Origin of the sequence: Clostridium sp., assembly GCF_029258205.1 — a bacterium.
Lineage (GTDB): Bacteria > Bacillota > Clostridia > Clostridiales > Clostridiaceae > Sarcina.
Map to the genome: position 1 here is coordinate 1 of NZ_JARHZJ010000035.1, position 43,312 is coordinate 43,312.

36 protein-coding genes, 4 tRNA genes, 1 pseudogene and 1 other annotated feature are annotated in these 43,312 nt (G+C 28.5%); of the genes and pseudogenes, 6 read left to right on the top strand and 35 right to left on the bottom strand.

The window, feature by feature from the left end:
• The 32 genes and pseudogenes from Q1J60_RS04735 to purR all read right to left on the bottom strand — a co-directional run.
• A pseudogene (locus tag Q1J60_RS04735) lies at positions 1-233 on the bottom strand (lysine--tRNA ligase); the annotation flags it as partial.
• A gap of 25 nt (positions 234-258) precedes the next feature.
• Positions 259-735, bottom strand: a complete 477-nt coding sequence (gene greA, locus Q1J60_RS04740; RefSeq protein ID WP_300259116.1) for a transcription elongation factor GreA — start codon at positions 733-735, stop codon at positions 259-261.
• A gap of 278 nt (positions 736-1,013) precedes the next feature.
• Positions 1,014-1,994, bottom strand: coding sequence for a tRNA dihydrouridine synthase DusB (gene dusB / locus Q1J60_RS04745; RefSeq protein WP_300259118.1), 981 nt, complete (start codon positions 1,992-1,994; stop codon positions 1,014-1,016).
• A 6-nt stretch (positions 1,995-2,000) separates the two neighbouring features.
• Entirely contained in the window at positions 2,001-2,780 is a 780-nt protein-coding gene (locus Q1J60_RS04750; protein WP_300259120.1) for a type III pantothenate kinase, read from the bottom strand.
• A gap of 202 nt (positions 2,781-2,982) precedes the next feature.
• Positions 2,983-4,653: a formate--tetrahydrofolate ligase gene (locus tag Q1J60_RS04755; RefSeq protein WP_300259122.1), complete on the bottom strand. Its 1,671-nt coding sequence runs from the start codon at positions 4,651-4,653 to the stop codon at positions 2,983-2,985.
• A gap of 201 nt (positions 4,654-4,854) precedes the next feature.
• On the bottom strand, positions 4,855-6,660 hold the full coding sequence (gene ftsH, locus Q1J60_RS04760; RefSeq protein WP_300259123.1) for an ATP-dependent zinc metalloprotease FtsH: 1,806 nt from the start codon (positions 6,658-6,660) through the stop codon (positions 4,855-4,857).
• 73 nt (positions 6,661-6,733) lie between these two features.
• Positions 6,734-7,285 (bottom strand): hypoxanthine phosphoribosyltransferase, encoded by a 552-nt coding sequence (gene hpt / locus Q1J60_RS04765; RefSeq protein ID WP_300259125.1) that lies wholly within the window; start codon positions 7,283-7,285, stop codon positions 6,734-6,736.
• Positions 7,286-7,287: 2 nt separating this feature from the next.
• Positions 7,288-8,697: a tRNA lysidine(34) synthetase TilS gene (gene tilS, locus Q1J60_RS04770; RefSeq protein ID WP_300259127.1), complete on the bottom strand. Its 1,410-nt coding sequence runs from the start codon at positions 8,695-8,697 to the stop codon at positions 7,288-7,290.
• A 217-nt stretch (positions 8,698-8,914) separates the two neighbouring features.
• Complete coding sequence (spoIIE, locus tag Q1J60_RS04775; RefSeq protein WP_300259129.1) at positions 8,915-11,305, bottom strand: stage II sporulation protein E; 2,391 nt, start codon at positions 11,303-11,305, stop codon at positions 8,915-8,917.
• A gap of 323 nt (positions 11,306-11,628) precedes the next feature.
• Positions 11,629-11,717, bottom strand: a tRNA-Leu gene (locus tag Q1J60_RS04780).
• Positions 11,718-11,733: 16 nt separating this feature from the next.
• A tRNA-Met gene (locus tag Q1J60_RS04785) sits at positions 11,734-11,810 on the bottom strand.
• A 3-nt stretch (positions 11,811-11,813) separates the two neighbouring features.
• Positions 11,814-11,889 (bottom strand) — tRNA-Met (locus Q1J60_RS04790).
• A 6-nt stretch (positions 11,890-11,895) separates the two neighbouring features.
• Positions 11,896-11,984: transfer RNA gene (locus Q1J60_RS04795), tRNA-Leu, on the bottom strand.
• A gap of 300 nt (positions 11,985-12,284) precedes the next feature.
• Positions 12,285-12,689, bottom strand: coding sequence for a S1 domain-containing RNA-binding protein (locus tag Q1J60_RS04800; protein ID WP_003450336.1), 405 nt, complete (start codon positions 12,687-12,689; stop codon positions 12,285-12,287).
• A 59-nt stretch (positions 12,690-12,748) separates the two neighbouring features.
• On the bottom strand, positions 12,749-13,069 hold the full coding sequence (locus tag Q1J60_RS04805) for an FtsB family cell division protein (RefSeq protein WP_300259131.1): 321 nt from the start codon (positions 13,067-13,069) through the stop codon (positions 12,749-12,751).
• Positions 13,070-13,164: 95 nt separating this feature from the next.
• Positions 13,165-13,539, bottom strand: coding sequence for a spore cortex biosynthesis protein YabQ (gene yabQ, locus Q1J60_RS04810; protein ID WP_300259133.1), 375 nt, complete (start codon positions 13,537-13,539; stop codon positions 13,165-13,167).
• Positions 13,540-13,548: 9 nt separating this feature from the next.
• A complete protein-coding gene (gene yabP, locus Q1J60_RS04815; RefSeq protein WP_300259135.1) occupies positions 13,549-13,848 on the bottom strand; it encodes a sporulation protein YabP in 300 nt (99 codons plus the stop codon).
• Positions 13,849-13,979: 131 nt separating this feature from the next.
• The gene (locus Q1J60_RS04820; RefSeq protein ID WP_300259137.1) at positions 13,980-14,240 is read right to left on the bottom strand and encodes an RNA-binding S4 domain-containing protein; all 261 of its coding nucleotides are present in this window, start codon (positions 14,238-14,240) and stop codon (positions 13,980-13,982) included.
• A 108-nt stretch (positions 14,241-14,348) separates the two neighbouring features.
• Positions 14,349-14,624, bottom strand: coding sequence for a non-specific DNA-binding protein Hbs (gene hbs / locus Q1J60_RS04825; RefSeq protein ID WP_003450698.1), 276 nt, complete (start codon positions 14,622-14,624; stop codon positions 14,349-14,351).
• Positions 14,625-14,840: 216 nt separating this feature from the next.
• On the bottom strand, positions 14,841-16,292 hold the full coding sequence (gene yabN, locus Q1J60_RS04830) for a bifunctional methyltransferase/pyrophosphohydrolase YabN (RefSeq protein ID WP_300259139.1): 1,452 nt from the start codon (positions 16,290-16,292) through the stop codon (positions 14,841-14,843).
• Between the two features lie 29 nt (positions 16,293-16,321).
• On the bottom strand, positions 16,322-17,854 hold the full coding sequence (locus tag Q1J60_RS04835) for a putative polysaccharide biosynthesis protein (RefSeq protein ID WP_300259141.1): 1,533 nt from the start codon (positions 17,852-17,854) through the stop codon (positions 16,322-16,324).
• Between the two features lie 195 nt (positions 17,855-18,049).
• On the bottom strand, positions 18,050-18,598 hold the full coding sequence (spoVT, locus tag Q1J60_RS04840; protein WP_300259142.1) for a stage V sporulation protein T: 549 nt from the start codon (positions 18,596-18,598) through the stop codon (positions 18,050-18,052).
• Positions 18,599-18,793: 195 nt separating this feature from the next.
• Complete coding sequence (locus tag Q1J60_RS04845; RefSeq protein WP_300259144.1) at positions 18,794-19,822, bottom strand: peptidylprolyl isomerase; 1,029 nt, start codon at positions 19,820-19,822, stop codon at positions 18,794-18,796.
• A 90-nt stretch (positions 19,823-19,912) separates the two neighbouring features.
• Positions 19,913-23,422, bottom strand: coding sequence for a transcription-repair coupling factor (gene mfd / locus Q1J60_RS04850; RefSeq protein ID WP_300259146.1), 3,510 nt, complete (start codon positions 23,420-23,422; stop codon positions 19,913-19,915).
• Positions 23,423-23,452: 30 nt separating this feature from the next.
• A complete protein-coding gene (gene pth, locus Q1J60_RS04855) occupies positions 23,453-24,019 on the bottom strand; it encodes an aminoacyl-tRNA hydrolase (protein WP_300259148.1) in 567 nt (188 codons plus the stop codon).
• A gap of 126 nt (positions 24,020-24,145) precedes the next feature.
• The gene (locus tag Q1J60_RS04860) at positions 24,146-25,303 is read right to left on the bottom strand and encodes a S1C family serine protease (protein WP_300259150.1); all 1,158 of its coding nucleotides are present in this window, start codon (positions 25,301-25,303) and stop codon (positions 24,146-24,148) included.
• A 20-nt stretch (positions 25,304-25,323) separates the two neighbouring features.
• Entirely contained in the window at positions 25,324-26,733 is a 1,410-nt protein-coding gene (locus Q1J60_RS04865) for a sensor histidine kinase (RefSeq protein WP_300259152.1), read from the bottom strand.
• Positions 26,733-27,419, bottom strand: a complete 687-nt coding sequence (locus Q1J60_RS04870; RefSeq protein WP_003450635.1) for a response regulator transcription factor — start codon at positions 27,417-27,419, stop codon at positions 26,733-26,735. The genes Q1J60_RS04865 and Q1J60_RS04870 overlap by 1 nt, the downstream gene beginning before the upstream one ends.
• Before the next feature lie 270 nt (positions 27,420-27,689).
• Positions 27,690-28,649, bottom strand: a complete 960-nt coding sequence (locus tag Q1J60_RS04875; RefSeq protein WP_300259154.1) for a ribose-phosphate diphosphokinase — start codon at positions 28,647-28,649, stop codon at positions 27,690-27,692.
• Positions 28,650-28,705: 56 nt separating this feature from the next.
• On the bottom strand, positions 28,706-30,070 hold the full coding sequence (gene glmU / locus Q1J60_RS04880; protein ID WP_300259156.1) for a bifunctional UDP-N-acetylglucosamine diphosphorylase/glucosamine-1-phosphate N-acetyltransferase GlmU: 1,365 nt from the start codon (positions 30,068-30,070) through the stop codon (positions 28,706-28,708).
• Between the two features lie 209 nt (positions 30,071-30,279).
• Entirely contained in the window at positions 30,280-30,552 is a 273-nt protein-coding gene (gene spoVG, locus Q1J60_RS04885; RefSeq protein ID WP_057258181.1) for a septation regulator SpoVG, read from the bottom strand.
• A 112-nt stretch (positions 30,553-30,664) separates the two neighbouring features.
• The gene (gene purR, locus Q1J60_RS04890; protein ID WP_300259157.1) at positions 30,665-31,468 is read right to left on the bottom strand and encodes a pur operon repressor; all 804 of its coding nucleotides are present in this window, start codon (positions 31,466-31,468) and stop codon (positions 30,665-30,667) included.
• Between the two features lie 358 nt (positions 31,469-31,826).
• On the opposite strand from purR, the gene murC reads away from it, so the two are divergent.
• The 4 genes from murC to Q1J60_RS04910 all read left to right on the top strand — a co-directional run bounded on the left by murC (position 31,827) and on the right by Q1J60_RS04910 (position 36,692).
• A complete protein-coding gene (gene murC / locus Q1J60_RS04895) occupies positions 31,827-33,200 on the top strand; it encodes a UDP-N-acetylmuramate--L-alanine ligase (RefSeq protein ID WP_300259159.1) in 1,374 nt (457 codons plus the stop codon).
• 213 nt (positions 33,201-33,413) lie between these two features.
• Positions 33,414-34,433 (top strand): LacI family DNA-binding transcriptional regulator, encoded by a 1,020-nt coding sequence (locus Q1J60_RS04900; RefSeq protein ID WP_300259161.1) that lies wholly within the window; start codon positions 33,414-33,416, stop codon positions 34,431-34,433.
• A 115-nt stretch (positions 34,434-34,548) separates the two neighbouring features.
• Positions 34,549-35,370, top strand: a complete 822-nt coding sequence (locus Q1J60_RS04905) for a purine-nucleoside phosphorylase (protein ID WP_300259163.1) — start codon at positions 34,549-34,551, stop codon at positions 35,368-35,370.
• Between the two features lie 95 nt (positions 35,371-35,465).
• The gene (locus Q1J60_RS04910; RefSeq protein ID WP_300259165.1) at positions 35,466-36,692 is read left to right on the top strand and encodes a NupC/NupG family nucleoside CNT transporter; all 1,227 of its coding nucleotides are present in this window, start codon (positions 35,466-35,468) and stop codon (positions 36,690-36,692) included.
• 84 nt (positions 36,693-36,776) lie between these two features.
• Here Q1J60_RS04910 and Q1J60_RS04915 read toward each other — a convergent pair whose 3' ends face one another.
• Complete coding sequence (locus Q1J60_RS04915; protein WP_300259167.1) at positions 36,777-37,853, bottom strand: M24 family metallopeptidase; 1,077 nt, start codon at positions 37,851-37,853, stop codon at positions 36,777-36,779.
• Positions 37,854-38,027: 174 nt separating this feature from the next.
• Here Q1J60_RS04915 and Q1J60_RS04920 point away from each other — a divergent pair, with 174 nt between their 5' ends.
• A complete protein-coding gene (locus tag Q1J60_RS04920; protein WP_300259168.1) occupies positions 38,028-38,726 on the top strand; it encodes a metallophosphoesterase family protein in 699 nt (232 codons plus the stop codon).
• Between the two features lie 138 nt (positions 38,727-38,864).
• Here Q1J60_RS04920 and Q1J60_RS04925 read toward each other — a convergent pair whose 3' ends face one another.
• Complete coding sequence (locus Q1J60_RS04925) at positions 38,865-40,079, bottom strand: cytochrome b5 domain-containing protein (RefSeq protein ID WP_300259170.1); 1,215 nt, start codon at positions 40,077-40,079, stop codon at positions 38,865-38,867.
• 105 nt (positions 40,080-40,184) lie between these two features.
• Positions 40,185-40,425 (top strand) — a binding site (T-box leader).
• A 64-nt stretch (positions 40,426-40,489) separates the two neighbouring features.
• Between Q1J60_RS04925 and asnS the strand changes: the two genes are divergently transcribed.
• Entirely contained in the window at positions 40,490-41,887 is a 1,398-nt protein-coding gene (gene asnS, locus Q1J60_RS04930) for an asparagine--tRNA ligase (RefSeq protein WP_300259172.1), read from the top strand.
• A gap of 105 nt (positions 41,888-41,992) precedes the next feature.
• Here asnS and Q1J60_RS04935 read toward each other — a convergent pair.
• On the bottom strand, positions 41,993-43,312 hold a 1,320-nt coding region (locus Q1J60_RS04935), incomplete at its 5' end, for a leucyl aminopeptidase (protein WP_300259174.1).

Below are 43,312 nucleotides of genomic sequence, written 5' to 3' on the forward strand. Positions count from 1 at the left end.
ACTTTACCTTGACCTCTTTTTGACATAAGTCTTCCAGCAACTTTTACTTCTTTACCTTCTAACTCTTCAAAATTATCTTTTACATCAGCAGAAGAGTGTGTTCTCTCTACCTTGTATACATCAAATGGGTCCTTACCAGCTTCTTGTAATTCAACAAGCTTTTGTCTTCTTAACATCTCTTGTTCACTTAATTGTTCTTCTGTTTCGTGAATATTTATTTCCTCATTTGACATTTAAAAATCCCTCCATCTATATTATCTATCTTCTTATTCCAAGAACCTCAAACTTAGTAGTTCCTCCTGGTACTTCTATCTCTACAACATCTCCAACTTTTTTACCCAGTAAACCTTCACCAACTGGTGATTCATTTGATATCTTAAAGTTAATTGGATCAGCTTCTGCTGAACCAACTATTGAATACTCAACTTCTTCATCAAAATCAAAGTCCATAACCTTAACGATTGATCCAACTGTAACTATATCTGTTGATATTTCTGACTCATCAACAACAACAGCATTTTTAAGCATATTTTCTAATTGAATTATTCTTCCTTCAGTGAAAGCTTGCTCATTTTTAGCTTCATCATATTCTGAGTTCTCACTTAAATCTCCGTATCCTAAAGCAACTTTTATCTTTTCAGTTATTTCTTTTCTTTTTACAGTTTTAAGATATTCTAATTCATCTTCTAATTTTTTAACGCCTTCATATGTCATTATATGTTTCTTTTCGCTCATTTTCTTTCTCCCCTTTGAACATATTATTATAATATCATATTTAAACTTAACCTGTTAATATGCAATTAATAAAAACTTTAAGATTATTAAGCCTAATTATTCAAATTATTATAATTCCTAAATATTATTATGTCAAACTATATATTATATAAGATAGAATACACTAAATAAAAAATCATTATTTAGCTTTAATTCTCACATTTATTTGTATAAATTAAACATCTAATATTTTGCCGATGCTTTATTATATCCAGTTGTACACCCATTTATGATAAATATTATAAATCATTTTTCATTAAATATTCTTTATACTCATTAAGGATACCAATAATCTTATCTGGATCTGCTTCTAAATTCAGCCTATTCTTAACTTCGGTACAATTATTTAATCCTTTTATATACCAAGCTGCATGTTTTCTCATTTCTCTTACAGCCTTATACTCTCCATCATATTTAAGTGATAAATTATAGTGTCTTATACACATATCTATTTTTTCTTCTGGAGTAGGCATATAAACCTCTTCTCCATTTAATTTCTGAACTATTTGCTTGAAAATCCAAGGGTTTCCCATACTTCCCCTTGCAACCATAATTCCATCACAGTTAGTTTGATTTTTAAGACTTAAAGCATCCTCTGCAGTAAATACATCTCCATTTCCTATAACAGGAATATTAACTGCTTCCTTCACTTGTCTTATTATATCCCAATTAGCCTTTCCTTCATACATTTGAGCCCTAGTTCTTCCATGTACAGCAATAGCATCTACTCCTGCTTCTTCCATAATTTTAGCAAACTCAACAGCGTTTATATTTTCTTCATCAAACCCAATTCTAAACTTAACTGTTACAGGCTTTGTTGCAACTTTTTTTATGCTACTCATAATATCATAAGCTAATTTAGGATTTTTCATTAGGGCTGAACCTTCACCATTTTTTACTATCTTAGGTGCAGGACATCCCATATTCACATCTATTATACATATATCATCATTTGTATTAAAATGTTTCTCAGTGACATAAGCCATTATCTCTGGATCATTTCCAAACATCTGACAAGATACAGGTTTTTCTTCATCTGCAATTCTCATTAATTCTTTTGTATTTTCACTCCCATAGTACAATGCCTTTGCACTAACCATTTCAGTGCAAACAATTCCTGCCCCCATCTCTTTACATAATCCCCTAAAAGATATATCTGTAACCCCTGCCATAGGTGCTAAGAAAACATTATTTTCTAAAACTATGTTTGATATTTTCATTACTTTCTACTCCTTGTTTTTTTCGTAAAGAATCTTAAGCCCTTCTAAAGTTAATTTACGATCTACTTCATCAATTACATTCGTTTCGCTATAAACAAGTTTAGCTAGCCCTCCTGTAGCTAATACAAATGGTTCTTTTTCTCCTAAGTCCATCATTTCCTTTTTCATACGTTTAACTATATATTCAACTTTTCCAATATATCCATAAATTATTCCAGCTTGCATACTTGTAACTGTATTTTTACAAATTACACTCTTTGGTTTTTCAAGCTCTATTCTTGGAAGTTTTGCAGCTCTCTCAAATAAAGCATCTGCTGAAATTTTAATTCCCGGACATATATTTCCCCCTAAATAATCTCCCTTTTCAGTAATAGCACAGAATGTTGTTGCTGTTCCAAAATCTATTATTATCATAGGTTTTTTATATTTTTCAAAGGCAGCTACAGCATTTACTATTCTATCTGATCCAACCTCTTTAGGGTTATCATATTTTATATTAATTCCAGTTTTTATTCCAGGCCCTACTAAAATAGGTTCCTTGCAGAAACATTTTCTAACCATGTTCTCTAAAGAATGCATTATATTGGGCACTACTGAGGAAATTATTATACCTTCAACCTCTTCTGGATTTAACTTCGCTTGATTAAATAGTTGCATAACTTGTATTGAATATTCATCTGATGTTTTCTTAGAATCTGTAGATATTCTCCATGATGCTATATATTCTTCATTATCATGAATTCCTAAAACTATATTTGTATTACCTACATCTATTAATAAAATCATGTGTTTTACACCACCTTAATATAATTAAAGACAGCTAATAAAGCTGTCCGGAAAATACCATGTACCCTTTATATAACAATATTAATTTTAACAACTACTATACATTTGTCAAGCAATTACAATTACTAGTTTTTTAATAAAAAAAGGCTTATATGACTATTTTTTTAACAGCGCCATATAAGCCTTAAAATTATCTAAACATTTAGAATAATCCTACTATTTCTCCATCTTCTTTTATATCCATTTTATTAGCGGCAGGAACTTTAGGTAAACCTGGCATTGTCATAACATCCCCTGTTAAAACAACTATGAATCCAGCTCCATTTGAAACTCTAACCTCTTTAACAGTTATATCAAAGTTTTCAGGTCTTCCTAAAAGACTTGGATTATCTGATAGTGAATACTGTGTCTTAGCCATACATATTGGAAGCTTATCTAAATTAAACTTCTCAATTTCAGCTATTTGTTTAATAGCTTGAGGAGTATAGTTTACACCTTTTCCACCATATATAGTTTGAACTATTTTTAATATCTTATCCTTTATTGGTTCTTCTGAATCATAAATCATTTTAAAGTTTGAAGGTTCATTTTCCATTGTTTTTATAACTTTATTAGCTAAATCAATTCCACCTTCTCCACCTTTTTCCCATACTTCTGTTAAGCTAACCTCTACTCCTATATTTTTGCAGAAGTCTTCTATAGCTTTAATCTCTTCATCTGAATCATTTATAAACTTATTTATAGCAACCACTACTGGTACTCCATAAGATTTTATATTTTCTATTTGCTTTTCTAGATTTTTAATTCCTTTATTTAAAGCATCTACATTTGATATACTTAATTCATCTTTTTTTACTCCACCGTGATGCTTTAAAGCTCTTATAGTAGCTACTAAAACTACACAATCAGGATTTAAATTTCCATATCTACATTTTATATCTAAGAATTTTTCTGCACCTAAATCTGCTCCAAAACCAGCTTCTGTTATAGTTATATCACTCATTTTTAAAGCTGTCTTAGTTGCTATTATTGAATTACATCCATGAGCTATATTTGCAAATGGTCCTCCATGAATTATTGCTGGAGTATTTTCTAAAGTTTGAACAAGGTTAGGTTTTATAGCATCTTTCATAAGTAAAGCCATAGCCCCTTGCACTTCTAATTCCTTAGCATAAACAGGCTCTCCATCTAAGTTATATGCAATTAAAATATTTCCCATTCTCTCTTTTAAGTCTTCTAAATCACTAGCCATGCATAATATAGCCATTATTTCTGATGCAACAGTAATCATAAAACCATCTTCTCTTAAGAATCCATTTATTTTACCACCCATTCCAACAACTATATCTCTTAATGCTCTATCATTAATATCCATAACTCTTTTAAATACAATTCTTCTTGAATCTATTCTTAATAAATTACCTTGATGAATATGATTATCTATAGCTGCACATAAAAGATTGTTAGCTGAAGTTATTGCATGCATATCACCTGTAAAGTGAAGATTTATATCTTCCATAGGAACTACTTGAGCATATCCTCCACCAGCTGCTCCACCTTTTATTCCAAATACAGGTCCTAATGATGGCTCTCTTAATGCTATAACAGTATTTTTTCCTATTTTATTTAACGCTTGTCCTAATCCTACTGTAACAGTAGATTTTCCTTCTCCTGCTGGTGTTGGGTTTATAGCCGTAACTAAAACAAGCTTACCATCTTTATTATTTTCTAGCCTTTTTATTGCATCTAAAGATATCTTACACTTATATTTTCCATAAAGCTCAATATCATCTTCTCCAAGCCCTATTTTTTGAGCAATATTTATTATTGGATCCATTTTAGCACTTTGTGCTATTTCAATATCATTTTTCATAACTAAGCACCTCATTCCAAAGTAATCTAATTAATATTATACCCATAATTTCTTAAAAAACAAAGAATTTAATCGAACATTTTTTTATTTTAAATATAAATCATTCGTATAATTGAATAATCTTTAGTCAAATTATAATATAAAATAATTCCTAATTAAATATTAATTATAAAAAAAGAGGTACTTAAGTACCTCTTTTAACTATGAGTTTTTAAATATTTCTCTAAACTCTTCACCATCAATTTTTTCTTTTTGAAGTAAAACATCAGTTACTGCATTTAATTTATTGATGTTTTGTTTTAATATAGATTCTGCTCTACTATAAGCTTCATCAATTAATTTCTTAATTTCTTCATCTATTTTAGCGCTAGTTTCTTCACTTATGTTGCTACTCTTTCCAATATCTCTACCTAAGAATACTTCGCCACCGTCACTATTACCAAATGATATAGGTCCAATAACATCACTCATTCCATATTCCATAACCATACTTCTAGCAATGTGACTAGCTCTATCTATATCATTTTTAGCTCCGGCACTTATATCTCCAATAACTAATTTTTCAGCTACTCTTCCACCTAAAAGTTCAACCATCTTATCCTTAAGTTGTTTCTTAGATGTGTGAGTTCTATCTTCTTCTGGTAAATTCATTGTATATCCTGCAGCCATTCCTCTTTGAATTATACTTATTTCATGAACTGGATCTGCATACTCTAGAAGATTGCTTACAACAGCATGACCTGATTCATGAACTGCAGTAATTCTTCTATCATACTCACTAACAACCCTACTTTTCTTCTCTGGTCCAGCTATCACTCTTGTTATAGCTTCTTCAATATCTTCCATATCTATACTATTTTTACCACCTCTAACTGCTAATAATGCAGCTTCGTTAGTTAAGTTTTCAAGATCTGCACCACTAAATCCTGGTGTCATTTTAGCTAAAACTTTTAAATCAACATCTTCTGATAGATGCTTATTTCTTGTATGAACCTTTAGTACTTCTTCTCTTCCCTTAACATCAGGTGCACCTACTAAAATTCTTCTATCAAATCTTCCTGGTCTTAATAATGCTGGATCTAAGATATCTGGTCTATTTGTAGCAGCTATCATAATTATTCCTTCATTAACTCCAAAACCGTCCATCTCAACTAGTAATTGGTTTAATGTTTGTTCTCTCTCATCATGACCGCCACCAAGTCCAGCACCTCTTTGTCTACCAACAGCATCAATTTCGTCTATAAATATAATACATGGAGCATTTTTCTTAGCTTGCTCAAATAAATCTCTTACTCTTGAAGCTCCAACTCCAACAAACATTTCAACAAAATCTGAACCTGATATACTAAAGAAAGGAACTCCAGCTTCTCCTGCTATAGCTTTTGCAAGAAGTGTCTTACCTGTTCCTGGAGGTCCTACTAAAAGAACTCCTTTAGGTATTCTTGCTCCCATTTCTATATATCTCTTAGGTTGTTTTAAGAAATCAACAATTTCTTCTAATTCACCTTTTTCTTCATCAGCACCAGCAACATCTTTGAAAGTAACTTTATTTCCTTCTAAATTTGCTATCTTAGCTTTACTTTTACCGAAATTCATTACTCCTCTATTTCCACCATTATTTTGAGCTTGCTGTGTGAACATAAATAAACCAAATATTATCACACCTATTATAAGTATTGTTGGAATAAAACTAATCCAAACTCCCATATTATTAGGTGGAAGATACTTTATTACAGTTTCTACTCCTTGAGTATCTTGTAAAAGATTGTCTAACATCTGATTTGAAACATATGAAGTAAACCTCTTACCATCTTTTAAAACTCCATCAACTGACATTTTATCTTCTTTTATGGTCATTGTTTCAACTTTATTTTCTACATATGCTTCTTTAAATTCACTATATGATATCACTTTTCCTTGAGTTCCATTTCTATAAAAAGCAAATGCAAACATAAGTACTATAGCAAAAATAGCTATATAAGTAATCATATTTTGTAATTTTTTCATCTCTACGCCCCCTCTCTAACTATCATTATTAATGAATTTTAACATAAGAAATATTGTTTTACAATATTTTGAATTACTTCTTATAAATTTCTTCTTTTAAAGCACCAATGAATGGTAAGTTTCTATATTTTTCAGCATAGTCTATTCCATACCCAACTATAAATTCATCTGGAACATCAAATCCTTTGTATTTTGCTGAAACATTTGAAGTTCTTCTAGCCTCTTTATCTAATAGAGCAACTATTTCTATGCTTGCCGCTTTTCTAGCCTTTAAATATTCTAAAAGATAGCTTAAAGTAGTTCCTGTATCAACTATATCTTCAACTATAAGAACATGCTTGTTTTCTATATCACTATCTAAGTCTTTTAATATTCTAACAACACCTGAAGTTTGAGATGAGTTGCCATAACTTGAAACAGCCATAAAATCAATTTCACATGGTATGCTTATATTTTTAATAAGATCTGAAGTAAATAATACTGAACCTTTTAATATACCAACAACTAATAAATCTTTTCCAGTGTAATCTTTACTAATTTCTTCAGCCATCTCCTTTATACGTTTAGCTAATTGTTCCTCTGAATATAATATTTTTTTAACATCATCTTTTATGTTTCTTGTCATAATTAATTTTCCTTTCCTCCAAAAGTAATTTTAATTACCTTTTTAGTTTTATTTGTAACTTTAAATGTTTCACTAACATTAGCTCCTACAATCCATGCTATTTCATTATTAAATAGCACTAATGGTATAAAATCTCTTTCTTCTTTAGGTACTTTGCTATTTATAAATATATCTTTTAGTTTTTTACTACTCTTCATTCCTAAAGGAATTATTTTATCTCCATTTTGTCTAAATCTAATATCTATATTGGAAATTTTATCATAATCAAAAGACTTTATAAATCTATCTTTTGAAAATTTTTCACCTTTTTTAAAATCTTCTACTATTAATTCATAATTTCCTAAAATCTCATCTTCTATTACAACTTTTTGATTTTTATCTAATTCATCTTTGATATTTTCTAAATTTAAAACTCTATTATCTTTAATCTTTTTACTATCTATTAATTTTATTCTTATTTCTCCATATTCATTTACAGCAATTACCCCATTAGTTATATTAATCTGTTTCCCTGTTCCTTTATTTTTTAGAGCAATTATGTCCTGTATGTGTTTTAATTCAAAGTTATTATGTTTAGAACTTACTTCAAATAATGCCTTTTTTATTATTCTTGTTAATAAAGCTTCCTTTTCATTAAATGCTTCTTCTTTAACAATTATGCTGCCATTTTCTTTTATACAAAGTTTAAGAAATCTCTTTTCCACTTCTTCTTGTATAAACTCTACATCCTTACTACAGCTATAAGCTAATCTATTTAATGTGGTAACTATATCAGGATTAAAATTCTTTTCTATAAATGGTATTGCCTTTAATCTTATTTTATTTCTAGAATATATTTCTTCTAAATTAGTTTCATCTATTCTAGGTTTTAAATTATTTCTTTCACAATATTCTTCTATTTCTTTTCTTGTTAAAATTAATATAGGTCTTATAAAAACAACATCTCTAACTGGTTTAATTCCAACTAATCCTTCTATTCCAGTTCCTCTTAAAGCTCTCATAATAAGAGTTTCTGCTTGATCATTAGCATTATGAGCTATAGCTATTTTATCTAATGAATATTTATTTTTTAGTTCTTCAAAGAATTTATATCTCTCTTCTCTTCCAGCCATTTCTGTTGAAATGTTTTGTTCCTCACTTATCTTATTTATATCTACCCTTCTTACAAAATATTTTATATTTAAATTTTTACAAAGTTCTTCTGCATAAGCTTCATCTTTTAGAGCACTTTCACCTCTTAAACAATGGTTCACATGGGCTGCATATACTTCTATGTGTAATAATTCCCTAAGTTCACTTAAAATATGTAGTAAACATACTGAATCTGGTCCACCTGATAAAGCCACTAAAACCCTATCTCCACTTTTAATCATGGAGTTTTCCTTTATAAAATCTATAACCTTTTTCTTCATCGTAACTCACTCCATAAATATTATATTTTGCCCTAATATTATAACACATAAAAAATCCATTATGTTCTTAAAAAAATTCGTATAACTAATTTAAAATAATAAATTTAATTATTTACTTAAATATAAAAGAAAGTGCATAAGAACTCTTCTTTTTAAGTAAAATCTATATATAAAATAATCTATAGATTTTATTTAGTTCTCATCCACTCTCCTTTTCTTAATTTATTCCAAAAACCTTAGATACAACCACTGTCATATCATCCTTAGCCTTTCCTCCACTTAACTCCTTAGCTTTTTCTAAAATAGCTATTGATAAATCTTTAGGCTGTCTATACTTAGTATTCTTTAAAAATTCAATTAACCATGTAGTATCAAAACTTCCATCATTTTTAACATCTAAAATACCATCACTTATACTAACTATTACATCACCATTTCCTACTTGCTTTTCAACAGTATCTACATCTGGCTCTTCTAAAACACCAAATGGAAGTGTATTTGAATTTATAACTTCTACCTTATTTCCTCTCTTTATAAAGCTTTCTATAGCTCCAACTTTCATAAACTTAGCATTTCCAGTATATAAGTCTATTTTATTCATATCTAATGTAGAAAATTTTTCATCTTCACTAAACTTTATACTCATAATTGCATTAACTGCATCAATAGCTATTTTTTCATCAAAACCAACTTCCATAAATTTCTCTATTATTTCTACAGAAACTTTACTTTCAATTCCTGCTTCTGGTCCTGAACCCATACCATCTGATATTACAGTTATATAATTCCCATCCTTTGTTCTACCATATGAATATGAATCTCCAGTGAACTTTTCTCCCTCTTTTGTTGCAACTGCCACATGTGAATTAATATGATATTTAGGAGCTTCTTCAATAACTACCTCACACATATTACTTTTGCTATTTATATTACATACTTCACTTCCAATACTCATGTTTTTACCTATAGTTTCACTTATTATAGGAAGAACTACTTTTATACAAGCTTGAGATCCCATACAATTTTCCATTTGCATCTTGATTTTAATTCTTCCATTTTTATCGTTATAACATATTAAACTTCCAAAATTAATACCATATTTTAAAAGAGTTTTTTTGATACTTTTTTCTACATCAGTACATAGATGAAGCTCACTTCCAAATTCATCAACTATTTCACTAATTGTAACTGACATATTATTTATATGATTAGATAATATTTTTCTTCCTTCTCCTAATCTACTTTTTAATGCTTCATTTACCATATAGATATTCATTATATCTTCTAAATTTTTCATTAGAGCATATTTCTTTATGCATTTTTTTTCAAGCTCATGAGGAAAAGTTCCTGAATTATTTTCGTAATTTCTTATTAAATCAGAAAAAGCATTATATGTCTGATGAAGTTCTCTCTTCCAACACATATATCTCATATCACAGTCACTACAAGTTCTATCTGATAAATTTTCTACTAATGCATTTCCCTTATTTTTTATAGATAATTTATCATTACCAACTAAATTGTTTAATGACTTACCCATTATAGATAATACTTCAGTAAAATCTTTCAATCTTTCAGTTAATTCATCTTTAATTTCAGCGAATCTAACTTCACTAAAATATCCAACTTTTTTATCTTTATTTATTTCTAAAGAAATTTTATTGTATATTTTTTTAGGAATTAAAAGAAATAATACTGTTCCAACTATTGCTTCTATAAATGAAATATTATTAAAAACTCCAGAATATAAAGTTACTATTACAAAAATTATGTTAAATGATAAAGCTGTAAAAAGCTTTCCTGACTCTCTAAATATCCCAGCAACTAAACCACAGGCTCCATAAATAGCTATGCTCTCCATAAGGTTTCCTGTAGCAAATCCTAATATTATCCCCATAGTTATACCTGCTCCAGCACCCATATTAGTATCTGAAATAAAAGCTAAAGCTATAATAAAAAGTATAGATGCTATATTTCTAAAGCTAATATCATATAGTGATATAGTTCCAATTCCAACTATTAATAAACATATAAATAGCTCTATACTCACAATTTCATCTATTGAAAAAAAATGTTGAGTATTTATTTCTGCTATACATTTTAATGTATAGCTCACAACATAATATATAGGAAAAACTAATGCTGTTACTGAAATTGTACCTATTAAATGCAAAATTATATCTGAGCTTCCTGATAAAATCCCATAAACAAATAATCCTAAAAATACAATAATAAAACTTGCTATATTTCTAGCCTTTTTATCTAGTTTACTCATAGAAATTATGGTAACTATAGTTGATATTATTATATAAGCTGAAAAGTTACTAACCTTATTAAACAAGGTAATATAACCTACTATAACTCCTAAACTTGATGATAATATATATTTTTTTTCATAATTTGTTATTGCAATTAAATATGCTAATCCAAATGGAGCTAATACTTCAGCTACTCCAAATGTCATATCTAAATACACTCTACTTATTAACACACCTGCAATCATAGTCATAACAAGCCCAATCTTAGAAGCTTCTATTTTCATATTATTTTTTACATTTTCTGAATCCTTTACTCTTTTGTAATTATCAATTTTAACTCCATATTGCATATTTATCCTCCTAACCTTCTATCTTTATCAACATTATAGCAAGCTTTACAGGAAAAATTTGTAAATATGTAGATTAATATTTTATTTTTTTAAGACATAATAAAACAAAAATTTGTTAAATTTATATTTTTTTATATAAATTCTATAATTTAATTCCCATTAAATTGTAAATCAATAGACTAACATCAATTTACAGAAATATATTATCTTTTTTAGACTTTATTAAAGATAATTTTTGTTGAATAAAGTATCTTTTTATCTGTAAAAAGATACTTATATATTAAAGAAAAACAAAAAAACTCATCTTATGATAAGATGAGTTTTGGTGCCGAAGACCGGAATCGAACCGGTACGATGTGTTAGCATCGCAGGATTTTAAGTCCTGTGCGTCTGCCAGTTCCGCCACTTCGGCATATATTAAGTTTAAATGGTAGCGGGAACAAGATTCGAACTTGCGACCCTTCGGGTATGAACCGAATGCTCTAGCCAACTGAGCTATCCCGCCATGTGGTTGCGGGGGCAGGACTTGAACCTACGACCTTCGGGTTATGAGCCCGACGAGCTACCAGCTGCTCCACCCCGCGATGTTGTGGTGCCGAAGACCGGAATCGAACCGGTACGGTGTGTTAGCACCGCAGGATTTTAAGTCCTGTGCGTCTGCCAGTTCCGCCACTTCGGCATGTCATCGTGTTTCCCAACGACAAGATTTATTATACATAAGCACAAGCACACTGTCAACATATTTTTTAAAGTTTTTTATAAAATTTATTATAAATATTAATGAACCCTCATGTAATCTAGAATACAGCTAAAAACCATACACCTTTCTAAATTAAACCTAAAAATAATTAAAATAAAAGTTTTTTATCATAACCTATATATTATTGAAATTCTATTTTAAACCAGTGTTAACTTCTCTACACATACAAAATATAAATTTAAAATCCCTTAGAGTATATCTAAGGGATTTTAACAAATATTATATTGATTTTCTTTTTCTTTGTTTAACATCCTGATGTTTTTTTACATCTTGAAGTCTTTCTTCACTATCCTTTAAAAACTTTGACATTATATCTTCAAAATTTTGTTTTGGCTTAGCTTTCTTTTCATTATTCCAATCAAAATCTGCAGGTTTAACAGATTTCTTCTTTGGTGGCATAGCTTGCTTTATTGATAAGCTTATTTTGCCTTTATCATCAACTGATATTACTTTCACTTTAACTTTGTCATCTTCTTTAAGATGCTCTCTTATATCTTTAACATAAGTATCTGCTACTTCAGATATATGAACTAAACCTGTCTTTCCTTCCACCTCAACAAACGCACCAAAGTTTGTGATGTTAATTATTCTACCCTCTAATATGTTTCCTGCCATTAAGGTCATGTTTAAAAGTTTCCTCCTTAAATTTATAAATAAAATATATGTTATTTTTAATAATAACCTTATTTATTCTGATTGTTTTTTACTTCAGAATTATTTTGCTTATCTTGAGGTGAATCTGAGTTAGTAATAACCTTCTCGCCTTCCTTAATCATACCTAATCTTTCTCTAGCCATTCTCTCTATGTATTCGTCTGTTGAAGATTGGTTTACCTCATCTTGTAACTTCTTATTTTTATCTTGAAGCTCATTAAGCTGAGTTTGCTTAGCTTCTATGTCTTTTTTTATTTTGTTCATTGTAAGTTCTTGTCTAACATAAGAAATAACTAATATAGCAATTAATATAATTATTACCATATTTTTTAGATTCATTCTTTTTTTCACTCTTATACCCCCATACTTGAAACGGTACGATATAAGTCTATTGTAAACACTATTATAGCTTAATTCAAGCAATTTTTACCTCATGAATTAACTTTTTAATTCGTAAATGTATTTTTAAATGCATATCTTATATTTTTCAATATTATTCTTAGATTCTTTAATAGTATAGCTAGAATTTTATGTTGCATTTTTCTAAAATATTTAGATAATGTTTTTAAATAAATAACTAAAGTTATTCCCATAAACACATATACATATACACCTAAAAGTGCATAATTATATTTTAGTAAAAATACAAATACAATTAAACTACACCATACCCAAAATAATATATCTTCAATTGTTATTAATATTTTATTTTTACAAACTCCCCTAAATTCTCTATAAATATCAAATAAAAATCCAATTATTATTCCAGATAATATTGCAAAAATAACAATTTTAAATTGAATAGTTATATCTAAAAGCATATCTCCCACCTATTTAAATATTTTAGAAAGTAATTTTATATTTCTTTTACGCTTATTTTTTTTATTTAAGTAATCAATATTACTAATAAATCCTCCTATTATAACCTCCCCATTTTGAACATCTAATTTATTCATCTTTAATTCAGATCCCTTTATTAGTAATGGGCCTAAATCTGTTTTCAAACTTATTTTTTCTTCGTCAAAGTTTATAACTTCATTTACCCCTGTAACGGATAAAATTTTTCTATTTTCTAAAGATAAATTGCTTGTACCTTTTATTGTTTTATTTTCATCTTTTTTATCAGTCATAAGAAAGCCTCCTATGTAAAAAAATATTTTCCCTAACTTATGATTATTCATCTTTACTCAAAAAAATGACTAATATAATTTTTAAAAATTATATTAGTCATTTTTAATAATAAAGTTTTAAGTTAACCATATTATTCTTTATCTTCTTCGCCTTCTAGTATCTCATACATCTCTTTAGCGTTTTCTTTTCTAACATGTTCAGCAATGTTTATAACTCTTGCTTTTAAATTTCTGTTTCCAAATAATATTTCTATTACATCACCTTCTTTTATATCATTTGAAGGTTTTGCAACTTTTCCATTTATTATTACTCTACCACTTTCACAAGCTTCCTTAGCAACTGTTCTTCTTTTAATTATTCTAGAAACTTTTAAATACTTATCTAATCTCATAGGACATCCTCCTTTATTTTAAAGAAACTTCATTAATTGATAAAAAAAGCCCGAGTAATAACTCGGGCTTTTTTAAAGTTAAATTAACAAAACTTAAAATATCTAAAATTAAGCGTTAACTCTTTCTTTTAACTCTTTACCTGGTTTGAATACAGGAGCTATTGAAGCAGGTATTTTTATAACTTCTTTAGTTCTTGGATTTCTTCCTTCTCTTTCAGCTCTTACTCTAGTTTCAAAAGTTCCGAATCCAACTAATTGAACTTTATCACCATTTTCTAGAGTTTCGCTAACGCTTTCTATGAATGCTTTTAAAGCTAATTCAGCATCTTTTTTAGTTAAGTTGCTTTTTTCAGCCATGCTTGTTATTAATTCTGCTTTATTCACTTTTACATCCTCCTTAAAATTCCAGTTAGTTTACTGCAATAATTGTTTACCAGTTATCAAAATGAACTAGTATCAACTTATATTATCATAATATATATTTCTTTCTTTGTATAGTCAATACTTTCAATTTTTACCCTAAAAATACTGATATTTTTGCATTTTTTTTAAAATTTATGCTTTTTTTAATTTTAATAAGCCATAAATTAATAAAAACACTTATTTTTCACTTGTTTTAGCCTCTTCCCATAGTTTATCCATCTCTTCTAAAGTCATATCCTTTAAATTCTTATTGTTTTTTATTGCTTGATTTTCAATATAAGAGAATCTATTTATAAATTTTTTAATTGTCTTATCTAAAGCTAGTTCTCCATCAACTTCTAAGAATCTTGCTACATTTATACAAGCAAAAAGTAAGTCACCTACTTCACCTTCTATTATTGACTTGTCTTCACAATTATAAACCTCTTTTATCTCATTTAATTCCTCTTTTACCTTATCCATAGCACAATTTACATCATCCCAGTCAAAACCTACCTTTTTAGCTTTCTTTTGAACCTTATAAGCTCTTGTTGTAGCTGGAAGAGATTTAGCTATGTTTTTCATTTCTTCTGATAGAGTTTTTATACCTTTTTCTTCTTTCTTAATTTCATCCCAATTTACTAAAACTTGCTCTGAAGTATTTAATTCTTCATTTCCAAAGACATGAGGATGTCTATTTATCATTTTATTTGATATTCCACCTATTACATCAATAATATCAAAATATCCATCTTCTTTACCTATAGAAGCATGGAAAACAACTTGAAGCAAAACATCACCAAGCTCTTCTATTAAAGCATCCTCATCTTCATTTTCAATAGCATCAATTACTTCGTAGCATTCTTCTAAAAGAGCACTTTTTAAACTCTCATGAGTTTGCTCCCTATCCCAAGGACATCCACCTGGATTTCTTAAGGTTTCTATAATATCTAATAAATCTTGAAAATCCTTTTTATTTCCTAAATCTTTAGGTATATATATTGAAGTTAAATAATCTATATCTTCTTGCCAATCTAATTCATATAAAGATATTTTTCTTATACTCTCTAAACCTTCAACTCCAGCTGCTCTTACAAATATTATTTCAGTATCATCTTCATACCCTTCTAAAAGTTTTAACTTAACTTCTGAAGCTATGAAATTATTATAAACTTGAGTTATTATAGTTCCAACACGCTTATCTAATATTTGATTTTTCATGTCAAAGGCATCAATTATTTTTACACCCTCTATTGGATCTACTTGCAGAGCTTCCATCATAGCATCTACAAAGCTAACTGCTGGCAATACTTCATACTCAATATTATTTTGTTTGCATAATTCAATTAAATTAACCACAGATTTTTCTGCCACTAAAGGATGACCTGGTACTGCATATATTAAATCTTCATCATCATTAATTTTAGTTATTAAATCCTCTGCAATATATTTATATACATCATCAAAGCTATCATATCTTTCATATGCATGATCATACGATTCAAACTTAATCCCTTCATCTTTTAAGAAATCCACTGTAGGATGTTTTTCTGTTCTAAAATATATATTTTTATTGTTTTTTAATTCTTTTAAAGCACCTATTGTTAATGCTTCATAGGCACCTGGCCCTAGACCCATTATCTTAAGCATTCCATATTCTCCTTCGCAACATATAAAAATTAATTTCTTAGTCGTCCCTTTATTTCCTCTACGCTAAAAATTTTAAGTACAAACAATGATATCATATATATAATAATACCCACAAATATAGCTATTAAGCAAGATATACTGTTACTTCCACTATATTTTAAAGCTTGTGTATATAAATATAAAACTGTGCCAATCATTAAAATTGATGCGAAGATAGGCTTTATTAATACATCTTTTATATTAGGAGAGTATTTAAACCTCTTAGCCATATATAGTAAATTTAATATTAATACTACAAAATAAGATATTATTGTTGCTATTACAGCACCATAAATATTTAAAAATCTTATAGGTATTAAATTCATAGTTAATAATACTTTTAAGATACACCCTATAAAAAGATGAAAAACAGGTCTGTAATAATACCCCATTCCTTGCAATATTGATGTTGTTATCTGTGTTCCAACTAAAAATGGAACACTAATTGATAAATATTTTAATATCATAAATCCATCAGCTTTTCCTGGAAATAAAAGATTCATTATAGGTTCTGCCATAAAGAATAAACCTAAAAAACATGGAATAGAAACTATCATGCATAATTTCATTGTAGTATTTATCTTTTCTTTAACTTGTACTTTATTTTTAAGAATATATAATTCAGAAATTATAGGTATTATTGAAGCTGCTAACGCAGTAGCTAAGGTCATTGGAATATTTGTAAACACAGTAGCTTTTCCTGTCAATTGAGCATATAAAACGGTAGCTTCTTGTCCTGTAAATCCAGCTTGTAAAAGTTTTTGAGGAACTAAAACAGAATCTATAACTCCCATAATACTGCCTACAGCTGCACCTATAGATATAGGAAGGGCTATATTTATTATTTCCATAAATATCTCATGACTACCTTTTATCTTGCCTAGATTAAAGCTTTTTTTTATATTTTTGTATTTAGGAATTAAATATACGGCTGCTACAAAAGCTCCAGCTACAGCTCCAAAAGATGCTCCCCCTGCAGAGTATTCAATCCCTTTATCTATCAATATATAAGCTAATCCAACACCAACTATAACTCTACCTATTTGCTCTAGTATTTGAGATATTGCAGTTGGAGTCATATTTTGAAATCCTTGAAAAAATCCTCTAATAGGAGTTATTATTCCTATTAATGTAGGAGCTAAACAAATTCCTAGTATAGAGTAATAAGCTTTATCATCCCATTTTAAAAATGGTAAAAGAAACTTACCACCTACAGCTAAAAATATGCTTGTCCCTATTCCTAGTAAAACCATTACCTTTAAAGCTTCTTTTATTACTTGAAAACTTTCCTCATATTTCCCTAAAGCATTTTTTTCAGATACTAATTTAGATACTGCTATAGGTATTCCAGCTGCAATTGCAACAAAAAGCATATATAAAGGATAAGTCATTTGATAATATCCTAATCCTTCATCTCCTATTAACATTATTAATGGCCATCTAAAAAACAAACCAAGAAACTTGGCTAAAACACCAGCACAAGCAAGTACAAGACTACCTTTTATAAGAGATTGTTTCTTCATAAAATACCTCCAAATTTAAATTAAACAAACTATATTAAAATTCTATATTTAATACTTATTAAAATTACATTGATTTAATATTACTTAATTTAAGTAATAATTTACTTTCTTTAAATTAAGTCTCATTTTATATTATTTTAAATTCAGAGGTATTATTACTATTTAAAATACAAATATTTAATTATGGTAGCTTTATTATTGCTCCATTTGTTTACCTAAGAATGCAGCTGCTGTTTCTGCTAATTTTTGTTCAACCTCACCTAAAACTTTGCCCTCTTTAGAAAGTATAACTACGGATCCTATAGCATCACCTCCAGCTAATATAGGTGCTATAACCTGACAACTATATTTACTTTCATCATCATCACTATAAATTGGTATTAAACCCTTATTATCAGTACCTAATACTACTGATTTTCTCTTATCCATTATATTCTCTAACTCATCACTTATTTTTCTTTCTAAAAACTCTTTTTTAGAAGTTCCACTTACAGATATAAATTCATCATTATCTGATATAAGAATTATATGACCTGTAGATTGGTGTAAAGCTTCAGCATATTCCTTTGAAAAGTCTGTTAGTTCTCCTATTGGTGAGTATTTTTTTAATATTACTCCACCATCTCTATCAGTAAAAATTTCTAAAGGATCTCCTTCTCTTATTCTTAAAGTTCTTCTTATTTCTTTAGGTATTACAACTCTACCTAAGTCATCAATACGTCTTACTATTCCAGTAGCTTTCATTTATATTTACCTCCCTTTATAAATTCTAATCACTAATCTTTGTCTACACTAATAGTATTTAATTTATTTGAAATTTTATGCATATTCATTATATTTATGTAATCTTTAAATTTAATAGCCAATTTAAGAAAATATCTATCAAAATTTCTAAAAAAAAAAGACTTATGGAATAACTTCCATAAGTCTTAATAATAACTATTTGCTTAGTTTTAATCCTTCTTTTAATTTATCATCATAAACTTTAACATTTAAATCTTTTTTCCATTGATCCATATCAGTTTTTAATGTTTGTGAAACTTTTTGTTGTTTTAAAATTTGTATTATTTGTGATTTAACCTCATCAAATGGTAACTGTGCTCCTTTTTCATAAGTAGGTCCAGCTTGAATTATATGGTATCCAAATTGAGTTTTTATAGGCTTAGATATTTCTCCTTCTTTTAATTGTTTTAATCCATCTGCAAATTCTTTAGCAACTTGTGCATTTTCATCTGGTACTACTAAACTTTCTGCAATAGGCATCTTATTCTCTAATTTATTATTTTCATATTTTGAATATAAATCATTAAATGTTGTTTGTCCTGATTGAATTTCATCATAAGCTTTTTGAGCCTCATCTTCATTTTCAAATAATAAGTGTCTTGCTAAGACACCCTTAGCTTGAACTTCAAATTGTTTTTTATTCTCATCATAGTACTTTTGAGCTTCTTCGTCAGTTATTTTTGTATTCTTAGTAACATTCTCTACAACTGATTCAGCTATAAACTGATTTTTTAAATAATCTTTAAATGTATCTTCAGTATAACCCATACTTTCTACTGCTTTTTTATATCCTTCTTCACCATATTGCTCTTTATATTTTTTAACTTGTTCATCAACTTTTTTATTTAAGTCATCTTCACTTGGAACTATATTCTCTTTCTTTGCTTCAGCTACTAAAACTTTTTCTTCTACCATACTATTAAGTATACCCTGTCTTTGTTGTAATATTTGTTGTGCAGCTTGAGGATCGTCCATATACTTATCACCATATTGGCTCTTCATTTGTTCAAAGACTCCTTTTAAATGTGAATCAACCTCTCCTAAAGTTATTTTCTCCCCATTAACCGTAGCTACAGTAGTCTTATCAATAGCGGCTTGAGTTTTTTCTACCATATTACATCCAACAGCACTAAACATTAAAACTCCCACTAGTGCAGATGCTACTATTTTTTTTACACTTACCATTTTAATACCTCGCCTTTCTCAGATTAAAATTTACATAATATTCTATTTAAATTCTATTTTAGTATATCAATGTTACAATAATATTTCAATTTACAAATTATTTAAAGCTATTAACTTATCTAACATTTCTTTAAAAGTAGATAAAACATCTTCTTTTTTCTTATCCTTAACTCTATATAAAATTGTTGGTTTATCTCCAAATTCAATTAATATATCGTCTTTATATCCTTCTAAAAGCATTTTAAATATTCTCTTATCTGTTCTTTCTCTACTTTCAAATATAAATATTATATCTTCATTCTTTTCTTTTATCTCTTCAATATTTAAAAGCTTAGCTTTACTTTTTATATAAGCTATATCCATAAGATTATAAACTGTATTTGGTATATTAGAAAATCTATCTTCTAGTTCTTCTTTAACATATTCATAATCCTCTTCACTTTCTATAGCAGCAATTTTCTTATATACTTCAATCTTTTGAATTTCATCTTTTATATAACTTGAAGGAATAAATGCATCCACTTTTAAATCTACAGTTGTCTCTACTGGCTCTCTTTCTATTTCACCCTTAACAATTCTTATAGTATCTTCTAACATTCTACAGTATAAATCATATCCTATGGCTGCCATATGCCCATGTTGGGCTGAACCCATCATATTTCCAGCTCCTCTTATTTCAAGGTCTCTCATAGCTATTTTAAAACCTGATCCAAGTTCTGTAAAATCTTTTAAGGCTTTAAGTCTCTTTTCTGCAACCTCAGTTAATACCTTATCTCTTTGATATAGAAAATATGCATAAGCAACCTTATTACTTCTACCAACTCTACCTCTTAATTGATAAAGCTGAGAAAGTCCCATTTTATCTGCATCATTTACTATTATTGTGTTTACATTTGAAATATCAATTCCTGTTTCTATTATAGAAGTACATACTAAAACATCGTACTTCCTTTCCATAAAGTCTATCATTTCATTTTCTAACTGTCTCTCTGTCATTTGTCCATGAATAACAGTAGCTTTACATTCTGGAACAAGCTCTTGTATATAGCTAGCCACTTCTTGAATACTTTCAACTCTATTATGAACAAAATAAACTTGACCATCTCTATTAATCTCTCTTAAAATGGCATCTCTAATAAGTTGATCATTTTGTTCTACAACATAGGTTTGAATAGGATACCTATTCTCTGGTGGAGTCTCTATTACAGAAATATCTCTCACTCCTGTAAGTGACATATGAAGAGTTCTAGGTATTGGAGTTGCACTTAAAGTAAGAACATCAACATTCTTCTTAAAACTCTTAATCTTTTCTTTTTGTGTTACCCCAAATCTTTGCTCTTCATCCACAATAAGAAGTCCTAAATCCTTAAACTGAATATCTTTAGAAACAAGTCTATGTGTACCTATTAATATATCAACATTTCCTTCTTTTAAAGCCTTTAGGGTTTCTGTTTGTTGCTTCTTAGTCCTAAATCTACTTATCATATCAATAGTTATAGGAAATCCAGCAAATCTTTTTTTCATATTCTTATAATGCTGCTCTGCTAGTATTGTTGTAGGCACTAAAAATGCTACTTGTTTTCCATCCATTACAGCTTTAAACGCTGCTCTAATAGCAACCTCAGTTTTTCCATATCCAACATCACCACAAAGCAATCTATCCATAACTTTATTTGCTTCCATATCGCCTTTTATATCTTCAATAGCTGATAATTGATCTTGGGTCTCTTCATATGGAAATTCATCTTCAAATTGCTTTTGCCACTGAGTATCCTTTGAGAATTTATAGCCCTTTACAGTTGATCTCTCCGCATATAATTTTACCAAGTCACCAGCTATATCATTTATAGATTTTCTTACCTTAGCTTTAGCTTTTATCCACTCATTTCCTCCTAATTTACTTATCTTAGGAGAAGCACTATCTGCTCCAATATATTTTTGCACTAAATCTAACTGTTCAACTGGTACATATAGCTTATCACCTTTTAAATATTCAATATCTAAATAATCTCTTTTATGTCCTTGAACTTCTATTTGTTTTATACCTTTATATACACCTATACCACTATTTACATGAACTACATAATCTCCAGGCTTTAACTCAGCAAAACTCTTAATTTTAGATACACCTTTTGATTTTTTTCTCTTAGTTCTTTTAGCTCTTTTACTCTCACCAAAAACACTCTTATCTGATATTAAACAAAGTTTCATATCAGGATAATCAAATCCTTTATTCTGCTCTCCAAATGTTATTACAACTTCTCCATCATTTATTTCATAAACATTATCTTTATATACACTCTCTATCTCTAATTCTCTTAAGGTACTTACTAATCTTTCTCCCCTTGGTCTTGTTCCTGAAAGTATTAAAGTTCTAAATCCGTTTTTCTTATTCTCTTTTATATCATCTATAAGCATATCAAGTTGACCTTGATATCCACTCTTAGTACTTTGTTTTACCTCAACTCTATTTAAACATTCTATAAACCCACCATCTCCAAAAGGAGATAAATTTATTATTTTATGCTTCTTAAATGATTCTTCTACCACTTCTGAACTTAGGCTTAAATTAATTTGAGAAGGCAATATACTTCCTCTTTCCAAGAAAGCTTCATAGTTTTCAGTAAACTCAAACACAGTACTTTCTAGTTTTCCTTTACATCTCTTAGCATCATCAATTATAAATGTATAATTATTTAAATAATCAAATAATGTTGCTGGCTTATCAAAGAAAAATGGTAAATAACTATCTATATTTTCAAAACTCCAATTTTCTTGTAATGCTTCTATGTTACTTTCTATTAATTTTCTAAGTTTCTCTTTGATATCCTTATCAGAAACTTTATTTTCAAACTCATAAAGTTCTTTTCTCATCTTCTCTATAGCATTCTCTATAGTTTCTTTACTTAATATAACTTCCTTAGCCGGAAATATTTCTGCCCTATTTACTTTTTCTATACTTCTTTGTGACTCTACATTAAAAGTTCTAATAGAATCAACTTCATCTCCAAATAATTCTATTCTAAAAGGATTAGCTGAATTAGGAGGAAATACATCTAATATTCCTCCTCTTAATGAAAATTCACCTTTTCCTTCAACCGTTTCTAATCTTTCGTAACCTGATTCAATAAGCTTATTAGAAATCTCTTTAAAATCGACTTCATCTCCAACTTTAATTTTTAATATATGACTTTTATAAAGTTCCTTAGGTGTATAAGTTGCTGCAAAAGCATCTATAGAAGTAACTATAATTTTTTTAGTACTTCTTAGCATTTCCTTTATAACCTTTAATCTTGCCCATCTTAAATCTCCAGAAATAGCATCTATATTGTAAAATACAATCTCTCTTGAAGGTAAATAATACACATTAGACAAGTAAAAAGATAAATCCTCATATATATTTCTAGCTTCAATATCATTATGTGTAACAACAACTATAGGCTTATCTGATTCCTCATATATACCATTTATAAAATATGATTTTCCTGAATCAGATAAACCATTTACCATTATTGGATAATTACCATTTTCTATAAAGGATTTAACCTTTTGAAAAGCATCACTATTTAATAAGGGAGCCATTAACCCCTGTAACCTCAATCTAAACACCACCATTCTAATATAAATAACTTATTCTATATTAACTCCATTAAATTTATTCATTGATTCCTTAGCATCATTTTTTAAAATTTCAACTATTGCATCACTTGCTACTGGAATAACTTTTTCTATAAGCTCTCTATCTTCCTTTGAAAATTTTCCTAAAACGTGATTTACTAAGTTATCTTTAGGTTGTCCTACACCAACTTTAACCCTTGGGAATTTATCTCCACCAAGATTTTGTATTATACTCTTGATTCCATTATGCCCCCCAGCACTACCTTTTTCTCTTATTCTTAATCTTCCTATATTTAAGCTTATATCATCATAAACTACTATTATTTCATCATCTTCTAGCTTATAAAAGTTAGCAAGTTCTCTTATGCTTTCTCCACTTAAGTTCATATATGTTAAAGGTTTTAATAAAATAACCTTTTTATTATCTATAAATCCTTCACCACAAATACCTTTAAATTTTTCCCTATTTATATCAATATTATACTTGTTTGCCATATAATCAATTACATCAAACCCAATATTATGTCTAGTTTGCTCATATTGTTTTCCAGGATTTCCTAATCCAACTATTAAAATCATATTAACCTCCATTTTGATTAAATTTTTATTTTTTTAATTAAACCATTCTTTAATTATACTTTTACTATTAATATAAAACAACAAAAAACCCCTCACTAAATTATGTGAAGGGTTATATTCTTTTAATCACTTTAAAGTTACAGAAATATCTTTTATGGTATCTCCTCTTATAACTTTAAGTTTAATTATGTTACCTACAGAATATTTTTTCAATAAGTAAGCTAAGCCTTCTATATTCTTAACCTTCTCATCATCAACTTCAACTATTATATCTGTTGGCTTTATTCCTGCATTAAATGCATTTCCATCTTTATCAACATCTTCTACATAAACTCCATAAACATCGCTCTTTTCATCTGCAACAGTAGATCCTGTAATCCCTAAGGTTACACTTGCATTAACTTCACCTTTTCTTATTATAGAATCTGCTATTATTAAAGCATCATTTATTTCTAGTGCATAATATACTCCTGGCTTAGAAAATTTATTAGTAAAATACAAACTATTTATACCAATAACTATTCCATTATAGTCACATAATATACCACTATTATTCTCTGAATTTATTAAAGAATTAGTTTCTATAAGATCAAAAACCTTAGAATCAGAATTACCCTCTTCTACTATACTTGTTTTCTTTATAGGCGCACACACTATTCCATTAGATACAAAACCTACCGGTTCTTCACTTGTTGTATTTCCTAATGTTGCAACTTTTTCGCCTGTTTCTATAACCTCTAATTCTGATGTTGAAACACTTTTTAATCCATCAGCCTCTATTTTTAATACTGCAATGTCAGTATCCTTATCAAACCCAATAATTTTAGCCTCAAAAGGACTTATATCATTACTTGATATTTTTACATAAATTTTTGAAAAATCTTTTATTGCAATATAACTAGTTATTATGTATCCATCTGTCCTTATAATAGATCCAGACACATTTTTACCATTTTCTTTTCCTATAGCTAAATTATTCTCATCATCACTAATTGTAACTAAACTAGATGCTGATTTATTTGCTAAATTAGTTATATCATATCTTCCATCTTTTATTTCATTTAAAAGATTCGATTTTTGTTCTTTCATAGTTAAACCTTTTATATAGTATCTAAAGGCAATAAAACTTACCAAAGCAATTAAAACAATAAAACTAATTAACCTTAATAATCTTTTTATCCAAAACCTTTTTTTATCCTTCTTTATAACTATATTGTCATAGTTTTTTTTATTTACTCCATGGAGATTCTTCCCCTTTTTAGAGTTCTTAAAAAAATTCCCCATAAAGACCTCCTATGCAATACTTATTTAACTTTAGTTAAAGTAAAATTAAATCTAACACCTTTTATTTCACCATTTTTACCTTTGACATTTTCAGCCCAAATATCTTCTTCTAGTTGCAGTATTATATTTCTCACAATAGATAATCCTAATCCTGTACTAGTTTTATTACTTCTTGCCTTGTCAACTTTATAGAATCTATCCCAAATATGAGTTAAATCATATTCATTTATTCCTTTACTAGTGTTAAATATGCTAACAACAATCTTACTTCCCTTTGTCTTAGTTGATATCTTTACTTCACCATTTTCATCACAATATTTTATGGCATTATCAACTAAGTTAGTAACAACTTGTATTAATCTATCATTGTCTCCATAAACATATAATTTTTCGCTCTCCAATAGAACTTCAATTTTTATATTTTTACTTGAAGCCTTTTGATTCATCTTTAATACAGTTGTCTCTATAATTCTATTTAATTCTAACTCACTTATATTAAACTCTAGTTTTCCAGCTTGCATAGCAGATAAATCTAATAAGTCATTTATAAGTCTAGTTAATCTACTTATCTCATCATTTACTATAACAAGATAATACTCTTCTTTATCTTTAGGAATAACGCCATCTAATATGGCAGTTATAAAGCCCTTAATTGATGTCATTGGTGATCTTAACTCATGAGATACATTAGATATAAATTCTCTTCTATTTAGTTCTGCTTCTTCAATAGAAGTTGCCATTATATTAAATGACTCAGCTAACTCACCAACCTCATCATCATAAGAAACATTAACTCTATTTCCTATTTCTCCATTAGCAATTTTTTTCGCAGCATTATTTATAACTTTTAAAGGTTTTATAATTATCTTTCTTGAAATAAAATATATTGCTAAACCTGAAAAAATTATAGCTATAGCTACGCACATCCATACAATTTGATTAATTCTAACAAGAGAATCTGATAAAGCACTTAAAGGAGTAACTATTGAAACAGCTCCTGTAAACACTCCTTTATAGAAGATAGGTTTAGAATATATAAATTCATTTTTTTTCTTCTCCTCTATAGGAATATTCTCCTTTAATGTTTTCATATCATCATCATCTATTTTTGTTCGCTTTAAATAATAATATTTTTCATTAGAAACTGAATATATGTAACCATAACTATCAATTAAATAAATATCTGCTTTTAACGAATCTCCTATAAATGATATAGATTTATCTAATTCACCTAAAGTAGTTTCACTATTCATAAATGAATTTACAACTTGTTCTATAACTTCTGCTTCTCCAGATAAGCTTTTTAATCTTTCTTGATAATATTCTTCTCTAAACAAGCTAGAAAGTATTATACCTACAATAAAGAAAGTAATGCATATTGTTACGCTTAGTGTTAATATTAACTTTGGAACTAAGCCACGCCATCTCATTATTTCACCTCAAATTTATACCCAACACCCCAAACAGTTTCAAGTTGCCAGTCTTCTCCACCGTTTAATTTTTCTCTTAATCTCTTTATGTGAACATCAACAGTTCTTGAATCACCTGGATAATCATATCCCCAAACTTCACATAATAATTGATCTCTTGTGAAAACTTTATTCTTATTACTTGCAAGATAGTGTAAAAGTTCAAATTCTTTAGGAGGAGTTTTAACTTCTTCTCCATTGTATATAACTTTATATGAGTTAGCATCTATAGTTAAACCTGGAAAGTTTAATACTACATTATCAGGCTCTTCTCCTGAATATCTTCTCATAACTGCTTTTACTCTCGCTAATAATTCTTTTGGTTCAAAAGGTTTAACTACATAGTCATCTGCACCAATTTCTAAAGCTAATACCTTATCAAAAGTTTCTCCTTTAGCAGTTAACATAATTACCGGAACATTACTGTCTTTTCTTATCCACTTTAATACTTCCATTCCGTCAATTCCAGGCAGCATCATATCTAATACAACTAAATTAGGGCTAAAATTAACAAACTCTTCTTTAGCAGCCTTTCCATCATGTGCTACTTTAACGTTATATCCTGTAGTTTCTAAATACATTTTTATGACTTCACATATATTTTCATCATCGTCTACAATTAAAATCTTTCCTAATAAACCTTCCATAAAATTCACCTCTTAAAATCCTTTCTGTAACTATTCTACATTTGTCCTTATTTTGTGCAATTTTATGCTTTAAAAAATATCAAATATTTTTCATTTAACATCTTATTAATGCATATAAATAAAGTGTAAAACATTTATTGTTTTTTATCAATTTATAATTAACAAAATTATTTTATTTTTACATTTTAATCAAATTTAAACGTTTTTGTTCAAAAAAAAGTTTAAATTTTTAGTGATTTTACAAAAAAAGAGCGAAATATTCGCTCTTTTTTAATCTTGGAATAATCCACTTAATGGTTCATCATCATAAATTCTATTTATTGCATCTGCCATAATAGGTGCAACTGATAATGATTTAAACTTATTTAAATCATCTTCTTTTTTAAGAGCTATAGTATTTAACATTACTAACTCTTCAATAGCACTATTATTTATTCTTTCCAATGCAGGACCTGATAATACTCCATGAGTACAACAAGCATATACATTTTTTGCTCCTAAATCTTTAAGAGCATTAGCTGCATTAGTTATTGTTCCTGCAGTATCTATCATATCATCTATTAAGATACAAACTTTGTCCTTAACATCTCCTATTATGTTCATTATTTCAGATACATTTGCTTTTGGTCTTCTTTTATCAATTATAGCTATTGGAGCATTAAGTTTGTCTGCAAACTTTCTAGATCTAGTTACTGAACCTAAATCTGGTGAAACAACAACTACATCATCTCTATCAGCTAGTCCTTTATCAACAAAGTATTTTGCTAAAATTGGTGATCCTAGTAAGTGATCTACTGGTATATTAAAATAACCTTGAATCTGAGGTGCATGTAAATCCATAGTAAGAACTCTATCAGCACCAGCTGCTGTTAATAAGTCAGCCACTAGTTTAGCTGTTATTGGATCTCTTGATTTAGCTTTTCTATCTTGTCTAGCATATCCATAGTACGGTATAACAGCATTTATTCTTCCTGCTGATGCTCTTTTAAAAGCATCTATCATTATTAATAACTCCATTAAGTTATTATTTACAGGACTACAAGTTGATTGAACTATAAATACATCACAACCTCTAACAGTTTCTTTTATATTTACTGATATTTCTCCATCACTGAACTTACCCACTTCTGCCTTACCTAGAGGAATGTTTAGAGCCTCTGAAATTTCTCTAGCTAATTCTGGATGAGAATTGCCTGTAAATATTTTGATATTTTTTAAATGATTTTCCATTTAGTGAAGACCTCCTTAAAATTAAACCTAACCTTTTACATTTGTATATTTAATGCTTATTTAAGCTTTTTTCTTTCAACCCAGCCCTCTATATTCTTTTGTTTAGCTCTTGCTATTGCTAAATTTCCTTCTGGAACCTCTTTAGTTATTGTTGATCCTGCCGCTATATAAGTATTATCTTTTACTTCTACAGGTGAAACTAAATTAGTATTACATCCTATAAATGAATCATCACCTATAATTGTTTTGTGTTTTTTGTTTCCATCATAGTTAACCACAACTGTACCACATCCAAAATTACATCTTTGTCCAACTTCAGCATCTCCAATATAAGTTAAATGTGACACCTTTGTATTATTTCCAATTTTTGATTTTTTAATTTCAACAAAATCACCAATTCTAACATTTTCTCCAATGTTACTTTCTGGTCTAACATAAGCAAATGGTCCTACAGTTGTTTCATCACCTATTTTACTATCTAAAATAACTGAACTTTGAATTTCAACACCATTTCCTATTGTACTGTTATTAATTCTTGAATTAGGATATAAAACACAATCTTCTCCAATTACAGTTTTTCCTTCTATAACATTACCTGGATAGATTATAGTGTCCTTACCAACAACTACTTCTGGTTCTATATATGTGTTTAGAGGATCTATTATAGTAACTCCATTATCTAAATGAGTTCTATTTATTCTATTTCTCATTATGCTTTCAACTTTAGCAAGTTCAGTTCTTGAATTAACACCTAAAGTTTCTTCAAAATCTGTAATCATTGCTCCAACTTTCTTATTCTCTTTCTTTAATATTTCTATAACATCTGTTAAGTAATATTCTCCTTGAGCATTATCATTTGAAAGTTGTTCTAAAGAAGTTAATAAACTTTCTATATCAAAACAATACATTCCTGCATTGATTTCTTGTATTTTTATTTCTTGCTCATTACAATCTTTATGTTCTACAATTTTCTCAACTGATTCACCATTTCTAACTATTCTTCCATAGCCAGTTGGATTTTCTATCACTGATGTTAACAGTGTAGCTGAATTCTTTTCATTGATATGTGTATCAACTAAATTTTTAACAGTTTCAGGCTTTATTAAAGGAGCATCTCCTGTGAATATAGCTACTACTCCTGTCTTTCCTTCTAAAAAGTCTTTTGCACATTTAACAGCATGGCCAGTTCCTAACTGCTCTGCTTGTAAAGAATAACTAACATTTCTTGATGTAGTTCTTTCTTTAACTAATTCAGCACCTTTTCCTATTATTACATTAACATCTTCTATCTCTGCATTTCTCATAGCATCTACAACATGATTAACCATTTCTTTTCCACAAGCTTTATGTAGAACTTTTGGTAACTTAGATTTTATTCTAGTTCCTTGACCTGCTGCTAATATTATAGCACATTTATTCATAAAAACACCTCTTTGTGATACTCATTTTATTATATAAGCTATACTATTTAAATTTAATCTCTTCTTTTTTTGAGAAATCTTCAAATTTCTCATTTTCAATTATATGTTAATAAATTGCTTATTTCAATAATAACTTATTAGCGACATTTACATGTAATTTATTATGTTAGAAAAAAAAATAAAAGGAAGATATCTTCCTTTTATTAAAATTATTCTTGTACCTCTAAGTTTTTAACCTTTTCATATTCATCAAGAATAGCTTTTTGAATTTGCTCTCTAGTTTCTGTATTTATAGGATGAGCTATATCCTTAAACTCTCCATCTGGTGTCTTTCTACTAGGCATTGCTATGAAAAGTCCATTTTGTCCCTCTATGACCTTTATATCATGTACTACAAATTGATTTTCAAAAGTTACTGAAACTATAGCTTTCATTTTACCTTCTGCAGATATTTTTCTAATTCTTACATCTGTAATATTCATTATGGTACACCTCCAGTTGTTATTACTATGTATATTCTATGAAAAATATAAAAATCCTTCTTTTTTTCATATTTTTTGTAAATTATTTTTTAACACACAGTAACTTTAAAACTTACATAGATGGTACCATTTTCACTCCATCTTCATTTATCTCAATAATATCAATTAAAGACACATAATCTTTAGTTATTTTATTTGTTGATAATTTGTTATCTATTAACACTCCAATTCCCATAAGCTCAGAATCGAACTCTTTTAATAAATCAACTAATCCCTTAGCAGTTCCGCCACCTCTCATAAAATCATCTATGAATATACATTTACTTCCCTGCTTTAATGACTTTCTAGATAAGCACATCTGCTGTATCTTACCTGATGTTCCTGAAACATAGTTTATTGAAACTGTTGATCCTTCTGTTACTTTACTATCTCTTCTTGCTGTTATTAGTTGTACTCCTAAACATTTAGCTACTTCATATGCTAATGGAACTCCCTTAGTCTCCACAGTTATTACATAGTCTATATCCATATCTTGAAAATAAGATGCTAATATAATAGAAGCCTTACTTATTATGCTCGGATTAAACATTATATCTGTAACATATAAAAAATTACCTGGAACAACTCTATTACTTTCACTAGCAATTTCACATAATTCTTCTAAAAACTTTTTCTTTTCTTCTTCACTCACTTCAGGAATATATCTTATTCCTCCAGCAGCTCCAGCTATTGTCTCAACTTTTCCCATAGAAAATTTAGATAATATTTCTCTAACAATCACTATATCTTCACTTATTGTTGATTTAGCTGCATTTAAAAGTTCTGAAAACTTATTTAATCCTATTATTTTATTAGGATTTTCTATAAGAACTTTTGTTATAATCGATACTCTACTATTTCTACTTAATTTCTCCATATTAATCACCTGACCTATATAAATTTCCAGTATATATTTCCCACTTATAATTCATATTTTATTCTTTATGAAGCACATATATTTTTATAAATATTTTCCTTTTTATTCTGCATTTAAAACAATTATAACAAACTTTATTAAGACTGTTAACCAGTTATGTATTACTCGTTGCGAATTTCAAGACTTTTTTATTGATAATTATTAAGTTATTATATAATAACTGTATAAATATTTGTAAATCATTTTGACACTAAAATAAATAAATTTTCATAAAATGATTTTAAAAAGAATTTTTTTGTGCGCTTTTTCAAAAAAGTGTATATAATTATTAATGTATATAAGTAAAGGAGTGAATATCTTGGCTTTCAATTTATTAAAAGATATTAATAAAAAAGTTCATTTCATAGGAATAGGTGGAGTTAGTATGAGTGGCTTAGCTGCTGTATTACTTAACGCTGGTTACAAAGTTTCAGGGTCTGACTCAAAAGAATCAGAAATTACTAATAGATTAAAAGAAGAAGGTGCCAAAATATACATAGGTCACAATAAAGATAATTTACAAGACGTTGATGTAGTTGTATATACTGCAGCAATACCTAACGATAACCCTGAAATAATTAAAGCTAAAGAAGATAATCTTATTTTAATGGATAGAGCTGAATTTTTAGGACAAATTATGAAAGGTCATAAGTTCAATGTTGCTGTAGCTGGAACTCATGGAAAAACCACTACTACTTCAATGATTTCACACATTGCCCTTAGTGCTGATTTAGATCCTACAATATTAGTTGGTGGAGATTTAGATATTATCCATGGAAACTTTAGAGTTGGAAACAGTGAATATTTTATAACAGAAGCTTGTGAATATAAACAAAGTTTCTTAAGATTTTTCCCTTATGTTGGAATAATATTAAACATAGATGCAGACCATCTAGATTTCTATAAAGACATAAATCATATAAAAGATACATTTAAACAATTTGTTATGCTTATACCTAATGATGGATATATCATAGGAAATGCTGATGACGAAAAAGTTATGGAAGTTCTTAAAGTAGCTAAATGTAATGTATTAACTTATGGAATTAACAATGGGGATATACAAGCTAGAAACATAGAGTTTAATGAAAGAGGTTGCGCTACTTTCGATGTATTTAGACATGAGGAAAAAATTCTTTCTCTTTCTTTAAATGTACCCGGCATGCATAATGTATCAAACTCATTATCAGCTGTATGTTTAGCAGAAATATTTAATATAAATGCTGATTCAATAATATCAGGATTATCATCATTTGGAGGAGCTCATAAAAGATTTGAATACAAGGGTACTAAAAATGATATAAATGTTATTGATGATTATGCTCATCACCCTGTTGAAATAAAGGCTACTCTAAGCACAGCTAAAAAAATGAATCACAATAGAATAATCTGTGTGTTCCAACCACATACTTACACAAGAACAAAAACTCTTTTCAATGATTTTGTTAAATGTTTTGATGATTGTGATGAGCTTGTTTTACTGGATATATATGCAGCTAGAGAAAAAGATTTGGGAGAAATAAATTCAAATCAATTAGGAGATGCTATAAGAGCTCATGGAGTTAAATGTACAAATGTACACTCTCATGAAGAGGCATTAGAATATGTAAAAGCTAACTTATCAAAAGACGACATACTTTTAACAGTTGGAGCTGGTGATGTAGTTAAAGTTGGTGAACTCTTCTTAGAATAAAGTACTAAAAAAAGACTATTTTAATAAAAATAGTCTTTTTTATTTGCATTATATCAAAAATAATGTTATCATTTACAAGTAGTGATTCTCATTTTTTTGATGCTACCCTATGTAAGCGATAACACACTTAATAAAAATTTAATTTTTATTAGAAAAATATTTGTTTAATTATTTTATAAGTTAATCTATAATAATGTACAAGGGGAGAATAACATGTCTATAACAATTAATAATATTGCAAAAGAGGCAGGGGTTTCTTTAGCAACAGTTTCAAGAGTTATAAATAATTCTGGATATGTTAAAGATGAGACTCGTGAAAAAGTTATGAAAGTTATAAATAAATATAATTATACGCCTAGTGCTATTGCTAGAAGTCTTTCAAAAAATATTACTAATACTATTGGAGTTATAGTTCCTGATATTACAAATCCATTCTTTGGATCAATAATAAAAGGAATAAGTGATGTTGCAGAATCAAATAATCTTAATTTAATTCTTTGTGATTCTAGTGAAAGTATTGATAAAGAAATAAAAGCTATTAATACGTTAAAAGAACAAAGAATCAGAGGTATTATAATTTGCCCAACTTCTGTTGAAAATGATTTAAATAGTAAATATTTAAAAGCTATTACAAACTTAGGAATACCTGTTATATTAGTTGATGGTAGTCTTAAATATCATAATTTCAATGGAGTTTTTGTGGACAACATTAAAGGTTCTTACGATGCTACTGAAGCTTTAATCAAGGCTAACCATACTGATATAGCTATAATTACCGGCCGTATGACATCTAAACCAGCTCAAGATAGATTATTAGGATATGAAAAAGCATTGATAATGAACAATATCCCAATAAATAGTGAATTGATTTTTTACGGAGATTATAGAGAAGAGAGTGGATATGAATGTACAAAAAAAATCTTATCAATGAAAAATAAACCTTCAGCAATTTTTGTATGTAACAATCTCATGACTTTAGGTTGCTTAAAAGCTTTAAGAGAAGCAAATCTTAAGTTATCAAAAGATATTTCATTAATTTCTTTTGACAATATACCTATATTAGATACATTAGGAGTAAATCTTAGCCATATAAATGGTCCAACTAGAGAACTAGGAGAGCTTAGTATGAATTTATTGATAGACTCTTTAAGTAATGACTCTAAAAAAGAATTAAATAGTATAACAATAACTCCTGAACTTGTTTTAAAAGGTTCTGAGAAATTAATAAAATAATTACAAGTTTAATTTAGACTTTTATAAATTTTAAAGTAAGCGTTACCACGCGCTAGAAATATTCCACAATTAAAATTATTACTAAAACAAATTTTTCATTAAGAGGTGTCGAGTTATGGATTTATCAAACAAAATTAAAACATCTGCTGAATACATAAAAGGTAAAAGCAAATACAAACCAACAATAGGACTAATATTAGGATCTGGATTAGGAGCTATAGCTGATCAAATCGAAAATCCTGAATATTATCCATATAATGAAATTCCAAACTTCCCTGTATCTACAGTTGAAGGGCATGCTGGAAGATTAGTTATCGGAAAATTCCAAGGTAAAGAAGTTATTGCAATGCAAGGAAGATTTCACTACTATGAAGGTTACTCAATGCAAGAAGTTACTTGCCCAGTAAGAGTAATGAGATTATTAGGAGTTGAAACATTAATAGTTACTAATGCTGCTGGAGCAGTTAATAAAGATTATACTCCTGGAGATTTAATGATAATATCAGACCACTTAAATTTATCAGGATCAAATCCTTTAATAGGTAAAAACTTAAGTGAATTCGGTACTAGATTCCCTGATATGTCAAATGCTTATGATAAAGATTTAAGATTACAAGTTAAAGATATAGCTAAAAACTTAGGAATAGAAGTAAGAGAAGGGGTATATGCTATGTTTAGTGGCCCAACTTATGAAACTCCTGCTGAAATAAGAATGGTTAGAACATTAGGCGCAGATGCAGTTGGTATGTCAACAGTTCCTGAAGTTATAATAGCTAACCATAGCGGAATGAAAGTTATAGGTGTATCATGCATGACTAATATGGCTGCTGGTATATTAGAACAACCTCTTAATCATGAGGAAGTTATGGAAACTTCAGCTAAAGTTAGAAAAACTTTCATAGAATTAATGACTAATATTATAAAAGAAATTCAATAAAATTAACTTAAAATACATTTTTAGCTTTTAATAATTAAAAAACTAGTATAAAATAAATTTAATAAAAAAAAATACACATGAAAAGGAGAAAAAACGTGGATAGGTTTATTGGTGTAATAGGTCTTATTTGTATTATTGGTATAGCTGTTCTTTTTTCTGATAACAGAAAGAAGATCAACTGGAGACTTGTTGGAACAGGTCTTTTACTACAAATTATTTTTGCTTTATTAATCTTAAAACTTCCTGCTGGAAGAGCAGCATTTGAATGGGTTAGTAATGGAATAACTAAATTATTAGATTTTACTAAAGAAGGTAGTTCATTCTTATTTGGATCATTACTTGAAACAGACAAATTCGGTATGATATTTGCTTTACAAGTATTACCAACAATTATCTTCTTCTCATCATTAATGAGTGTACTTTATCATTTAGGTATAGTTCAAATAGTAGTTAAAATTATTGCTAAAGGTGTTGCTAAAGTATTAGGAACAAGTGGTGCTGAAACTTTCAGTGCAGTTGGTAATATCTTCTTAGGTCAAACAGAGGCTCCGCTATTAGTTAAACCATATATAAAGAACATGACTAAATCAGAGCTATGTGCAATCATGATAGGTGGTATGGCTACTGTTGCTGGTGGTGTTATGGCTGGTTATGTAGCTATGGGTGTTAATGCTGGTAACTTATTAGCAGCATCAATCATGGCAGCACCTGCTGGATTAATATTAGCTAAAATACTAGTTCCTGAAACTGAGGTTCCTGAAACTAAAGGTGGCGGAACTTTAGACCTTAAAGTTGAAAGTGAAAATGTTATTGAAGCTGCTGCAAATGGTGCTGCAGAAGGTTTAGGATTAGCTTTAAACGTTGGTGCTATGCTTCTTGCATTCGTTGCTCTTATAGCTATGGTTAACGCATTATTCGGAGCAATTGGTGGTTTATTTGGAGCACCTTGGTTAAGCTTAAACTGGATTCTTGGTAGATTATTCTCACCATTAGCATTCATAATGGGAGTTCCAACTAAAGATATATTCGTAGCTGGAGACTTATTAGGAATTAAGTTAGCAGTTAATGAATTCTTAGCTTATTCACAATTATCAAATTATATTGCAAGTGGAACATTAGATCCTAAGACTGTAATGATATTAACTTATGCTCTTTGTGGATTCGCTAACTTAAGTTCAGTTGCAATTCAATTAGGTGGTATAGGTGGATTAGCTCCAGAGAAAAAACCAACTATAGCTAAATTAGGATTTAAAGCACTTTTAGGTGGTGTATTAGCTACATGTATGACAGCTACTATTGCTGGTATCTTATTTAGTGCTTAATAATTAGAAAAACTTTAAATTGTTATAATTATAAAATGGTATGTATCAAAATATTTTTGATACATACCATTTTTCTTTAAAGTACTATTTAATAACAATTAATTCTTTATTTAAATGATTTAATCTTTCACATCCATCTTCAGTTACTAATACTAAATCCTCTATTCTTACTCCCATATCTCCTTGAAGATATATTCCTGGTTCTACTGAAAAAATCATACCTGGTTTAACTTCATCAGTATTAGTTGATCCAACATCACCAAAATCATGAGTTTCTATTCCTATTGAATGTCCTGTTCTATGAGTAAAATATTTTCCATACCCTTTATCTTCTATAACCTCTCTAGCAGCTTTATCTATATCACAGAATCTAACTCCTGGTTTAATCATATCTATAGCTTTTTTATTAGCTTCTAAAACTGTATTGAATATTTCTTTTTGGTGTTCTGTTGGCTCACCAAAGAATACACATCTAGTCATATCTGAACAGTAATAGTCTTTTCTACATCCAGTATCTATTAGAACTCCCATACCTTTTTCTAATTTTTGTTCTCCTGATTCTGCATGCGGATCTGCTGCATTAGTTGCAAAAGCAACAATTGGCTCAAATGAATATCCTTGACATCCATATTCAGCATAACCTTTTCCTAAAACTTCAACTACTTCTTTTTCAGTCATGCCTTCTTTTAAACTCTTTATAGCTTTATCTACTACAATATCATTTATTCTTGAAGCTTCTTTCATTAAAGCTATTTCTTCATCATCTTTTCTCATTCTAACTCTATCAACTACAGGAGATCCATTAACAAATTTCTTCGCTGAGTTTCTATCCAATAATTGAATTAAGAAATGCGCTTTCCAATCTTTATCTATTCCTAATACTTGTTCATGATCTATTATCTTATCTAAAATATCTATTGGATTCATAGTATCGTTATACCATAAAATATCAACACCTAAGTCCTCATTTATTGGAAATAATTCATTTACTATAAATTTTTGTTCACCCTCTGTATTTAAGTAAAGTGTTATCATTCTTTCTCCAGGTGATATCCATTTACCTGTTAAATAAAATATTGATGCAGGTGAAGAAACTAACATTTGAGGTATATTATTTGCTTTCATAGCTTCTAAAATTCTTTTTACTCTTCCTTCTTTCATATCGATCGCTCCTCTCTAATAGTTAAAATTCTTTAAATAAATTATATCATAATTTGAAATTATCTAATAATATCCATATATTTGTTATTTATAATATTTATTTTTTTCATTTTGTCCACTAAATTGTTATATAATATTTATAGTAAATTTTTTAACAAATAGGAGGCCTTAAAATTGAGAATAGCAGTAATATCAGATATACATGGAAACTTATATGCCTTAAGAACAGTTTTAGAAGATATAGATAACCAAAATATTGATTCTATAATATGCTTAGGAGATTTAGTTGGTTATGGACCTCATCCTAATGAAGTAATAGCTCTTATAAAAAGAAGAAATATTTTATGTTTAAAAGGAAATTATGATGCTTCTGTTGTAGATAATGACTATACATATATTAGAGATACAGACATAAACTCCTTTTCTCTTCCTTGGACAGTTGAAGAATTAAGAACATCTAATAGATATTATTTAGATAACTTACCTAATGATCTTTCAATGAATGTATGTGGAAAATCAATAAAATTTGTCCATGGTAGTCCAAGAAAAATAAACGAATATTTAAGTGAAGATTATTCTAAATTAGATGAAATAATGAATGATATTAAGGAAGATGTATTGGTTTGTGCTCATACCCATATTCCATACGCTAAGAAAATAGGTAATAAGGTTATTATAAATGATGGTAGTGTTGGTAAGCCTAAAAATGGTAAACCTCATGCTACTTATGTTATATTAGATTTTTCAAATGAATTTAAATTAAAGGTAGAAATGAAAACTATCCCTTATGAATTTAAAAGAACTATGAAAGATATGGAATTAAAAAACTTCCCACAAAAATTGATATATTCTTATGAATTTGGTAAAGAATAAATAAAAAGCTAGATTAAACTTAAACTACTATATTTAAAGAAACTAGAATTTAAAGTACTTTGTGTAAATAAAACTTTATAAAATTCTCTATTTAAGTTTAATAATATGTAGTTCATAAGTTAATCTAGCTTTTATTTTTTAATAATTATTTAAACTACAAGTTAAAACTCCTGCAACTTTTAGATTTTTCAAATGAGATTTATCATTCCCATAAACCTCTTTATATTCTCCTGTTAAATCACACCCTACTTTTATGTTTTTTTCTTGCCACTTATCTACATCAGTTAAATCATATACTGTTCCAAATATAGCTATATAAGGTGGTTTTCCATTTTGCCCATTATAGTTACTAAGTTCATTTATATTAAATTCATTAATATCATTAATTTCTTCAACAGTCACTCTGTCATATATAACTGTTCCAACTATAGGTAATTTAGCTAATAAGCTTTCATTCTCATTATGACATTCATTAAATTCTTTAGTAATATCAGAACCTAAATTCAATGAATTATGTGGACTTTCTTTAAAAATTTCTTCATTTGTAACATCATATATTATTCCATTAACTGCTATATAAGCTAGATTTCCATTTTTTCCATTATATTTTGCTAATTCCTCTAAGGTTAAATCCTTAAGATTACCTTGAATATATTTTCCTCTTTGACTTTCTTTAAAATCATGTAATATTGCTACTTCTTTAACTCCTTTTAAAATCTCCTTCTCTTCCCTATAATACTTATTAAATTCCCTAGTAATATCAGTTCCTAATTTTAAACTTTTGCTAGATAATAATTCTAAAATTGATAAATTAGTTATATCATAAATTACTCCTTCAATAGCTATATATGCTGGATTTCCATCCTCTCCATTATATTTTTTAAGTTCTTCTGAACTCATTATTTTAAGCCTTTTTTGTGGATAATATTCTTCTAAGCCTTCCTTAATTTCAACTTCTTCTGGCTCTGCTAAAAGACCTATAATAGGAGTATTATCTAATATAGCTTTATCTTGATTATATAATTTATTGAACTCATTTGTTACATCTCTACCTAGCCTTAAGTCATTATATGGATTTTGTTTAAATAATTCTATATTTGAAACATCATATATAATACCATCTATAGAAATGTATGCTGGATTTCTATTTTCACCATTAAAATATGATAATTCCTCCTTTGTCAGAATAAGCATATCACTAGTCTCTTCTCTTATACAATCACTTTTAAAACTTCCAAAAATTTCTTCTATTTTTTCTTTATATATTCTAGCTTGATTATTTTTTCCAGCTAAAGTCATTAAATATTTCAATTTATTTATTTGTTCAAACTTTTCTTCAAAAAAATTGCACATAAAAACTCCTATATTACATACTATATCTATATATTTCTATGTAGTTAATATTGCAAATGTTAATGTTTTATTGTAAAATCATTATTAATCGAACTAAATATGATTTTATTTACTATGAAGAGAAGAGTAATCTTAGGAAGTAACTCTCAGCGAGCAGATTATGGTGTGAGTTCTGCAGTGTATCCTATTTTGAAAAACATCTCTGAGTTTCTAACCGAAATCCCTTTAGGAAAGTAGATTTAGACGGTTTCAGGCCGTTATACTTGAATAACATTTTTGTGTTAATAAAGCCGGCTATTTTATAGCAATTTGGGTGGTACCGCGAATAATGCCATTCGTCCCATTAATTATGTGGATGAATGGCTTTTTTATTTGGAATAAAACTTAATTAAGAAAGAGAGGAAATAATAATGAAAGATGTAGTTTTAGTAAAAAGTCTTTACAGAAACACTAGTGAATATAGTGATAAGAAAGTAAAAATCTCAGGTTGGATAAGAACTTTAAGAGCATCAAATGCTTTTGGATTTATAGAAGTTAACGATGGTTCATTCTTCAAAAATGTTCAAGTAGTTTTTGATAGTGATAAGATAGAAAACTACAAAGAAATTTCTAAATTACCTATAAGTTCATCAATATCAGTTATAGGAACTTTAGTTGAAACTCCTGATTCAAAACAACCATTTGAAATTCAAGCAGAAAAAATAATAGTAGAAGGAATGTCAGATTCAGATTATCCTCTACAAAAGAAAAGACATACTTTTGAGTACTTAAGAACAATAGCTCACTTAAGACCAAGAAGTAATGCTTTTTCAGCTACATTCAGAGTAAGAAGTGTTGCAGCTTATGCTATCCATAAGTTCTTCCAAGATCAAGGATTTGTTTACACTCATACTCCAATATTAACTGGTTCAGACTGTGAAGGTGCTGGAGAAATGTTTAGAGTAACAACTTTAGACATGATGGCTCCTCCTATAGCTGAAGAAGGTGGAATTGACTTTTCACAAGATTTCTTCGGAAAAGAAACTAACCTTACAGTTTCAGGACAATTAAATGCTGAATGTTTTGCTTTAGCATTTAGAAACATCTATACATTTGGTCCTACATTCAGAGCTGAAAACTCAAACACAGTAAAACATGCTGCTGAATTCTGGATGATAGAACCTGAAATGGCTTTTGCTGATTTAATAGATGACATGGAAGTTGCTGAAAATATGTTAAAATACGTTATAAAATACGTTATGGATGAATGTCCAGAAGAAATAGCTTTCTTCAACCAATTTGTTGATAAAGGCTTATTAGAGAGATTAAACCATGTTGTAAACTCAGAATTTGGAAAAGTTACTTATACTGAAGCTGTTAGATTACTTCAAGAATCAGGTAAAGAATTTGAATATCCTGTTGAATGGGGAATAGATCTTCAAACTGAACATGAAAGATATTTAACAGAGCAAATATTCAAAAAACCTGTATTTGTAACTGACTATCCAAAAGATATTAAAGCATTCTACATGAGATTAAATGAAGACGGAAAAACAGTTGCTGCTATGGATTGCTTAGTTCCTGGAATAGGAGAAATCATAGGTGGTAGCCAAAGAGAAGAAAGACTTGATGTATTAAAAGCTAGAATGGCTGAATTAAACTTAAATGAAGAAGATTACTGGTGGTATTTAGAGCTTAGAAAATACGGTGAAACTATTCATTCAGGATTTGGTCTAGGTTTCGAAAGATTAATCATGTACATTACTGGAATGGCTAACATAAGAGACGTAATACCATTCCCAAGAACTACTGGTACTGCAGAATTTTAAAAAAGAAGTGGATTATTCCACTTCTTTTTTAATTTATAAAATAAATTCTTATTGTTTCACTATTAGCTTTTAAAATTAATAAAAGTTACATCATACCTTTTATATTTATTTACACCTTCTATTAGCTAATTCATATAAAGTTCTAACGCCTACACCTGTGCCTCCAGCAGCACAATAATCTCCCTTTTTCTCTGAGAATGCTGGGCCAGCTATATCTAAGTGTAACCATGGTTTATTTTGAACAAATTCACCAATAAATAATCCTGCTGTTATTGTACCTGCATACTTTCCACCTATATTTTTTAAATCTGCTATATTAGATTTTATAGATTTGCTATAATCTTCAAAATTAGGCATTTGCCATACCTTTTCTCCAGTATCATAAGCAGCATCTCTTAGTTCCCCATAAAATTCATCCTTATTAGTTATTACAGCTGTGACATTCTCTCCTAAGGAAACTACTGCTGCCCCAGTTAATGTAGCCACATCTATGATTTCACTAGCATTTTCCTTTTCTATAGCATAAGTTACAGCATCTATTAAAGTAAGTCTTCCTTCAGCATCTGTATTTAATATTTCTATAGTTTTTCCTGCCATAGATCCTATTATGTCTCCTGGCTTATATGCATGACCTGATATTAAATTTTCACAAGCAGCTACTACAGCTACTACATTTATTTTTAAATTTCTTTTAGCTATGGCACTTATAGCACCTATAACAGAAGCAGCTCCACCCATATCAGCTTTCATTGTCACCATTCCAGCATTAGTTTTTAAAGAATAACCACCTGAATCATATGTTAGTCCCTTTCCTACTAATGCTAACCTTTGATCCATATTATCCTTATCTCCAAAGTATCTCATAACTATAAGTCTAGGTAAATTATCTGATCCCTTTCCTACAGATAAGAAAGATTCCATTTTTAATTCTTCTATTTGCTTTTCATCAAATACTTCAACTTCAAAGCCATATTTAGAACCTATGTTTTTAACCTCTTTACCCAGAGTTTCTGGATAAATATTATTTGCAGGTTCATTTACTAAATCTCTTGCTAAGCAAGTAGTCTCCGAAAGAAGAATAGCCTCATTAACAGCTTTCTCACAACTCTCTAAATCTTCTTCCTTTATATTGTGCCCACCAATATGAACTGTAACTTCTAATTCTTCTTTTTTATCACTCTTATATTTATTAAATGAATATGATCCTAAGGATAATCCTTCAACCATTGCTTTTAAAGTATTTTCTAATCCAATAGACTCTACTGAATCAAATCTTAAAAATACACTTTTACTTTTTAATCTCTTAATCTCATTTACTGCCTTACCAAAAACTCTTCTAATTTTTTCTTTAGTTATCTCTTTTTCTTTTCCAAGACCTAGTAATATAATATCTTGTATATTATTCTCAGTTGCTCTAGTTATATT

Excerpts from the sequence above, each read along its gene's own strand:
- greA (WP_300259116.1), bottom strand. The coding sequence starts at position 735 with ATGAGCGAAAAGAAACATATAATGACATATGAAGGCGTTAAAAAATTA.
- dusB (WP_300259118.1), bottom strand. The coding sequence starts at position 1,994 with ATGAAAATATCAAACATAGTTTTAGAAAATAATGTTTTCTTAGCACCT.
- Q1J60_RS04750 (WP_300259120.1), bottom strand. The coding sequence starts at position 2,780 with ATGATTTTATTAATAGATGTAGGTAATACAAATATAGTTTTAGGAATT.
- Q1J60_RS04755 (WP_300259122.1), bottom strand. The coding sequence starts at position 4,653 with ATGAAAAATGATATTGAAATAGCACAAAGTGCTAAAATGGATCCAATA.
- ftsH (WP_300259123.1), bottom strand. The coding sequence starts at position 6,660 with ATGAAAAAATTACAAAATATGATTACTTATATAGCTATTTTTGCTATA.
- hpt (WP_300259125.1), bottom strand. The coding sequence starts at position 7,285 with ATGACAAGAAACATAAAAGATGATGTTAAAAAAATATTATATTCAGAG.
- tilS (WP_300259127.1), bottom strand. The coding sequence starts at position 8,697 with ATGAAGAAAAAGGTTATAGATTTTATAAAGGAAAACTCCATGATTAAA.
- spoIIE (WP_300259129.1), bottom strand. The coding sequence starts at position 11,305 with ATGCAATATGGAGTTAAAATTGATAATTACAAAAGAGTAAAGGATTCA.
- Q1J60_RS04800 (WP_003450336.1), bottom strand. The coding sequence starts at position 12,689 with ATGACCTTAATGGCAGGAAACATATTAGAGGGTAGAATAATTAACATC.
- yabQ (WP_300259133.1), bottom strand. The coding sequence starts at position 13,539 with ATGCTTTTAGATATAACTATTCAATTTAAAATTGTTATTTTTGCAATA.
- yabP (WP_300259135.1), bottom strand. The coding sequence starts at position 13,848 with ATGACTGATAAAAAAGATGAAAATAAAACAATAAAAGGTACAAGCAAT.
- Q1J60_RS04820 (WP_300259137.1), bottom strand. The coding sequence starts at position 14,240 with ATGAGATTAGATAAGTATTTAAAAGTTTCTAGAATAATTAAAAGAAGA.
- yabN (WP_300259139.1), bottom strand. The coding sequence starts at position 16,292 with ATGCTTAAGATAATGGGTCTAGGGCCAGGTGCCTATGAAGCATTAACA.
- Q1J60_RS04835 (WP_300259141.1), bottom strand. The coding sequence starts at position 17,854 with ATGAAGAAACAATCTCTTATAAAAGGTAGTCTTGTACTTGCTTGTGCT.
- spoVT (WP_300259142.1), bottom strand. The coding sequence starts at position 18,598 with ATGAAAGCTACTGGAATAGTAAGACGTATTGATGACTTAGGTAGAGTT.
- Q1J60_RS04845 (WP_300259144.1), bottom strand. The coding sequence starts at position 19,822 with ATGGTAAGTGTAAAAAAAATAGTAGCATCTGCACTAGTGGGAGTTTTA.
- pth (WP_300259148.1), bottom strand. The coding sequence starts at position 24,019 with ATGATTTTAATAGTTGGATTAGGAAATCCTGGAAAACAATATGAGCAA.
- Q1J60_RS04860 (WP_300259150.1), bottom strand. The coding sequence starts at position 25,303 with ATGGGGAATTTTTTTAAGAACTCTAAAAAGGGGAAGAATCTCCATGGA.
- Q1J60_RS04865 (WP_300259152.1), bottom strand. The coding sequence starts at position 26,733 with ATGAGATGGCGTGGCTTAGTTCCAAAGTTAATATTAACACTAAGCGTA.
- Q1J60_RS04870 (WP_003450635.1), bottom strand. The coding sequence starts at position 27,419 with ATGGAAGGTTTATTAGGAAAGATTTTAATTGTAGACGATGATGAAAAT.
- Q1J60_RS04875 (WP_300259154.1), bottom strand. The coding sequence starts at position 28,649 with ATGGAAAATCATTTAAAAAATATCAAAATATTTACAGGCAATTCTCAT.
- glmU (WP_300259156.1), bottom strand. The coding sequence starts at position 30,070 with ATGAATAAATGTGCTATAATATTAGCAGCAGGTCAAGGAACTAGAATA.
- spoVG (WP_057258181.1), bottom strand. The coding sequence starts at position 30,552 with ATGAATATTACAGATGTAAGAATTAGAAAAATATCTGCAGAAGGTAAA.
- purR (WP_300259157.1), bottom strand. The coding sequence starts at position 31,468 with ATGGAGAAATTAAGTAGAAATAGTAGAGTATCGATTATAACAAAAGTT.
- Q1J60_RS04900 (WP_300259161.1), top strand. The coding sequence starts at position 33,414 with ATGTCTATAACAATTAATAATATTGCAAAAGAGGCAGGGGTTTCTTTA.
- Q1J60_RS04905 (WP_300259163.1), top strand. The coding sequence starts at position 34,549 with ATGGATTTATCAAACAAAATTAAAACATCTGCTGAATACATAAAAGGT.
- Q1J60_RS04915 (WP_300259167.1), bottom strand. The coding sequence starts at position 37,853 with ATGAAAGAAGGAAGAGTAAAAAGAATTTTAGAAGCTATGAAAGCAAAT.
- Q1J60_RS04925 (WP_300259170.1), bottom strand. The coding sequence starts at position 40,079 with ATGTGCAATTTTTTTGAAGAAAAGTTTGAACAAATAAATAAATTGAAA.
- asnS (WP_300259172.1), top strand. The coding sequence starts at position 40,490 with ATGAAAGATGTAGTTTTAGTAAAAAGTCTTTACAGAAACACTAGTGAA.